This window comes from Fructobacillus broussonetiae (assembly GCF_018437275.1).
Lineage (GTDB): Bacteria > Bacillota > Bacilli > Lactobacillales > Lactobacillaceae > Fructobacillus > Fructobacillus broussonetiae.
This window is the reverse complement of record NZ_JAAMFK010000004.1, coordinates 1-57,075: the sequence shown is the minus strand read 5'-3', so window position 1 is coordinate 57,075 and position 57,075 is coordinate 1. Positions and strand designations below refer to the sequence as shown.

Annotated in this window: 53 protein-coding genes and 7 tRNA genes (1 of these 60 only partly in view); 15 read left to right on the top strand and 45 right to left on the bottom strand. The window is 45.6% G+C overall.

Annotation, left to right across the window (positions count from 1 at the left end):
- The 3 genes from uvrC to G6R29_RS03960 form a co-directional block, all read right to left on the bottom strand.
- Positions 1-1,790, bottom strand: the 5' portion of a protein-coding gene (gene uvrC / locus G6R29_RS03970; RefSeq protein ID WP_213809064.1) for an excinuclease ABC subunit UvrC. Its footprint begins 10 nt before the window's first position; the window shows 1,790 of its 1,800 coding nt (coding positions 1-1,790); its start codon is at positions 1,788-1,790; its stop codon lies beyond the left edge, outside the window.
- Between the two features lie 73 nt (positions 1,791-1,863).
- Positions 1,864-3,486: a CTP synthase gene (locus G6R29_RS03965; protein WP_213809063.1), complete on the bottom strand. Its 1,623-nt coding sequence runs from the start codon at positions 3,484-3,486 to the stop codon at positions 1,864-1,866.
- 562 nt (positions 3,487-4,048) lie between these two features.
- Positions 4,049-4,204, bottom strand: a complete 156-nt coding sequence (locus tag G6R29_RS03960; protein WP_213809062.1) for a hypothetical protein — start codon at positions 4,202-4,204, stop codon at positions 4,049-4,051.
- A 216-nt stretch (positions 4,205-4,420) separates the two neighbouring features.
- Here G6R29_RS03960 and G6R29_RS03955 point away from each other — a divergent pair, with 216 nt between their 5' ends.
- Positions 4,421-5,932 carry a glycoside hydrolase family 68 protein gene (locus G6R29_RS03955; RefSeq protein ID WP_213809061.1) on the top strand — a complete coding sequence of 504 codons (1,512 nt, stop codon included), beginning with the start codon at positions 4,421-4,423 and terminating at the stop codon, positions 5,930-5,932.
- Positions 5,933-5,984: 52 nt separating this feature from the next.
- Here the strand turns inward: G6R29_RS03955 and G6R29_RS03950 are convergent, their stop codons facing one another.
- From G6R29_RS03950 to G6R29_RS03930, 5 genes are all read right to left on the bottom strand, one after another.
- Positions 5,985-6,701 (bottom strand): DUF975 family protein, encoded by a 717-nt coding sequence (locus G6R29_RS03950; RefSeq protein ID WP_213809060.1) that lies wholly within the window; start codon positions 6,699-6,701, stop codon positions 5,985-5,987.
- Between the two features lie 99 nt (positions 6,702-6,800).
- Complete coding sequence (locus G6R29_RS03945) at positions 6,801-8,192, bottom strand: amino acid permease (RefSeq protein WP_213809059.1); 1,392 nt, start codon at positions 8,190-8,192, stop codon at positions 6,801-6,803.
- A 486-nt stretch (positions 8,193-8,678) separates the two neighbouring features.
- Positions 8,679-8,752 (bottom strand) — tRNA-Lys (locus tag G6R29_RS03940).
- Positions 8,753-8,833: 81 nt separating this feature from the next.
- Positions 8,834-9,394 (bottom strand): DNA-directed RNA polymerase subunit delta, encoded by a 561-nt coding sequence (gene rpoE, locus G6R29_RS03935; protein ID WP_213809058.1) that lies wholly within the window; start codon positions 9,392-9,394, stop codon positions 8,834-8,836.
- A gap of 46 nt (positions 9,395-9,440) precedes the next feature.
- Positions 9,441-9,860 carry a YwiB family protein gene (locus tag G6R29_RS03930; RefSeq protein ID WP_213809057.1) on the bottom strand — a complete coding sequence of 140 codons (420 nt, stop codon included), beginning with the start codon at positions 9,858-9,860 and terminating at the stop codon, positions 9,441-9,443.
- Between the two features lie 76 nt (positions 9,861-9,936).
- Here G6R29_RS03930 and G6R29_RS03925 point away from each other — a divergent pair, with 76 nt between their 5' ends.
- Positions 9,937-11,289 carry an HD domain-containing protein gene (locus tag G6R29_RS03925; RefSeq protein WP_213809056.1) on the top strand — a complete coding sequence of 451 codons (1,353 nt, stop codon included), beginning with the start codon at positions 9,937-9,939 and terminating at the stop codon, positions 11,287-11,289.
- A 53-nt stretch (positions 11,290-11,342) separates the two neighbouring features.
- On the opposite strand, the gene G6R29_RS03920 is transcribed toward G6R29_RS03925, so the two are convergent.
- Positions 11,343-13,877, bottom strand: a complete 2,535-nt coding sequence (locus G6R29_RS03920) for a M1 family metallopeptidase (protein ID WP_213809055.1) — start codon at positions 13,875-13,877, stop codon at positions 11,343-11,345.
- A 176-nt stretch (positions 13,878-14,053) separates the two neighbouring features.
- Between G6R29_RS03920 and G6R29_RS03915 the strand changes: the two genes are divergently transcribed.
- Entirely contained in the window at positions 14,054-16,123 is a 2,070-nt protein-coding gene (locus G6R29_RS03915) for a cation:proton antiporter (protein WP_213809054.1), read from the top strand.
- 70 nt (positions 16,124-16,193) lie between these two features.
- Here G6R29_RS03915 and G6R29_RS03910 read toward each other — a convergent pair whose 3' ends face one another.
- The 5 genes from G6R29_RS03910 to G6R29_RS03890 all read right to left on the bottom strand — a co-directional run bounded on the left by G6R29_RS03910 (position 16,194) and on the right by G6R29_RS03890 (position 20,575).
- Positions 16,194-16,799 (bottom strand): DUF1054 family protein, encoded by a 606-nt coding sequence (locus G6R29_RS03910; protein ID WP_213809053.1) that lies wholly within the window; start codon positions 16,797-16,799, stop codon positions 16,194-16,196.
- A complete protein-coding gene (locus G6R29_RS03905; RefSeq protein WP_213809052.1) occupies positions 16,783-17,640 on the bottom strand; it encodes a YihY/virulence factor BrkB family protein in 858 nt (285 codons plus the stop codon). Before G6R29_RS03905 ends, G6R29_RS03910 begins: the two co-directional genes overlap by 17 nt.
- A gap of 68 nt (positions 17,641-17,708) precedes the next feature.
- Positions 17,709-19,070 (bottom strand): FAD-dependent oxidoreductase, encoded by a 1,362-nt coding sequence (locus G6R29_RS03900; RefSeq protein WP_213809051.1) that lies wholly within the window; start codon positions 19,068-19,070, stop codon positions 17,709-17,711.
- A gap of 101 nt (positions 19,071-19,171) precedes the next feature.
- Positions 19,172-19,888 carry a VIT1/CCC1 transporter family protein gene (locus G6R29_RS03895; RefSeq protein ID WP_238476874.1) on the bottom strand — a complete coding sequence of 239 codons (717 nt, stop codon included), beginning with the start codon at positions 19,886-19,888 and terminating at the stop codon, positions 19,172-19,174.
- Positions 19,889-19,900: 12 nt separating this feature from the next.
- A complete protein-coding gene (locus G6R29_RS03890; RefSeq protein WP_213809050.1) occupies positions 19,901-20,575 on the bottom strand; it encodes a VIT1/CCC1 transporter family protein in 675 nt (224 codons plus the stop codon).
- A 130-nt stretch (positions 20,576-20,705) separates the two neighbouring features.
- On the opposite strand from G6R29_RS03890, the gene G6R29_RS03885 reads away from it, so the two are divergent.
- Positions 20,706-21,116: a Fur family transcriptional regulator gene (locus G6R29_RS03885; RefSeq protein ID WP_213809049.1), complete on the top strand. Its 411-nt coding sequence runs from the start codon at positions 20,706-20,708 to the stop codon at positions 21,114-21,116.
- Between the two features lie 65 nt (positions 21,117-21,181).
- On the opposite strand, the gene G6R29_RS03880 is transcribed toward G6R29_RS03885, so the two are convergent.
- Complete coding sequence (locus G6R29_RS03880) at positions 21,182-23,233, bottom strand: peptidoglycan D,D-transpeptidase FtsI family protein (protein ID WP_213809048.1); 2,052 nt, start codon at positions 23,231-23,233, stop codon at positions 21,182-21,184.
- 107 nt (positions 23,234-23,340) lie between these two features.
- Here G6R29_RS03880 and G6R29_RS03875 point away from each other — a divergent pair, with 107 nt between their 5' ends.
- Both G6R29_RS03875 and greA read left to right on the top strand, forming a co-directional pair.
- Positions 23,341-25,950, top strand: a complete 2,610-nt coding sequence (locus tag G6R29_RS03875; protein ID WP_274381047.1) for a YfhO family protein — start codon at positions 23,341-23,343, stop codon at positions 25,948-25,950.
- A 78-nt stretch (positions 25,951-26,028) separates the two neighbouring features.
- Complete coding sequence (gene greA / locus G6R29_RS03870; protein WP_213809046.1) at positions 26,029-26,520, top strand: transcription elongation factor GreA; 492 nt, start codon at positions 26,029-26,031, stop codon at positions 26,518-26,520.
- Positions 26,521-26,742: 222 nt separating this feature from the next.
- Here greA and G6R29_RS03865 read toward each other — a convergent pair whose 3' ends face one another.
- The 11 genes from G6R29_RS03865 to G6R29_RS03815 form a co-directional block, all read right to left on the bottom strand.
- Complete coding sequence (locus G6R29_RS03865; protein ID WP_213809045.1) at positions 26,743-27,687, bottom strand: GRP family sugar transporter; 945 nt, start codon at positions 27,685-27,687, stop codon at positions 26,743-26,745.
- 194 nt (positions 27,688-27,881) lie between these two features.
- Positions 27,882-29,093, bottom strand: coding sequence for an endolytic transglycosylase MltG (locus G6R29_RS03860; protein WP_213809044.1), 1,212 nt, complete (start codon positions 29,091-29,093; stop codon positions 27,882-27,884).
- An 85-nt stretch (positions 29,094-29,178) separates the two neighbouring features.
- Positions 29,179-30,411, bottom strand: coding sequence for an acetate/propionate family kinase (locus tag G6R29_RS03855; protein WP_213809043.1), 1,233 nt, complete (start codon positions 30,409-30,411; stop codon positions 29,179-29,181).
- A 22-nt stretch (positions 30,412-30,433) separates the two neighbouring features.
- On the bottom strand, positions 30,434-31,474 hold the full coding sequence (locus G6R29_RS03850; RefSeq protein ID WP_213809042.1) for a class I SAM-dependent methyltransferase: 1,041 nt from the start codon (positions 31,472-31,474) through the stop codon (positions 30,434-30,436).
- 342 nt (positions 31,475-31,816) lie between these two features.
- On the bottom strand, positions 31,817-32,269 hold the full coding sequence (locus G6R29_RS03845; protein ID WP_213809041.1) for a type II secretion system protein: 453 nt from the start codon (positions 32,267-32,269) through the stop codon (positions 31,817-31,819).
- Positions 32,270-32,283: 14 nt separating this feature from the next.
- Positions 32,284-32,490 (bottom strand): hypothetical protein, encoded by a 207-nt coding sequence (locus tag G6R29_RS03840; protein ID WP_213809040.1) that lies wholly within the window; start codon positions 32,488-32,490, stop codon positions 32,284-32,286.
- Position 32,491: 1 nt separating this feature from the next.
- The gene (locus G6R29_RS03835) at positions 32,492-32,899 is read right to left on the bottom strand and encodes a hypothetical protein (RefSeq protein WP_213809039.1); all 408 of its coding nucleotides are present in this window, start codon (positions 32,897-32,899) and stop codon (positions 32,492-32,494) included.
- Positions 32,892-33,245 carry a prepilin-type N-terminal cleavage/methylation domain-containing protein gene (locus G6R29_RS03830; RefSeq protein ID WP_213809038.1) on the bottom strand — a complete coding sequence of 118 codons (354 nt, stop codon included), beginning with the start codon at positions 33,243-33,245 and terminating at the stop codon, positions 32,892-32,894. The genes G6R29_RS03835 and G6R29_RS03830 overlap by 8 nt, the downstream gene beginning before the upstream one ends.
- On the bottom strand, positions 33,242-34,264 hold the full coding sequence (locus tag G6R29_RS03825; protein ID WP_213809037.1) for a type II secretion system F family protein: 1,023 nt from the start codon (positions 34,262-34,264) through the stop codon (positions 33,242-33,244). The genes G6R29_RS03830 and G6R29_RS03825 overlap by 4 nt, the downstream gene beginning before the upstream one ends.
- Positions 34,248-35,192 (bottom strand): ATPase, T2SS/T4P/T4SS family, encoded by a 945-nt coding sequence (locus tag G6R29_RS03820; RefSeq protein ID WP_213809036.1) that lies wholly within the window; start codon positions 35,190-35,192, stop codon positions 34,248-34,250. The genes G6R29_RS03825 and G6R29_RS03820 overlap by 17 nt, the downstream gene beginning before the upstream one ends.
- A 118-nt stretch (positions 35,193-35,310) precedes the next feature.
- The gene (locus G6R29_RS03815; protein WP_213809035.1) at positions 35,311-36,165 is read right to left on the bottom strand and encodes a bifunctional 5,10-methylenetetrahydrofolate dehydrogenase/5,10-methenyltetrahydrofolate cyclohydrolase; all 855 of its coding nucleotides are present in this window, start codon (positions 36,163-36,165) and stop codon (positions 35,311-35,313) included.
- A gap of 91 nt (positions 36,166-36,256) precedes the next feature.
- Between G6R29_RS03815 and G6R29_RS03810 the strand changes: the two genes are divergently transcribed.
- The 6 genes from G6R29_RS03810 to G6R29_RS03785 all read left to right on the top strand — a co-directional run bounded on the left by G6R29_RS03810 (position 36,257) and on the right by G6R29_RS03785 (position 39,654).
- Positions 36,257-36,733, top strand: coding sequence for a deoxycytidylate deaminase (locus G6R29_RS03810; RefSeq protein WP_213809034.1), 477 nt, complete (start codon positions 36,257-36,259; stop codon positions 36,731-36,733).
- Positions 36,734-36,896: 163 nt separating this feature from the next.
- Entirely contained in the window at positions 36,897-37,859 is a 963-nt protein-coding gene (locus G6R29_RS03805; RefSeq protein ID WP_213809033.1) for a thymidylate synthase, read from the top strand.
- Between the two features lie 98 nt (positions 37,860-37,957).
- Entirely contained in the window at positions 37,958-38,401 is a 444-nt protein-coding gene (locus tag G6R29_RS03800; RefSeq protein ID WP_213809032.1) for a hypothetical protein, read from the top strand.
- 126 nt (positions 38,402-38,527) lie between these two features.
- Entirely contained in the window at positions 38,528-38,749 is a 222-nt protein-coding gene (locus tag G6R29_RS03795) for a helix-turn-helix transcriptional regulator (protein WP_213809031.1), read from the top strand.
- Between the two features lie 2 nt (positions 38,750-38,751).
- Complete coding sequence (locus tag G6R29_RS03790; protein WP_213809030.1) at positions 38,752-39,189, top strand: hypothetical protein; 438 nt, start codon at positions 38,752-38,754, stop codon at positions 39,187-39,189.
- Between the two features lie 18 nt (positions 39,190-39,207).
- Positions 39,208-39,654 carry a hypothetical protein gene (locus G6R29_RS03785; protein ID WP_213809029.1) on the top strand — a complete coding sequence of 149 codons (447 nt, stop codon included), beginning with the start codon at positions 39,208-39,210 and terminating at the stop codon, positions 39,652-39,654.
- A 578-nt stretch (positions 39,655-40,232) separates the two neighbouring features.
- Here the strand turns inward: G6R29_RS03785 and G6R29_RS03780 are convergent.
- On the bottom strand, positions 40,233-41,006 hold the full coding sequence (locus G6R29_RS03780) for a helix-turn-helix transcriptional regulator (protein WP_213809028.1): 774 nt from the start codon (positions 41,004-41,006) through the stop codon (positions 40,233-40,235).
- A 717-nt stretch (positions 41,007-41,723) separates the two neighbouring features.
- A tRNA-Glu gene (locus tag G6R29_RS03775) sits at positions 41,724-41,795 on the bottom strand.
- 228 nt (positions 41,796-42,023) lie between these two features.
- Here G6R29_RS03775 and G6R29_RS03770 point away from each other — a divergent pair.
- A complete protein-coding gene (locus tag G6R29_RS03770) occupies positions 42,024-42,920 on the top strand; it encodes an ABC transporter ATP-binding protein (RefSeq protein ID WP_213809027.1) in 897 nt (298 codons plus the stop codon).
- Complete coding sequence (locus G6R29_RS03765; protein WP_213809026.1) at positions 42,913-44,145, top strand: ABC transporter permease; 1,233 nt, start codon at positions 42,913-42,915, stop codon at positions 44,143-44,145. The genes G6R29_RS03770 and G6R29_RS03765 overlap by 8 nt, the downstream gene beginning before the upstream one ends.
- 87 nt (positions 44,146-44,232) lie before the next feature.
- Here the strand turns inward: G6R29_RS03765 and G6R29_RS03760 are convergent, their stop codons facing one another.
- Both G6R29_RS03760 and G6R29_RS03755 read right to left on the bottom strand, forming a co-directional pair.
- Entirely contained in the window at positions 44,233-45,948 is a 1,716-nt protein-coding gene (locus G6R29_RS03760; RefSeq protein ID WP_213809025.1) for an ABC transporter permease/substrate binding protein, read from the bottom strand.
- Positions 45,941-47,137 carry a quaternary amine ABC transporter ATP-binding protein gene (locus G6R29_RS03755; protein WP_213809024.1) on the bottom strand — a complete coding sequence of 399 codons (1,197 nt, stop codon included), beginning with the start codon at positions 47,135-47,137 and terminating at the stop codon, positions 45,941-45,943. Before G6R29_RS03755 ends, G6R29_RS03760 begins: the two co-directional genes overlap by 8 nt.
- A gap of 158 nt (positions 47,138-47,295) precedes the next feature.
- Here G6R29_RS03755 and G6R29_RS03750 point away from each other — a divergent pair, with 158 nt between their 5' ends.
- Entirely contained in the window at positions 47,296-47,925 is a 630-nt protein-coding gene (locus G6R29_RS03750) for a GntR family transcriptional regulator (protein WP_213809023.1), read from the top strand.
- An 81-nt stretch (positions 47,926-48,006) separates the two neighbouring features.
- Here G6R29_RS03750 and G6R29_RS03745 read toward each other — a convergent pair whose 3' ends face one another.
- The 15 genes from G6R29_RS03745 to G6R29_RS03675 all read right to left on the bottom strand — a co-directional run bounded on the left by G6R29_RS03745 (position 48,007) and on the right by G6R29_RS03675 (position 56,985).
- Positions 48,007-49,347: a D-alanyl-D-alanine carboxypeptidase family protein gene (locus tag G6R29_RS03745; protein ID WP_213809022.1), complete on the bottom strand. Its 1,341-nt coding sequence runs from the start codon at positions 49,345-49,347 to the stop codon at positions 48,007-48,009.
- Entirely contained in the window at positions 49,347-50,423 is a 1,077-nt protein-coding gene (locus tag G6R29_RS03740) for a sensor histidine kinase (RefSeq protein ID WP_213809021.1), read from the bottom strand. The genes G6R29_RS03745 and G6R29_RS03740 overlap by 1 nt, the downstream gene beginning before the upstream one ends.
- 1 nt (position 50,424) lies before the next feature.
- Complete coding sequence (locus G6R29_RS03735; protein ID WP_213809020.1) at positions 50,425-51,114, bottom strand: response regulator transcription factor; 690 nt, start codon at positions 51,112-51,114, stop codon at positions 50,425-50,427.
- 2 nt (positions 51,115-51,116) lie between these two features.
- Complete coding sequence (locus tag G6R29_RS03730; RefSeq protein WP_213809019.1) at positions 51,117-51,827, bottom strand: DUF1129 domain-containing protein; 711 nt, start codon at positions 51,825-51,827, stop codon at positions 51,117-51,119.
- A gap of 21 nt (positions 51,828-51,848) precedes the next feature.
- The gene (gene ychF, locus G6R29_RS03725) at positions 51,849-52,949 is read right to left on the bottom strand and encodes a redox-regulated ATPase YchF (RefSeq protein WP_213809018.1); all 1,101 of its coding nucleotides are present in this window, start codon (positions 52,947-52,949) and stop codon (positions 51,849-51,851) included.
- A gap of 33 nt (positions 52,950-52,982) precedes the next feature.
- Entirely contained in the window at positions 52,983-53,186 is a 204-nt protein-coding gene (locus tag G6R29_RS03720) for a DUF951 domain-containing protein (RefSeq protein ID WP_213809017.1), read from the bottom strand.
- Positions 53,186-54,088 carry a ParB/RepB/Spo0J family partition protein gene (locus G6R29_RS03715; protein WP_213809016.1) on the bottom strand — a complete coding sequence of 301 codons (903 nt, stop codon included), beginning with the start codon at positions 54,086-54,088 and terminating at the stop codon, positions 53,186-53,188. Before G6R29_RS03715 ends, G6R29_RS03720 begins: the two co-directional genes overlap by 1 nt.
- On the bottom strand, positions 54,081-54,845 hold the full coding sequence (locus tag G6R29_RS03710; protein WP_213809015.1) for a ParA family protein: 765 nt from the start codon (positions 54,843-54,845) through the stop codon (positions 54,081-54,083). The genes G6R29_RS03715 and G6R29_RS03710 overlap by 8 nt, the downstream gene beginning before the upstream one ends.
- Positions 54,846-54,875: 30 nt before the next feature.
- Positions 54,876-55,592: a 16S rRNA (guanine(527)-N(7))-methyltransferase RsmG gene (gene rsmG, locus G6R29_RS03705; protein WP_213809014.1), complete on the bottom strand. Its 717-nt coding sequence runs from the start codon at positions 55,590-55,592 to the stop codon at positions 54,876-54,878.
- Positions 55,593-55,773: 181 nt separating this feature from the next.
- A complete protein-coding gene (locus G6R29_RS03700) occupies positions 55,774-56,358 on the bottom strand; it encodes a DUF4767 domain-containing protein (protein WP_213809013.1) in 585 nt (194 codons plus the stop codon).
- A 92-nt stretch (positions 56,359-56,450) separates the two neighbouring features.
- Positions 56,451-56,534, bottom strand: a tRNA-Leu gene (locus G6R29_RS03695).
- A 26-nt stretch (positions 56,535-56,560) separates the two neighbouring features.
- Positions 56,561-56,633: transfer RNA gene (locus G6R29_RS03690), tRNA-His, on the bottom strand.
- 2 nt (positions 56,634-56,635) lie between these two features.
- Positions 56,636-56,709: transfer RNA gene (locus G6R29_RS03685), tRNA-Trp, on the bottom strand.
- Positions 56,710-56,812: 103 nt separating this feature from the next.
- Positions 56,813-56,885: transfer RNA gene (locus tag G6R29_RS03680), tRNA-Val, on the bottom strand.
- A 9-nt stretch (positions 56,886-56,894) separates the two neighbouring features.
- Positions 56,895-56,985 (bottom strand) — tRNA-Ser (locus G6R29_RS03675).
- Positions 56,986-57,075: the final 90 nt, after the last annotated feature.

Below are 57,075 nucleotides of genomic sequence, written 5' to 3'. Positions count from 1 at the left end.
ACCTTAGACTGTGATAGTGACCAGTGAACGAGTTGGGCCGTCTTCTTTGACAGTCCTAACTCCTGCAATTCTTCCGGTGAGGCCTGTTCAATCTTAGAAAGCGACCCGAAGTTCGTGAGCAACTTCTGGCGGGTCTTTGGTCCAACACCAGAAATCGCGTCCAAACGAGAAGCCAAGGACTTCTTTGAATGAGACTTGCGGTGGAAGGTGATGACAAAGCGGTGTACTTCGTCTTGAATCCTTTGCAACAAGAAGAATCCCTGGGAACGGTGATCCAAGGGCACAATCTCTTCGGTCTTACCCGAAATCAAATCGGCCGTCTTGTGCTTATCGTTTTTGACCATGGCAGCGACGGGAATGTCTAGTCCAAGCTCGTCTTCCAGCACTTCCTTTGCGGCGTGCAACTGAGCCAGACCACCGTCCATCAGAATCAAGTCCGGCAGGTCGTCGTGTTCTTTTAACAAGCGGGAGTAGCGACGGCGAATCACTTCCTGCGTTTCCGCCCATTCGTCGGCGTGCGTCACCGTTCGAATCTTGAACTTCCGGTAGAGATCCTTGTTTGGACGACCGTCTTCAAAGACGACCATCGCAGACACGATTTCATCCCCCTGTGTGTGCGAGTGATCGAAGGCCTCGATGCGGTGCCCCATAGAGATACCAAGGGCGTCCGTAATTTCCTTCATCGCCGCCGTCGTCTTCTGTTCGTTTAGCTCCATCAAGCGGAACTTTTCTTCCAACGAAATCCGAGCGTTCTTACCAGCCAAATCGAGCAGGTCCTTTTTTTCACCACGGACCGGTGTGCGGACGGGCAAATCCAACGCCTGTGACAACAGGTCAGTATCGATGACGTCAGGCACCAAGACTTCCTTTGGTTTTTGGATGTTCTTTTGCAAGTAGAATTGCTGGATGAAGGTCGTCAGTTCATCCACACCGTCTGAAACCACGGCAAAAGTCTGTTTCGACTGCCGAATCAAACGTGCCTGTCGCAAGAAGAAGACCGAAACGGTCATCCAGCCCTTGTCGAGGTAGTAGTTGAAAAGGTCGCGTGGTGTTGAATCCTTTGAGAGCATCCGCTGGCTTTCAACGGTCTCATCGATGTACTTCAACTGATCACGCAAATCAGCGGCTCGTTCGAACTCCATGTTCTCAGCAGCCGAGCTCATCTCTTCTTGGAGACGACGCTTCACGACCTTGGTGTCACCAGACAAGAATTTCTTAATCTTCTCGACCTGCGCATCGTATTCTTCCTTTGGTACGTGCTTAAAGCAGGCACCCAGGCACTGTCCCATGGAATAGTAGAGGCAAGGCCGTCCCTGACGACCCTTACAACGGCGCAAAGGATAGTTCTTCTCTAAAAAGTGAAGGGTCTCTTGGGCCGCGTAAACGTTTGGGTAAGGCCCAAAGTAAAAGGCGCCGTCCTTCTTCACTTCGGAAACCAAAGCAAGGCGTGGATCCTTTTCCTGGGTAATCTTGATGTAGGGATAACCCGTTCCGTACTTCAAACGGATGTTGTAGTACGGCTTATATTTTTTAATCAGCTCGTTTTCGAGCAAAAAGGCCTCTTTGTCGGAATTGGTTACAATGAAGTCGAAGTCGACGATGTTTGAAACCAGTTCAGCAGTCTTCCACTCGTGGTCCTGCTTAAAGTAGGAGCGGACACGGTTCTTTAGGTTTTTGGCCTTCCCGACATAGATAATTTTCCCCTGGTAGTCCTTCATCTGGTAGGAACCAGGTTCGCTTGGCAAAAGCGACAGTTTTTGTTCAATATGTTTTGAGGTTTTTGCTAGCATAGGTCCATTATATCCTTTTCGCCAGAAAAAGACCGCCCTTACAGGCGGTCTTTTTTAGTAAAAATCTATCGTTTTACTTCTTTTCCATCTGCTTAATCGCAGCTGAGATAAAGCTGTGGTAGAGTCCTTCTGGCTTGTTAGGACGTGAGATGAATTCTGGGTGATACTGAGCAGCAATGAAGAAGTCGTTCTTTGGATATTCGATAACTTCCATCAACTTGTTATCAGGTGATACGGCTGAGAAGAGCATACCGTTATCTTCGAATTGTTGACGGAATTCCGTGTTGAATTCGTAACGGTGACGGTGACGTTCGTCAACTTCAGACTTGTTGCCGTAGGCAGCAGCCGTCTTTGTTCCTTCCAACAAGCAAGTTGGGTAGAATCCAAGACGTTGCGTTCCACCAAGGTCCGTCACTTCGTTTTGTTCGTTCATCAATGAGATAACTGGGTGCTTCGTTTCTGGATCCAATTCGATTGAGTTGGCATCCTTGTAACCCAAGACATCACGAGCAAATTCAACTGAGGCCAATTGCATACCCAAGCAGACACCCAAGAATGGGATGTTGTTTTCACGGGCGTACTTGATGGCTTGAATCTTACCTTCTGTTCCACGGGGACCAAATCCTCCCGGAACCATGATTCCGTCCTTGCCCTTCAAGAGGTCAGCGACGTTATCAGCATTAACCGTTTCAGAGTTGATGTGGTCGATGTGCACATCAGTGTCTTGATCGTAACCACCATGCTTCAACGCTTCGTTAACTGAGATGTAGGCATCAGGCAAATCCGTGTACTTTCCGACAACGGCAACATTGATTTCCTTCTTAGGGTGCTTGATCTTGTCGACCATGGCAGCCCATTCCTTCATGTCAGCTTCAGGAGCATCCAACTTCAAGTGGTCCAAGACAACGTCGTCCATGTGTTGTGCTTGCAAGTTCAATGGGATTTCGTAAAGTGTTTCCACGTCACGTGATTCCACAACGGCTTCCTTTGAAACATCAGTAAAGGTTGCCAACTTTTCAATCAAGCTGTCAGACAATGGCTTTTCAGTACGCAAAACCAACATGTCTGGTTGGATACCAAGTGAACGCAATTGCGTCACTGAGTGTTGCGTTGGCTTCGTTTTTGCTTCACCAGCGGCACGCAAGTAAACCAAGAGTGACGTGTGAATGTAGAAGACGTTTTCTGAGCCGAAGTCAGACTTCATTTGACGCAAAGCTTCGATGAATGGCAATGATTCGATATCACCAACCGTTCCACCAACTTCGACGATAACAACGTCGGCGTCGGTTGATTCTCCGGCCTTTACAATCTTGTCCTTAATAGCGTTTGTGATGTGTGGGATAACTTGAACAGTACCACCGTTGTAGTCACCGCGACGTTCCTTAGCCAAAACTTCTGAGTAGATTCGACCAGTCGTCACGTTTGAGTACATGTTTGTGTTGATGTCCATGAAACGCTCGTAGTGTCCCATGTCCAAGTCGGTTTCAAGACCGTCACCAGTAACGTATGTTTCACCGTGTTGGTAAGGTGACATCGTACCTGGGTCGACGTTGATGTATGGATCCAACTTTTGGATCGCCAACTTCAATCCGCGGTTCTTGAGCAAGCGTCCCAAAGATGCTGCAACAATTCCCTTACCAAGTGAGGAAACAACCCCACCCGTGACAAAAATGTACTTGGTTTGTTTCTTAGTCATACTGCCTCCTGTAGCTCTGCCAAAACTGCCGGTGTCATTCCGATGGGTTACGGTCAACCAGGCTATATATAAAATAGAAAAACTCCCAAGCATTGCTTGGGAGCTATTAAACGTTTTCACAATAATTGTGAGCCCTAATATATATTACTGATTGACCCTATGGATGTCAAGAAATATTCTTTCTTTTTCATTAGTCGGGCTAGACCAGTAGACCAATTTCGACAAATCTTTTTAATTATTCAAATGACGACTATTATGATAACGAATAACGCCTAAAAATTCAAACAAACCATGATAGGATATCAGTGTCACCGAAAACGTCGACTAGTGATAAATTGCTAAAGCAACCATCAGCCGGTCAAAGCGAGAGGATTGCTTTTTTATTTCTATAAATATTCCAATCATTCATAAAAAACCTGCTGCGATCAACAACTCATGTTATACTAGCAATTGAAAAGGACTTCCGGAGGCAACCGGAAGCCCTTAGCAAAGCCGCAAAAACGGCGACTAGTTAATGATTACAAAAGCAACCATCTACTCGTCAAAGCGAGATGGTTGCTTTTTATTTCTTGAAAATTTCCTTGAGGTTCTTGATGATTTCAACTACTTTCGCAGCGGACTCAAGATTCTCAAAAAGAAATTCAAGAAACTCCTGCATGACGCATCCTTTCTCATCGGATTTCACCATACCTCCTCGAAATACAAGTATTTCGGGCATATAACTCACCTCCTTTGGAGGGTCTGCGTCGCCGTCTCGGCTTCTTTGCTAACTGAATTATGCGTGCAGATTTAAGAAAAAGATAGGCCTGTGCCCTAACTAACCAAAAACATTCCGATTCTTCATGAATTCGGCGTGCTTTTTTATTTAACGCCACCTTTCCACCACTTTGTTATAATGATTCTAATAACTAAAGAATGAAGGCTATTTAGAATCATGTATCGGTATCGATCCTTTCTTGGAAGGCACAAGCAGTTTTCCTACATTGCGATTTTGATGGGGTCTCTCACCACAACCGCCATTTTACTCGGCATTAATCAGCAACCACTCGGCAAGAGTAATCCGCAAGCAAGTGGTATCGCTCACTTTACCCGTTTAGATTTGTCAGACATTCCGAGTCAGATGAAGGACAGTCGATTTGCGATGCCAACTTTTGATGCCGATAAAAGCGCACAAAGAATTCCTGACGCAAAGGGAATCGACCCAAAGGACGGACAGGTCAAGCCTCTCTCCCTCTGGGATTCATGGCCCGTCACCGACCAAGATGGTCGCGTGGCTAATTATCACGGTTACCGTTTGACCATCGCCCTTTCAGCCGTTGGAAAAAGGCGGGATAAGAAGGGCGTCAAGATGGCTCTCTTTGCCCAAAAGATTGACGATAAGAAAACGGATCCTAGCTCATGGATTTACTTGGGCTATGTCTTGAATTCCTTTACGGAGGGGACGGACAATCCGGACAAAACGATTAAAAAAATTAACAATGAGTGGTCGGGGTCGTCTGTCATGATGAACCCTGAAGACGACACCATTCGTGTCTTTTACACCGGAGCGATGACAAAGCACGGTCAGGCGCAGTCCCTTTCCACCGTTCGGGTTAGTGTCGAACCAAAAGACGGTTCGAACTGGGACTCTGGATTGAAGGTTAACCACCAAAAGGCCTCGGATCACAAGACCGTCTTCTTAGGTGACGGCAAGATTTACCAAACCGTGAACCAGATTAAGAGTAAAAACGACTCTTTTGCCATGCGCGACCCACACTTTGTGGCAGCAAACGGTCATTACTACCTGACCTTTGAAGGAAACACAGGAAAGAAGTATGGTGACGGCCAAGTGACCTTGAACTCGCCTGAAGATTACGGCTCACTGGAGTCCTACACGAGCGAACGCAAGAAGATGGCAACGAATAACGAGCTGGGTTCAAAGGCGGCCCTGGCTTCGGGCGCCATTGGTCTTCTGGAATTGAATCCAGACTTCACGGTAAAAACGGTTAAGCCGCCGCTTTTGATGACCTCTTCGGCAAACGATATCACGGAGCGACCCGACCTTTTCTTCTATAAGAACAAGTGGTACCTGTTCACGTGCTTCCAAGGCAAGTCCTTGGCGACAACGGACAAGCGCTTCAAGGATGAGAATTTCTTGTACGGCTACGTCTCGACGGATGGAATTGATGGTCCGTACGAGAAGTTGAACAAGACGGGTTTGGTGCTTGGTTCAAATACCAAGCGGAACACGAAGAAGTTCACCTACGCCTACACGGTTCTTCCGCCAAAAGACGAAAACGATGACAACTTCACCATCACGTCCTTTACGGGGGACTGTACTTTTGGGCCAACAGTTGGTCTGACCATCAAGGATAAAGAGACTTGGGTGCAAAACCAGAAGGTGTATGACCAAGGGGCGCTCTCACTAGGAGGAAAGCACATTCCTGCCTCGGCTCAGCATTGGTAAAATATAAAAACGAAAAAGCACCGCCATTTCGGCGGTGCTTTTTCTTAACTGATTAAACTTCAGAGGTAACGTCTTCTGAAGCCTTCTTTTCAGCTTCTTTCTTCAAGTGGTCGTAGAAGCCAGCCAACGTCATGTTCATGTATGGCGTCAACCAAAGCGTTCCAATTCCGAAGGTGAAGAAGACAACGATTCCCCATCCAAGGAATGACAAGTAGAGAACGAACAATTCCCACTTGTGACCGTCCATCAATTCACGTGAACGCGTGATGGCATCGATAAAGCGAATGTCTTCACCGTTTGCCTTCGCATCCTTGTAAGCAAACAAGGCTTGTGAGTATGAGAATGACTTGATAATTCCAGGAACAAACAAGAGCAATAACCAAAGGAAGGTCAAAACAAATTGCAACAAACCAACAACCAAAGTACCCAAGAAGAGACCCTTTGATTCGCCGTAGGCGTTAATCGTTTGCAAGAATGGCTGCGGTTCGCGCTTGTCCGTACGGTAGAAGTTCAAGAAGGCATACATTGCCGCCGTTGAGGCGAAGAAGGCAAGGATGCCAAAAATCGTTGTGTTCGCTACGGCAACCGTTGGGAACGTGAAGCCGTATCCCTGCGCCACGTCGTTAATCGTGCTGTTGTAATCTGAGCGGTTTGAAACCCACCCGAAGATAATTCCAGGCAAGGCGATCAAGATGGCATAGCCCCAGTTACCAGTCAACTTGTCTTTTACAGTCGCCTTAATTTGACGACGAATTTCTGCTTTTGTCATGTTTCCTCCAACGTAAATTTAAACTCCGTCCATTGTACCAAGACCGGGTCTGACTTTGTCAAATAAAAAAGGCCCTAAACGGGCCTTTTTAAAGGTTATTTAATATTCGATGTCTTTTTCTGAATCGTGGCGGTGCTTGATGAAGTACCAAACCAAGACGAGAGCAAGTAGCAAGAAGCCAATAAGCAGTGGCACTTGCGTGTCTTCGTTCATCGTCATGAAGACCAACGTGATGATCAACATCGCCATAGCGAAGTAGTTTGAAAGTGGCGACAAGGCCAACTTAAATGGGTGCCCCTTCAACTTGTCAGGGTTTTCCTTACGGAATTGGATTTGGCTGTACAAGATGACAAACCAAGGAACCATTCCTGGCAACGTTGAAGCGGAGTACACCATCACGAAGAGCTTAGATGAGTCGTGCCAGATCAAAGGCAAAACGGCGTTCAAGATAATTCCAATCAAGATTCCTCCTGACATGGCCAAAACAGCAACTTCAGGCACGCGCTTCTTAGAGAGCTTCAAGAATTTAGGAGAGATTTCCTTGTTCAAAGCCAACGTGTAAATCATACGAGAAGATGAGAAGAGACCTGAGTTCAAGGCTGAAATAGCGGCCGTCATCATGACGAAGTTGATAATTCCAGCCGCGGCCGTGATACCAACTCGTGCAAAGGTTTCAACGAAGGGAGAACCAACTTGGTCCAATTGGTTCCATGGGTAAATCGTGATAATCACGAAGATGGATCCAACGTAGAAAATCAAGATACGAGCCACAATGGACTTAATTGATTTCACAATTGCTTCTTGAGGATTCTTAGCTTCACCGGCCGTAATACCAATAATTTCGATGGCTTGGTAAGACGTCATCACGATGGACAAGGCGAACATGAAGCCCTTGAACCCACCGGCGAAGAAGCCGCCGTGTGACCAAAGGTTTGAGAAGCCAAGTGGGTGACCGTGGTTCCCGACACCAAGCAAGATGACCATGAATCCCATGATGATCATGAAGACAATCGTCAAGACCTTGATCAGTGAGAACCAGGATTCCATTGAACCGTACGCCTTAACCGTTACCAGGTTGGCGGCCGTCAACGTTGCCAACACAATCACACCCGTTACCCAGGAAGGAATTCCTGGCCACCAGTATTCAAGGTAAACACCAACGGCGATGGTTTCAGAGATTCCGACCATCAGCCACTGAATGACGTTGGCCCAAACCGTCAAGTACCCTGCGGCTGGGTGAATGTAACGCTTCGCATAGTTGGCAAAGGAACCAACTTCAGGATCAACGTAGAGCATTTCTCCCAAGGCACGCATCACAATGTACAAAACCAAACCAGAAAGGAGGTAGGCCAAGATAACGGAAGGCCCGGTCCACTTAATGGTAGAAGAAGCTCCCATGAAGAGCCCAACCCCGATGGTTCCACCGAGGGCAATCATTTCCATTTGGAAGGATGATAGTGATCGATTTAATGCTTTTTTATTCTCTGCCATAACAGCACTCCTAATTCTAAATCTGTCCACAAGTTAAAGGTTTTGGCTAACAAAAAAGGCGCCCCTAGCCAATAAAGCTAGGGACGCCGGCGCGTGGTACCACCCAAATTTGCTACGTTAACACACGTAACCTTTAAGACCTGCATAACGGTGGGTCTCACCGGGCATACTTTCACACGCTACTCGTATGTCATTTCTAAGAAGTAGTCTTCAAACAGGTTGTTCGCCATTCTCACCAACCATGACGTCGCTGTATAACAATCCTGCTTTACTCGTCTTCTTAATGTTGTATCTATCATAAAAGATACAACATGCAAATGCAAGCTCTTTTTAAAAGAAAAATGAAAGAAAAATGATAAAAATATTCCAAGTGCCCGCCGGACCGGCACGGGTCCGACTTTTATTAAAAGCAAAACAAAAAGCGTCCGGTATTTCTACCGAACGCTTTTTTGGAAATCTCCCAAGGTCTCCTGATAAAACTATCAGTGCTCTCGCTCGGATTCGAACCGAGGACCTTGGGATTAAAAATCCCCTACTCTAACCAACTGAGTTACGAGAGCAATCAGTGCTTAGCACAGTTATATATATTACCTAAGGCGCTTATAAAAAGCAAGACTTTGACTGAAAATTTTCAGCTAAAATTACTTCTCTTCGTCACCGTCAGAAAGGTCGTCCAAGTCGTCCGTTCCTGCCAATTCAGTCAGGTTTTGGTCGATTGATTCTTCCTTGTCTGAATCATCGTCATCTTCGGAATCGTTTCCGTCACCGTCTTCGGCGTCGTGTCCGTCGATGTCATCGAAGTCGTCGTCTTCAGGGTCATCGTCGTTGTAGTCGATAACGTCGTCATCAGCGGCGTTGTCGGCAAAGACGTTAACCTTCTTAGAAGCCTTCTTTTTCTTCTTTGGCTTTTCTTCTTCGTCATCGATTTCGTGAATTGATTCATCGATGGCGTCAACTGGGTACCAGGCACGCAATGCCCATTCGTTGTTCCCAAGTGAGATGAAAGATCCGTCCGTGTTCAAGTCCGTGTAGAACTGAGACAAACGGGACTTAAAGGTCTCGTCGTCAACCCCAAGGAAATCCTCGATGGCTGCAACAAGATCTGAGAAGGCCATTGCCTTCTTTTGTTCGGATAAGATGGCCGTGGCGATTTCCACCAACGCCATTTCTTCTTTGAGTTGACCGTTTTTCATTTGTGACATGGCTCGTATCCTTTCGCACTTCTAACTAGTTAACTATACTGAAAAATCAAGAAAATTGCAAGGAAACCTGATACTGTCCAACAACTTCGCCGTTTGCAGACAAAGAGTAGTCTAAGACGAGCTTTCCACTCTTTTTGTTGTCCGCTAAATCGAGCTCGAAACGACGCGTGTTGGTATCAAGCAACATCATCCCCGCCGCCGTTTGATAAGGCTGGTTAGCAAGCAAACCAGGTTCAAAGACCAAGCGGGTCTTATTCACGTTGGAACGTGTAATGGCCACGCGCCCCTCTTCCATCTTGACCATAACCTTTGTGATGGCTTGTTCTTCGATTTCTTCATCGTAGGTCAAATAGAGGGCATCCCCCTTTTCAATCAGGCGTCCACTCGCTTCAATGTCGAAGCTTTCGTCACCAGCATCCTGGTAAATTTTTGATTGGAATTGTACTTGAACCAATTTTCCTGTCATATTTAACGCTTTCTGCCCTCATTTTTCGCAAGTTTTGCTTCTTTCTATTATAATAGGGATATCGACGAAGGGAAAGGTGAATCTTTTGGAAAAATTAGAACACGAAAAAGTCCTCAGAGACCCCATTCACGACTTTATTCACATCCAAGACCAACTGATTTTGGATTTGATCAACACGAAGGAATTTCAACGTTTGCGCCGCGTCCAACAGCTTGGTGTGGCGAACACGATTTTCCACGGCGCAACCCATGACCGTTTCGGTCACTGTGCGGGTGCTTACGAACTGGCCCGCCGGGTAACCGAATACTTTGAGCAGTACTACTGCACAAAAGAAGAAGGCGATGGCCTCTGGAATCCAGAAGAACGCATGGTGACGTTGGCCGCCGCATTGCTTCACGACGTTGGACACGGTGCTTTCTCTCACACCTTTGAGCACCTCTTCCACACGGATCACGAAGCGATGACGCAGCACATCATCACGGGTGACACCGAAATTAATAAGGTCCTCTTGCAAGAAGGACCAGACTTCCCAAACAAGGTCGCATCCGTTATTGCAAAGACCTACCCGAACCCACAGGTTGTGCAGCTGATTTCATCCCAGCTGGATGTTGATCGCATGGATTATCTCCTTCGCGACGCCTATTACACCGGGGCCTCATACGGTGAATTCGATCTTTCTCGAATTTTGCGAATGCTTCGCCCATGCAAGCGCGGAATCGCTGTTGGAATCGGTGGTATGCACGCGGTTGAATCCTACTTGGTTGCCCGCTACCAGATGTACTTACAGGTATACTTCCACCCCGTTTCCCGCGGAATGGAAATTATCTTGGAGCACATCCTTGGTCGCGTGAAGGAGCTTTTGGCTTCCGGCAAGGAGCCCGAATCGTTGGTTGGGCCGTTACTGAAGCCGGTGTTCCAACCAGATCACGACTTGACGGTACATGAATACCTACGCTTGGATGACAACCTCTTTTTGACGGCCATCAACGGCTGGCAGGATTCGGACGACACGATCTTGGCGGATTTGTCCCAGCGTTTCTTAGGACGAAAGCCGTTTAAGTCCATTCAGATTAACGAGGATTCAGCACCACACTTGGACCGCCTCGAGAAGATTATTAAGGACGCCGGTTTCGACCCTGAATACTACACGGCACGAAACGACGCCTACGATTTGCCATACGACGATTATAAGCCAGCGGCAAAGAAGCCACGAACGCAAATCGAATTGGTGATGGCTGACGGTACCCAAAAGGAATTGTCAGAGCTCTCAACGCTTGTAGGGGCGATTAAGGGACGCGCGTCACTGGACCAACGCTTCTTCTTCCCACGTGAGATGTTGGACAACGGGCCGGACGACTTGTTCGAAGCCGTGCACGACTCATTCCAATCATTGATTAAAAACGACACCTTCATTCCTGGTGAAGATTAATGTCAAAACAAAAGCCTCCGATTTTCATCGGAGGCTTTTTTAACTCTGCAAAATTATTTGACCAACCCTGCCAACGCCTTTGCAACGTCAGCCTGTTGATTTTCGACCAACTTTACTCGGTTTTCGATTACCACGCGGTCAACAATGATTTCGCGGGCAATTCCTGGTTGGTCTTCCTTTGGTGTGAAGAAGTCGTTGAAGGCATCTAATTGCGCCTGAGTCTTCAACGTCCGAGACATCACCGTGATGTAAGAAGAAAACGACATGTCACCACCGAGGCGGTCTTCCAACCATCCCCAGTTCTTCGTAACAAAGTTCCAGGCCATATCCTTACCCTTGGCATTTGCCAAGACACCACCGAACCAGTCACGCAAATCTTGTGGCTTAATAACGGAGGCGTCCATGAAGTAGGAAACTAAGGTCTTCAATTGCCCTTCTTCTGGGCTCGTGACCAAAGCGGCACGCAAGTCGCGCTTCAAAGAAGCGTTACTTGTATCAACGTAAGCCTTGACCATTTCGTCGAAGGTTTCTTGGCTGTTGTAGTTTGATAATTCATTTTGAAGAACTTCCGTTCGACCATCGGCCGCCAAAGCTTCAATGCTCGTCGCAGAGGCATAGCGAGAATGCGCATCCTTTTGCATTTGGCTGTTTTGACCAAAGAGTGCTGCTGAAATAACAACCGGACGCATCAACTCGTCGGACACAGAATCTGAAGCCTGTTTGTCGAATCCAAGGCGTTCGTAGCTGTCTTCAGACAACGTTTTTGCAAAGGCCTTCAAATCCTTTTCCAACTGGCTACCAGCTTCCGCAAAGACCTTAGCCTGACCAATCACTTGGTAGACAAAGTTTTGAACCAATGCGGAGTCAGAGCCCTTCAACTTTGGCAAAACCGGCAAGATATCAGCAATTCCCACTTGTCCTGCTTGAGCTAAGAACAACTGGTTTTGCAAGAACTGTGCCTGATCGATGGCTGACATCTGAGCCAAACCTTCAACCTGTTCCGCCGTGATTTCATCGTCGTATGACACGATGTAGTGGCTGGCGTTTCCAACGTTCAGACGGAATGGCCCATCGGAAGCCGCCTTCAACTCTTCCCAGTCGCCCAAGTCCAAGCTCTCTTCTGAAAGCAAGGCTGGCAAACCGTCAACAGAAGCCGCCAACGGCACTGCCCAACGGCGGTTATCATTTGCTGGCTTTTCGCCCAAGACAAATGGCTTTTGGCTAACCTTCACGCGACCGTTTTCGACAGCCACGTGAATTTCAGGGTAACCCGGTTGGTCCAACCAAGTCTTCATAACGGCCCCGATATCCTGACCAGATGCTTTTCCAAGTGCGTCCCAGAGGTCGTCACCCGAAGCATTGCCATAGGCCTTCTTTTCAAAGTAGGCCTTCAATCCCTTGCGCAAGGCATCATCACCAATGAGTGAACGAACCATGACGAGCAAACGCGCCCCCTTCGCATAAACGATGGCTGGATCAAAGAGCGCGTCGATTTCTTCTGGGTGGTGCACTTCAACATGAACGGATTGCACACCAGGAACAGCGTCGCGCTTCAAAGCTGCCTGTGCATCCTTGGCGTTGAAGCTTTCCCAAATCTTCCAGTCGGGTTCGATGGCATCGATGCAGACGAATTCCATCATGTTGGCAAAGGATTCGTTCAACCAGAGTTCGTCCCACCACTTCATCGTGACAAGATCTCCGAACCACTGGTGTGCCAATTCGTGGGCAATCACTGTGGCTACTACTTGTTTCATTGAGAGCTCGGTATTATCCGGGTCAACCAAGAGATAGGCCTCACGGTAAGTGACCATCCCCCAGTTTTCCATGGCACCGGCTGAGAAGTCCGGCAAGGCAACTTGCAAGGATTGGGCCAATGGATATGGTGTTTGATAGTAATCTTCGTAGAAATCGATGGAGCGCTTAGCGATGTCTAAGGCAAAGTCCATATCCTTTGCAGGGTGGGCCTTCGTTGCGTAAACACCAACCTTGATGCCTGACTTCGTTTTCGTTTCGATTGACTGGAAGTCACCGAAAGCAAAAGCAACCAAGTACGTTGACATCTTGACGGTCTTTTCGAAGTAGTGCACACCGTCTTCCACCTTCACTTCCGGCGTGTTTGAGATGGCAACTTCACCCTTCTTTTCGTCAAAGGAGAGCGCGAGTTCAAAGGTCGCCTTTGCTTCTGGTTCATCGATTGATGGGAAGGCTTGGCGGGCAAAGTAAGTTTCAAACTGCGTTGACACAACCTGCTTATCTTCACCATTCTCCTTGTAATATGAAGGATAAATTCCATTCATGTTATCCGTCAAAGGTGCCGTATAGGCCACTTCAATTTTAACTGAACCGTCCTTTGGGCTTTCAAAGGTGAACTGATCGTTTTTTCTATCCATGTCGAAGGCAACGTCTTCACCGTCAACTTTCAATGATGAAATCGTCAAATCGTGTTGGTGCAAGGCCAAGTCTTTTTGCTTTGCCTCACCAGTAATTACTGCCGTTCCAGTAATGAGCTTTTCTTCTCGGGACACGTGAATCTTCAGATCATAGTGTTCCGGCTGAAAAATCTCGTAGAGTCGTTGAATTGATGCCATAGCTTTTCCTCTCCTTTTATTAAAGAATTATGATAAAAATATCGCTTAGCCTCAGTATAGCGAAAGCCCTCCAAAAAAGATAGGGTTATTTTTAAGAATTTCAATCTTCCTTGTTTGGTACTAAAAACCCTTCTATAATAGTAATTAATGAAACACTGTCACAGGAAAGGACTCACATGACGACACTCTATTTGATCGCGTTACTCTTAGTTGCGGTTATCGCAGCAAACATTGTTAAACCCTTCATCCCCCGGGTGCCAGAAGCCCTCGTGTTAATCGTGGTTGGAGGATTATTCACCTTCATTCCGGTCTTCAAGAATTTTGAACTCGATCCCGAGTTCTTCTTATTCCTGATTATCGCGCCATTGATGTTCCAGGAGGGACAAGGCATCTCTTTTGCGACGATGAAAAAACATTTCAACGCCATTTTCCAACTGTCGGTTATTTTGGCCTTGTTCGTTGTTGGAATCGTAGCCTTCGTTACGAACAAGATTCAGTCTGCCTGGCCGTTAACCCTTGCCATCGCCTTAGCCGCCATCGTTGTGCCAACGGATGCCGTGGCCGTCAAATCAATGACAACTGGTTTGAAGATGCCAAAGGGATTGAACCAATCACTCGAACTCGAATCACTCTTTAATGATGCAACGGGTATCGTATTGTTAGACCTCGCACTCTCCGTTTATCGAGAAGGTCACTTCAGCTTACCAAACGCCATTGGCCACTTTGCCATCGTGGCCCTTGGTGGTCTGATTATCGGTGCCCTCGCTTCTGGATTAATCGTGGCCTTGCGCCTATATCTTTCATTCCACGCTTCTTCGGCACAAGCGACAACCATCCCACTAAATATTTTGACACCATTTGCCATCTACTTGTTGGCAGAACACTTCCACTTGTCAGGGATTTTAGCTGTGGTCGCTGCAGGTATTGTCCACAATTACGAAGAATCTCGTTTGCAATTGATTGCGACGGAATCCCGCGTTGTATCAGGAACAATTTGGCAAACACTGACGACCCTCTTAAACGGAATCGTTTTCGTTATCTTAGGTTTGTCCATCCCACGGATTTTAAAGTTCATCGGTGATTTCGGCTTCAATAAGTCATTTGCCCTCTTCTGGTTGGCTATCATCATTTACGCTATCATGTTCGCCGCTCGCTTCGTCTGGGTATCATTCCAGAAGCAGGACCGGTTGGTCGGCTTCTTCGGTAAACACCAAACCAAAGACCGGATTCACCGTGCCCAAATCTTTGGAATTGCCGGTGTGCACGGAGCCGTAACCTTGGCTTTGGCTCTCTCATTGCCAAATACCATCAACGGACGACCATTACCATTCTTGAACGAAATTCTTTTGATCGCGACGTTGGTTATCTTGATTTCACTTCTGGTTGCCACTTTTGCTTTGCCAAAGCTCCTAGATGATGAGGAGCTTGCATACAGCGAAGAGGAATTAAATAACACCCGTTCTGAAATGATTGACTCCGCCATCATTAAGGTCGAACAACGCATTGCTAACCACGACGTTAAAACAGCCATTGCTCAGACCTTACAAACGCAAAAGCTCACCATTGCTCAGCCAAATCCTCACAGTGAGCAAGCGTCAATCGCATTGTTGACCAAAATTTCTGATCAATTGCAGGAACGACTGGATCAAATGATTGAAGAAGGATACGACCAAGACGTCGTTGATCGCTATACCCGTTTCCTGCAACGCGGTCTTCTTTCACCCGCTATTTCTCGTCATCCGCTCGTTCGAATCAAGCAGAGCCTTCACCATCTTCGTCACGAAATTGCTTGGCACACAAAAACACGCACCTTCACCAAGGGACAGCGTCAACGTTACCGCGAAGCAATGATGGAAAAGGATCCGACACGTGCTCAGCAGGTTCGTGAATGGAAGAATGATCGTGAAGCGATGCTTTCCTTGAACAAAGAGATGAAAAAGACTGCTGACGCCCTCTTAGCTAATGTCTTGAAAGAAGAACTTGAAACGCACGAACACACTGAAAACGTGGCCCCTGTTCGTAAGCTACTCGACCGCTTCTTCCGTATTGTTAACCACGACTACCGCAAGAAAGCAGTAGCCGTCGACACAGCCGAATACGTACAGGCTTTTGCGGACGAGTATTCCTACTTATCTGTGCAATTAGCGGCCGGACAAGTCAAACCTGCAGTAGCCAACGAATTGTACAACGAAATTAACCAAGCACAGACACTGCTCCTCATGGAACAAGAAAATCATGAAGAATAAGTTTTAGTCGATGCACATAAAAAGCAGTAAACCTTATCGAAAGGCTTGCTGCTTTTTGTTTCGTCAATGATTAGTCGGCCAACTGTTCGTACAGTGGTAACAATTCTTTCAAGGTATCCAAGAGTACCTTTGTTAACTTTTCGGAGTCATCGAAGAGCGGACTGTCCTTTGGAATTTGGCGCCCGATCAAGACTTCTGCGGCCTTAACCCGACCGTAACGAGTCACGATTTCACCATACTCTGACAATTCGTGGCGGTTATTATCCATGTGATCTTGTGATAGCACGTAATCAGATGGCAACTTAGATACTTCGTCGGACAAAGCCATCATTTGTTCAGCCAAACGAGGGCCGTCGGCCTTGACCTTCTTCATATTTTCTTCAATGGCCAGATAAAAGTACAAGTGGTCATCCCAGAAGCCAAGTTCAAAGTGGGCTTCCATTTTATAACCACGCTTGTTTGGTGCGAAGGCTACCCATGTGTTTTCAGGCGGATTCACCTTACGCATCTTGTGTTTGGCCACGTGGGCCACCCAAGGACGGCCGTCAGCATTTAGGATTGGCATAGCCAAATCAGCGAAAGCTTCAAACTTCGGGTCAATGACGGTTCGGACTTTGTGCATTCGCCCCTCGAGGGTTTGATCATTAAAAATATCAAAATCAGTCTTCTGAAACATTTTTCTTCCTTCCAATTCCATTGAAGCCCGAAAGCCAATTAATCAAGACAAAACCGGTGACCAATACTGAAGCAACAAGGTTCAACCAAAGTAGGAACACAATGATGGAAGTCAATGACTGGTAGAAACCATACTTTCCAAATTGAAGGTTTGCAACCAGCGCAAAGACTTTGTTTAGGGCGTTTAGGGCAACTAAATCAAAGAGTGAGCCAAGCAATGATGCCCGAAAAGGCGCCCTTGCTTCCTTAGTTGGCAGCTCGTAGTTCATCCATATCAAGACAACCCAAAGACTGAACATTAAAATCCAACGAGTCGGCTTTACCCAGAATTCTAAACCAGTCCATTGTTGAATATAGACACCTAGGATGTTTCCGGCAAAGATAAGCACCGTGAGGACCACAACCATCAAAACCAGCCAGAGAAAAGACCAGAGTCGGGCCAAAATTGGCAAAAACGGCTCTTCGACATCTGCAACCCGGTTAAAGGCTTCGCGTAAAACAGTAATCACACGGGACAAAGCCCAAATAATAAAGATCAAAGAAATCGACCAATAAGACTGTGTATTCCCGTGCGCCACGGAATTTAAGATTGGATGAATAAACTCCGTAACCGATTCTGGGAAGAAGTCTGTCATCATTTCCGTCAATCGAGATGTTGTCACATTCAAAGCCGAAATGACAAGGACAACGGCAATCAATAACGGGAACAAGGTTAACAAAACATAGTAGGCAAAGGTTGGACCTACAAGGCCGATTTGAGCTCGAGAAAAGTAAGTAACGAGGTCATTAACATGGAGTAGACGATCAAGCTTCGCCCACCATTTTTTAATTCGATTTATCATAGTCCCTATTATATAAAAAAAGAACGTCCTTAGGGCGTCCTTTTTTCACTTTAGAATAACAATTCAGATTAAACAGATGGCGTTTGACCCAAGGCAACTTGTGCGGCCAAGTTCAAAACAGACCATTGACGGTCGAATCCAGGTTGGAAGAAGAAATCAGCTTCAGCCAAGTCTTCCAATGTCATCTTACCCTTGATAGCCAAGGCAATCGTGTTAGCATGGGCCGTTACATCAGCCGTTGACAACACTTGTCCACCCAAGATGGCGTGTGTTTCTGGTTGGTAAGTCAACTTCACCCAGATTTCAGGGTTTCCATCGGTAACGAATTCAGGACGAACCGTTGCGTGGTACAGAGAACTAGCCGTCTTCAAGCCCATCTTTTCAGCATTGTTGGCGTTCACACCAGTTGAAGCCAACTTGTAATCAAAGACAGTCAAGGCTGATGAACCATTTACACCAGCAAAGGCGCGTTCTGGTTGATCAATCATGATGTTTTCAACCACGTAGCGGGCTTCACGACGAGCCGTCGTTGCCAATGCGATTGGTGCTGGTTGGCCAGCAGGCGCAAAGAGTGGCAAGATAGCATCACCGATGGCGTAAACGTTCTTAGCGTTCGTGCGCAAGTAAGGGTCGGTCTTGATCCAACCACGTTGGTCCAAGTCAATCGTTCCCTTCAAGTATTCTGTGTTTGGCTTAACACCCGCGGCAACGATAACCAAATCAGCGTCAAAGTTTTGACCGTCATCAGTCACAACTTTTTCAACTGCACCGTTTCCTTCAAATGATGAAACTGTGTGACCCAAGTGGAGGTTAACCCCTCCGTCCTTCAAAGCCTTAGCAATTGGTTCTGCCAATTCTTCATCCAAGCAGTTTCCCAAAGGACGCTTAATCATGTCAACAACCGTCACGTTCTTGCCAGCTTCAGCAAAAACTTCAGCCGCTTCAATACCGATGTAACCAGTTCCAACAACGACAACGTTCTTTACTGAGGCGTCCTTAACTTTGTCATCAATCTTTTGTGCCCAGTCACGACCACGCATCAAGAAGACGTTGTCCAAATCAGCACCATCAACTGGTAACGTCATTGGCGTAACACCGGATGAAATGATCAACTTATCGTAAGAGTCCGTGAATACTTCCCCAGTTTCAAGGTTCTTCACTGATACTTCTTGCTTGTCAGTATCAACTGATTCAACCAAGTGAGACTTCAAAACCTTTCCGCCATATTGTTCGATATCGGATTCCTTAAAGTTACGAACATCATCACGCTTCGTAACCTTACCTTCGAGGAACAATTCCATTCCACAAGACATGAATGAGATGAAATCTCCTGCTTCGTAGACGGTAACGTCTACGTCTGAGTAACGCGTCAACAATTCGTGTGCTGATTCGTGACCACCGTGTGATGCACCAATAATTACAACTTTCATTTCAATCCTCCATAAATATCACTTTAACTGACACCTATTATAGTGTCTTTCATCACATAAGAAAAGCCCGAATTTCGAAAAATCCAGACTAAACCAATTGTTTAGAATAGCAACCCGATGCCGTAGTGAATAGCAATCGTCACTAAACCAACCCAAATATTTCTCCAGACAGCACGGCCAATCATTCCCTGTGAGAAGACAGCTGAGAGCAATCCGGTCAACGCTGAAGCAACAACCGTTGCTAAGATTGCGGCCAAGTATTGGTATTCAACCGGGAACACCAAGAGGGCAATCAAAGGCAAGGCACCACCCAAAGCAGCTGAAAAAGTCGAAGAGAAGGCGGCAGACATTGGTGAAACGTAGTGTCCCAATTGCATGTCATACTTTACGGACAGCACCGTTTCCAATGGCTTTTCGGCCAACAATTCGCAGGCGATTGCCTTCGCCGTTTCTGGGCTCACACCACGGTCGGTGTAAAAGGCCTGAACCGTTTCAACTTGCTCTCCGAAGGCTTCCTTCAAACGGGCACGTTCAAGCGTTTCAGCAACCTTTTCTGAGTCTGCTTGTGATGAAACCGCAGCAAACTCTCCTGAACCCATTGAAAGGGCGCAGGCCAACAAATCAGACAAACCAGCGAGCACGATAACCAAGCGGTTTGAAGTTGCGGCAGCAACCGAGAACACAACACCAACAACGGTTAGGATTCCGTCGTTTGATCCAAGAATCCCAGCTCGAATAGCGTTCAAACGCTCTTCCATTGTTTGTCCGGACTTTTTCTCAGCCCGCTTCTTTTGCCAATTCATAAATAATGTCAACATGGTCAATCTCCCTTATTTGAAAAGTGTTCCAATCAAGAACGTGACGACCATCGTCAAAATTCCTGAAATCAAGTTACGAATAGCACCCTTTGTCCGGTTCGCCCCGTTAACAACGGCAGCCATGTATCCTGTCAAAAGCAAGGCAATCAAAACAGCTAAGAACGTCGCCATGATACGAAGATTTGGCGTTGCTAAAGCCATGAAGGCCATTGGTAACGCGGCACCAGTTGGGAAAGTAACAAAGGAAACAAGGGCTGCTCCCCAAGCTGAAACTTCAGACTTCAATGAGAATCCGTGACGTTCACGAACCGTCGTTTCCAACGGATCCTTCTTCATCATTTCTTCTGTGGCCTGTTGAGCTAACTCTTCAGAAATTCCATCACCCTGGTACTTTTCTTTAACAAAGTTAAACTCCTTATCGTAATCTGCTTTAAGGGCTTCTTCTTGACTGTGACGAGCCTTTTGTTGTGCATCGTGGGATGATCGCACGGAAACGAATTCACCCATGGCCATTGAGACCATACCGGCCAAAGTCCCGGCAAAACCTGATAACATAATTGCTCCCAAGCTTTGCCCGGCTCCGGCCACCCCGACGATGATTCCGGCAACCGACAAAATACCATCGTTACCACCCATCACGCCGGCACGCACCAAATTGTTGTGCGCCATTAATGATTGCTTTTCCATAGTTCTTCTCCTGGTTAGTTAGAATGAATCTAAATTATTTTACCAAGAAAAATACTATATGTCAATCTTTTGTATTGTTTCATTCTAATGTTATAATTGAAATGTAGTTAATATTAGCTAGGAGGTTAACATGCTGAATCCATTAAAATCGGTTCTTCAAGAACACAAGCTTAAGGCAACTAGTCAGCGCCTGACCTTGCTAGAATATATGATGACTCACGACACCCACCCAACGGCGGAAATGATTCACAACGATCTTCCTCATATTTCTTTGGCCACGGTGTACAACACCTTGGAAAAGTTTGTTGAGAAGAAGTTAGTCGTCATTATTGATGGCATCTCAGACGGTAAGCGCCACTACGACGCTGCTGACCACCCGCACTACCACGTAATTAACACAAACACTAATGAAATTATTGATGCCGCAAACTTCGACCCAGCCTCATTGATTAAAGCCGCACAGGCTGCAACTGGTTTGAAGATTACCGATTATCGAATCGATCTCTACGGAGTAGAACCTGATGACAAGGCAAACAACTAAATATAAAAAAAGATCGCTCATTTCTTAATTGAAATGAGCGATCTTTTTTTTATGTGCTTGATTGATTACTTAACGGCTGAGTCCTTTGAAATGACCATCGACCAGAAAGCATTAATAATTTCGCGGGCAATGCGTCCGTTCGTACCATCCAAGTAAGAATCCATACCGGGAATAGCCAATGACATGGCAAACGGTGTTCCAGGGACGTAAACGACCATGGATTCCGTATAGGTTGTCGCACCGTTTGTCTGTGTTTCGGCAGTACCGGTCTTTGCATAAACCTTCGGATCCAAACCATGAAGAGATGAACCCGTGTTATGAGGGTCAGAACCGTTAGCAACACGGTTCATTCCATCCTTAATCACTTGCCACTCATCGTCTGACAACTGAACTTGTGACTGCAGTTGTGGTTGTGCCGTCCAGACGGTGTTCAAGTACTTTGCCGCCTTGTCGGTTTGCAAAACAGAACCAACCAAGTGTGGTTGAACAAGATAACCCCCGTTGGCGATTGCTGAAACGTAGCGAGCCAACTGCAAAGTCGTGTAAGAATCATACTGACCAAAAGATTCGAAGAGATACTTACCGACGTTTTCACCCGTTGTCAAACCACGGTAACCAGCTGTCTCCCCTTCCAAATCAATTCCGGTCTTTGTACCCAGGCCAAACTGCGCAAGGCCATTACGAAGCGTCTGAAAGGCGTCTGATCGTAGGTGCAGGGTATCGTTTGCCTTATAGGTCTGGCCACCGATTTTCATTCCCAATTGAACGAAGTAGGTGTTGGAAGAACGTTCCAAGGCGGTTTTCGCATCGATTGAAACAGGATTTCCACTCTTATTCCAGTATGACGTAATCTTAGGCGTTCCTTGAATACTAATCCCCTGATCATTCATCGTATTGGAAGTAGGTGTCACGATTCCCTTTTGGAAACCAGTTGCCAGGATGGCAGGCTTCACAACGGATCCCATGACAATGGCCCGGTTAATGTTTCCAAGCTGGTCAGCGTTCTTGGCGCCCGTTTGAGGATCCTTTGTCACACCAGCCATGGCGTAAATACCACCATTGTATGGATTAATGACCGTTGAGTAAGCACCTTGGGCGTTTCCTCCCGGCAGGTTATCCTGCAGGATTTGTTGCACCTTCTTCTGGAATTCAGCATTAACCGTCAACTTCAGGGCATCCCCAGCCTGTCCAGCATACTTCAAATCAGAAGTCTTGATGTTTCCCATCGTCGTTACCGTCGTTTGGGAAGGTGACCCCTTCAGCAAGGATTCGTACTGCTTTTCCATGGCAGAGGTTCCAACTGGTTCGTTGTGGGAATATCCCTGGGCCAAAAGGCGGTGCAAACGGTCTTCTGGAAGACCGGCCGCTTCGTTAGAAACCGTACCAGTCAAAGACTTGAAGTCGTCTCCTTCTGGATAGTTTCGTGACCAGGCTTCACCAATCTTAACACCTGGCATTTCTGACAAACGTTCGGCGATTTTTGCCATCGCATCATCGGAAATGTCGTTTTCCTTGATGTATGTCGTTGAAAGAGCAGAGGCACCTGACATCTTTTGGAAAATCATGGCAACGTTGTCGTCGACTTTACCATCCGCAATCTTTTTATCCATTACGTACTTGGCCATCGCGGTGTTTTGTTCAGTGCTAGACCATTCGGAGTAGGTCTTACCGTACTTTTTCTTCAAGGTTTCTTGAATCTTCGTCGCCTTATCAGGGTTCGATACTAAGTAGTAGTCAGCCTTAGAGCGAGCGTTCATGCGACTCGTGTCAATCGAAATATACTTAGCTAATTCCTTGGCAATGGATGCAATCTTGTAGGTCGTCGTTGAGGAACCACGGGTGTATGTAATGGCCGGTGAGGCTTGGTTTCCAGTAATCACCTTACCAGTGGAATCGTAGATCAAACCACGTGGCGCGTTTCCTTTTTCGACGGTTTCATCGGAACGGGTCACTTCGGATTGGTAGCCGGCTCCTTGCTTAAGCGTCAAAAAGGCCAGTTGGATGAGGAGCGCAGCGATTAATGCGACGACCAATCCCAAAAGCAGTTTCAGACGGCCCGGTAAGTTGGCTCGGGCGTCGTTTTTATTTGCATCTTCTAAATAGCGGTTGCGATTCATGATATATACTTTCCATTATTTTAAGATAAAATGAGTAATCTTCTCTACTTTACCATATTGCTAGATTTTTCCGCTAAAAAAGCGTGTATTTTTGGTATTCTTAACTTATGAAATCTTTTAAGCAATACCTTTATTCAGCCTTTTTAACTCCTTTGGCGCTTTCCTTTTGGGCGCCTTTTTTCATCATGCTGTTTTACTTTGTATACAGAGGAATGGCCCCCTTCGGTTCATCCACGATTCTGACCGTTGATTTAGGTCAGCAGTACTTGGATTACTTTGCGCAGTTCAAACACACTATTTTACAAGATCCGAGCGCCTTCCTTTATTCTTTTTCAACAGGACTTGGTGGCAACATGGTGGGCGAATGGTCTTACTACTTGATGTCGCCCTTTAACTTGTTGTTTTTGATTGCAACAACCAAGAGCTTGCCAGCGTGGATTCTTGTCGTCACGGTGCTGAAGATTGCTTCTGCAGGTTGGACGATGGGCTTCTTTTTGAAGAAGATGGATTGGCTTTCAGGATATTATCTGCCAATCTTTGCCATCAACTATCCCTTGTCAGCCTGGTTCATCGCAAATGATTTGAATTTGCTGTGGCTGGATACGGCCATTCTCCTGCCATTACTTATTTGGTCCTTGCATCACTTGGTGAGAACTGGCAAAGTTCGCCCCTTCCTCTTTTTGTTGTTGGCCACAATTCTAACGAACTATTACATCGCTTGGATGGTGGGGCTTTTCGTTATTCTCTACCTCCCATTCTTATTACTTGATAAGCAGTCCATCACGAATGTATGGAAGAAAAGTTGGAAATTCATTTCAACAGGCGCAATCGCCGTGTTGTTGTCGGCCTGGTTGTGGCTGCCAACAGTTAGTCAGTTGCAGCAGGGAAAAACAACGCATGCTGTCCACTGGACACTTGGATTTGAGAACAACCCATTGGATTTGTTGCTAAAGCTCATCCCGGGCTCCTTTGACTTTGACCAGATGCAGAGTGGCCAGGCAAACTGGCTGGTAGCGCCAATCATTTTCTTTTTTATGTGGGCTTTCTTCTCAAACAAACAAATCCGCATAGCACAGAAAATGGCGGCCGGATTGGCGTTGGCCATCCTGGTGCTGGCAACGACGTGGACGCCCCTCGTGCTGCTCTTTCACGGTGGTCAGTATCCGATTTGGTACCCGGCCCGCTTCTCATTTCTGATTTCCTTTCTACTCATCGTGATGGCGGCAAAGGGCTTTGATGAAAACTGGATGCCGTCGATTCCAGCAAGGGCATTCTTTTTGATTGCAACGCTGGGTATCACGGTGTACGGATCGCTTCAGATGAGCAAGGTGTCCTACATTGATAAGGCGGAGTTGCTGGTGTTCTTGTTTGGGTACTTGCTGGTATTTTTGACCCTCCTTTTTGTCACTGAAAAAACGCTGCGCTTACCTGTGCTTGGATTTTTGACCGTCCTCTTCTTGCTTTTAAACGCTGCTCTAACGCTGAATCACATCGCGTATCTCAGCACTGGAGAATATCAAAAGGGTGCAAAGATTGTGAGCGATGTCGATCCAGCACTGAAGCAGAATAAGTCCTTTTACCGCGTGGCCCAAGGATTAGGACGCACGTATAACGACGCCTACCTCGGTCATTTCAACGCCGGCTCACACTTTTCTTCTTTGTTGTCAGCGAAGTCTTCCACCTTCTACCGAAACATCGGACAGATCTCTGGGGATTCGAAGCTTTCCTATAATAATGGAACGACCATCACGGATTCCCTTTTGTCTTTCAAGTACTACCTGGCACCAAGCAATTCTTACGATAAGCAGCCTCATAGTATTAAGAAAAGCACCCGTCCCGATCACAACACGGCTCAGGTGGTCGCTTCTGGTCAGAACTGGCAACTAAAGGAAAATAAGTCAGCACTCCCCATTGCCTATGCAGCCTCCACGGATGCATTGAAAACACCGTTAACCGTTCGCTACCCATTAGCAAACCAGGAACGCCTGTTGACTCATCTAGCTGGAAAGCCCGATGAAATTTTCTTAAGCCAAAAACCAATGGCCATTACCTACCTCGATAACATGGAAAAACCCGAGCGTATAACGGGCGGCTTATTGCATCCAGTGGACAAGAAAAAGAAAGCAAGTGCGACGTTGACTTTTACACCTGACAGCAACGACCCTTACTACTTAAACTTGGGCGGGGCATTTGACCTATCAGGCGTAAAACTCGTCCTAAACGGCAAGGTCCTCACGCAGGAGACGGGTTACAACCACACGGTTGCTTTGAACCTTGTAAAGGACGCCAAGGGCCAGGAGCAGACCCTCTCCATCATCATGAACAAGGGTGTGAAGAGTCGCTACCTCGATGACTTTGCCCTCTATTCATTCAACCAAGAAGCCGTTCGAAAAGACCTCCAGCGTTTGCAAACACACCAAATGACCGTCACGAAGCGGAACAGTCGTCGCATCGAAGGAACGGTTGAAACGACAAAGGACCAGTCACTCTTGATGACAAGCATTCCAGCCGAAAATGGTTGGCAGGCACGTATCGACGGCAAGAAGGTTGCCACAAAGACCGTCGCCGACGGTTTGTTGGCTGTACCGACAACGCCAGGAAAACACCAGGTCACTCTAACTTACACACCGCCGTACTTTGATTTAGGGCTGGTAATTTCTGGATTGACTGCTCTTCTTGGCCTGTTTGGTGTTATGATAAATAAAAGAAGATTCTAACTTGCACCGGGACTATGCCCGTGATATAGTCAGTTTGCTGTATTTTTTATGCCTAAGGCATTGAAAGGATGAAATTGCATGGCGGAAGAAAAAACATTTCCAATGACGGCCGAAGGTCGTGACAAACTACAAGCTGAGGTGGAAGACTTAATCACACGTCAGCGCCCAGAAATTACGAAGCGAATCCAAATCGCCCGTTCATACGGTGATTTGTCTGAAAACTCAGAATACCAATCAGCAAAGGACGAACAAGCCTTTGTTGAAGGACGTATCGTTACCTTGCGTAAGATGATCGAAAACGCCGAAATCATTTCTGCTGACGATTCAGCTGCTGACGAAGTGGCCATGGGTAAGAGCGTTACCTTCCAAGAATTGCCTGATGAAGAACCTGAAACTTACACGATTGTTGGTTCAGTCGAAGCTGACCCAATGTCAGGTAAGATTTCAAACGAATCACCAATGGCTGCCGCTTTGATCGGTAAGAAGACTGGTGAAACAGTTAAGGTTCCATTGCCAAACGGCGTGGACATCGAAGTTAAGATTCTTGAAGTAAAGCAAGACGAAGCTTAATTTAAATCAAAAGGACCACTTATAAGTGGTCCTTTTTCTTTTGCTTCTGGAAAAAGCACTGTCGTCCATTCTTGCAGAGGCCACGCTTCTCTTCCTTAATCCTTGCAGCCTCACCACGTTTTTTTCGGATATCCGTTACGCACACCCCTTCTATAAGCAAAACAAAAAGCAGGCTGAATCAAACTGATTCAACCTGCTTTCTTATATATTTCATTTAATTGATTAAGCGAAAGCGTGGATGTTTCCGATGATCATTGCACCAACAACAACCAGGATTGTTCCGAAAATGATGGCCTTCATTTGAGCTGAAGACTTCTTTTCCTTCAAGATGAAGATTCCACCGAACGTTCCAACGATGATGTTCAACTGTGACAACGTCGTGGCAATCGTTTGACCAACGTGTGGGTTTGCGGCTGAAGCGAACATGAAGATGTTACCCAATGCCCAAATCAAACCAGTGATCAAGTTCTTTTGCGTTGGCTTTTCGAACATCGTCTTTGATTCGCGCAAGACGAAGATAACGATGAACAAGGCACCAAGTGCTTGACCGATTCCTTGTGGCCCAACGATGGCCGTCATGTAGTTCAAACCGTGACCGGCAGCACGTGTTTCTTCTGAAACGTAGCCGATCTTTGCCAAGAAGTTTGGCAAGATGAAGTAAAGCATGAAACCAACAGTTGACATGATTAAGTAGAAGATTGACTTAGAGTCGATCTTGGACTTTTCAAGATCACCCTTGTCAGGCTTTGAGATGAAGATGGCACCCGTTACAACGAGGGCGATGGAAACAATTCCAACGATCCACATTGCAACAGACGTCCATTCCCCAAGCATCGTTGCGGCAAGCAAAGCGTTCATGATGATCTGTCCAGCAGTTGAAAGTGGCACACCAAGTGAGACACCCATTTGCTTGAAGAGCAAGAACTGGAAAGCCATTCCCATTGCCCAGACCAATCCAGACAAGAGACCTACTACCCAGATATCAACACCCATGTAGTAGCCGTTTGGCATAACGAAACCAAACATCGTGATCAAACCGAAGATCAAAGCTCCGGTTGCCATTCCGAGCGTCTGCTGTGCGGCAGACCCTCCCATCTTACTTGATACTAATCCAACTGACCCCCAAAAGAGTGCGGGCAGCAAAGCCATAATAATTGCAAAATCCATATTCTGGACTCCTTTCACTTGTTTACATGTATTATTATAACGTGATGTAAACGCTTACACAACCTTTTTCTTCACAAATTCGACAATTTTTTCGTTTTTATTTCAGCCTATCCTATAAAAGTCAGTCCCGGCAGTGCTTCAAGCCAACTCCTATATTCAAAATAAAAATAAAAAAGACCCTTTCGGGTCTCTTTTTATTTGTCATAGCGTGACAAATTCCAGTTTTCAATAATTCGAATGATGGCCTTTGGATAGTTTGGATCCGTCGCATAGGCATTATCGTAAAGCGCCTGAGCTGCATCCTTATAATTATCCGCCGCCAACACATCCTTGAATTGGTTAGCGTTCCAAGTGTTTCCGTTAACCAATGTCTTCGCGTGCGCCTTCATTGACTCCTTGTATGAGGAGTATGTGGCAAAGCGTGCCTTCTTCGTTACGGTTTCACCATTTTCAACCTCTTGTGTCTCCATGACAACAGACTTACCAGCAGTGTCGTCATCAGACTTCACACCGTAGAAATTGTTGTACTTAGAAGACAAAACTGAGTCATTCCAATTTGACTCATGAATGGCCTGGGCTATTGAGATTGATGGCAAGATACCATATTGGCTCTTCAACTCCTTTGCATAAGAAGAAATCTTATCGATGAAGGCCAATCGACGATCAAATTCCTTCTTCCCTCCATTCTCGGCTAGGAGAATGGCTGTTTCTACAGGCATTCCACGCTTTTCCAGCGTGTCGTAGTAAGAAGACATTTCCTTATCAGAACGTTGCATCAGTTGTTCGACTAATCCATCCGCGTTCTTAGCATCCTTAATCCGATAAATTCCCGGGTATACAAAGTCGTACAAGGTTAAGTCAGACTTTGCATTCTTGAAAAGTCGTGGATACTTGCTCTTCATTTTGGACATCAAGTCCTTATCTGAGTAAGCATTCAGCAAAGCCTTCTTTGATACGTTGGCGTTATCAGCCAATGTTCCAGCCGTTTGATCAGCTGTTTTGTTCACATTGATGTAGGTGTATTGGGGATCCAAAACGGGACCGTTGCCCGCTCCTTCGCTCAATTCCTGATAAACGTTATCCACGCTTTGAACTGGTGAGAATTGATAAGTTCCCGATTTAATTTCCTTGGCCCCGTAACGCTTAGCGTACTTGGTCAAATACTTTTCACCACGGATAGCACCTGCTTTTTCAAGCTTTTTTCCAACATCTTTGATATTGTCGCTCTTTGAAACCTTCACTTCGATTAATTCGAAATCATTTGGATTCTTGGCAGAGTATCCACGGTGGTTGATATAGGCTGTCCCAGCAACAATTGCAACAACAGCAATCACGATTAATAGAATGAGATTGCGAACGGGACGCTTTTGCTTTCGACGAGGACGTTTAGTAAATTCCTTTTCCATAACACTTGGCTTTCTTTTGGTAAATGATGGAAAAGACACCGCGTAAATTCGCAGTGCCTTTTAAGTGTTTTATTAACAGTTATGATTAAGCCATCAAAGATTGTACATCGCGGGCAATCATCAACTCTTCATCGGTTGGAACAACCAATGTCTTAATCTTAGCATCTGCAGCTGAAATATCCGCTTCTTCACGGCAGCCTTCGTTCTTGTCAGCATCAATCTTGATACCGAAGTAACCAAGGCGAGCAACAACTTCTTCACGAACCCAGTCAGCGTTTTCACCGATTCCGGCAGTGAAGACGATGGCATCTGCACCGTCCATCTTAGCGATGTATTGCCCAATGTATGAAACAACGCGGGCAACAAAGATTTGGATGGCCAATTCTGCCTTTTCGTTGTCCTTACGGGCAGCGCGCAAGTCACGCATGTCAGATGACAATTGAGAGATACCTTGCAATCCAGACTTCTTGTTCAAAACAGTCAACATTTCATCGTTAGACAAGTTTTCCTTACCTTGGATGAATGATACCAATGAGGCATCGATGTCACCTGAACGAGTAGCCATCGTCACACCAGCAAGTGGTGTGAATCCCATTGAAGTATCGAATGACTTACCATTCTTAACGGCAGTAATTGAAGCACCGGCACCCAAGTGCAACGTGATTAACTTCAAGTCCTTCAAGTCCTTTTTCAACAATTCAGCTGCCTTTTGAGCAACGTAACGGTGAGAAGTTCCGTGAGCACCGTACTTACGAGCACCATACTTTTCGTAGTATTCGTATGGCAATGAGTACAAGTAGTTTTCCTTTGGCATCGTTTGGTGGAAGGATGTATCAAAGACAGCTACGGAAGTTGCGTTTGGCAACAACTTTTGGAATGCGCGGATTCCCAAAGCGTTTGCTGGGTTGTGCAATGGCGCGTAATCAGCCAATTCATCGATCTTGGCCAAAACATCATCGTTTACCAAAACAGACTTATCAAAGTATTCACCACCAGCAACAACACGGTGACCAACACCAACGATTTCTGAGAAGTCAGCGATGATGTCCAAGTCAGACAAGTTTTCCAACATCATGTTGATGGCCACTTGGTGATTCTTAATGGCAGTCGTTGTTTGGAACTTTGCCTTGGATCCCTTTACTTCAACGTTTTCGTTTGAAGCAGCCTTATCGTTTGCTGCAAACTTAATCGTGAAGATGGCATCGTCCATCCCGATTCGTTCAACTAATCCTTGGGCAATTACTTCTTCGGCTGGCATTTTCAACAATTGGAACTTTAATGATGATGATCCAGCGTTAACGGCCATGATTTTTGCCATGTCTTATCCACCTATCCTTGTTCTAGTCTTCCACATTTTCTTTATTCAGTTTACCCCAGTCACCCAAATCTTGCAAAAATTCTTCCAGGGCCTGGCTTTCCTTAACTGAAGGGTATTGACCGAGCATCACTTCGGTCTTTGGTTGGGCGTTTTGATGACGCAAAACCAAGATTGCCTTTTGTTGATTCTTATTCTTGAAAAAGCCCTGTGGCAATGTCAAGAAGGCCTTCAACTGTGCCTTCGTTGAGAGTAATTTCAAAATACTTTCGCGCTTTTCTGCTGAAAGTAAGTTTGCAGGCACGACGAGGTAAGCCCAACCATCCTCTTTAATCAGGTCCAAAGACTTCTCAATCATTAAGAAGTGAGCGTATGATTTTTCATCTTCCTTTTCCTTAGAAAAGGCAGTGACCATTCCTTCGGGTGCTTCGTTTGGGTAATAACCGATTGGCAAATCAGCGATAACAGCGTCGGCTGGTTGTAATTCGTTCTTAGGCAAGCTAACCACATCCCCCAAGAAGAGTTCCGTTTCGTCTTCTCCGAGTAAATCAGCCAAGACTGATGCAAGGGCTAACTGTTCTTCAGAGCCATCAATCCCGGAAGCCTGAACTTTGATATCCTTTTTGGCTAACGTTTCTTGAACAGTCCATAGCAAATTACCAGTTCCGACAGTCATGTCGGTCAATGTAGCAACTTCACCATTCTTTTTGTTCAAATTAGCAGTTTTCTCAACCAAGTCCCCAAGCAAGTAACCAATTCCATCCGGAGTTAGCTGATTATTGGCTGGTACCTTGTCTTCTTTATCAGCCTTTAAAACTAACAATTGAAGAATGTGACGCTTATCTTGGTATGAAAAACTTGACCAATCAAGCTTAAAAAGTTCACCGAGTGCCTTTTGACTGTTTTCGCTAAGCATCTCTTTGTCTTTATCAGATAGCTTTTGCTCGTTTAAAGTAGCCAAAGTCTGAATCAGAGCCTGGCGAACATTCACCTTTTCTTCTGACACAACCTGGTCCACAACGTTTTGAATTTGTTGAAAAATTTCTGGAACATTTACTTTTGTCATGCTTTTATTTTAGCCTCTTTTAGAAACTCAAACAAGGCTATTTATCTGGCTTTTTACCCAATAAAAAACGATGGTACGCGCCCTTTTGATCCGAGATGGTCATTTCTCGCTGATTCTCATCAATTTCATAGGAAAATTCTTTAAAATTCCCCTTTCGTTGTCCCTCGCTTAAATACAACTTACTGGCATAAATTTGTGTGCAGTCGACCTCTTCAGATGTTATTTGAAGCCTTTCTGTTTGGAGACGATTAACGAAAACTTTTCCTTGAACAAGATAAAAGGTACTTAATAGCATGATGACCGTAATCGTTGGCAATAAGATATAGGCTGTTCTTTTTCTCTTCATTCTTTTTTGTCCGTTAACTGTTCTTTTCTTTCACCAAGGAGTAATTCTCCTTCAATTCGATTGTTATGTGTCGTCTTTAGGCAGACACTTTGGTACGTTTTATGCTTCGTGACACAAAAATCTTTCACTCCTCCCAGCAGAACCATTCGACCATTCCGATCGCCATCTAGGACCAATTGTCCTTTTTTAAGGTGGAGTGTTTTAGGGCCACTCCCATCACGACTAAGCAGTTCAATTTGTTTTTTCGAAACAGATTCAACAAGGTACCCCTGATTGGCCAATTGATTGAGACTCACTTGCAAAGCCAACGTTTCGTCTTCACGCTGGCGAGTTTCTAACATCCGCCGACTCCACTGCGTCAAAAAGACCAAACCTTGAAAAACGATAGCGGCAATCAAAAGGGCCAAAAGACTTTCAATTAAGGTAAAGGCTTGTCTTTTTTCTTTCATGACTGTTCTTTCCTTTATTCACTAGAAACCTTTTCAAGATCAGCTAGTAAGGCCATTTTTACCTCATGCACCTCTTTCGATTGCTTTTGAAGTGCCCTTTCCTTTAGCAAATAATCTTGTACACTCTGCGCTTCCACAAAAAGCACTGCGGTCAGCAAAGAAAAAGCAATCATTGCCTCACTGAGCACAAAGGCTGAACGCAACTTAAGCAAACGTTTCATTCTATTTTTCTTCGAAGTAATAATCGCCACCTCCAAACAGAAAAACTAACTTCAGCTGCTTCTTTTTTTGAGTGTTTGAAAAAATGATGGTTCTTGGGGAAACAAAGCCGCTTGAAGACACTTGAACCACTTCCCTTTGATTCATTTGATAACCAACAGGAAATGGCAATTCTTCCTCCTCGCTCCAAACACTTTCTCGATCGAAGGTTAGCCGAAGAATCCGTTCCTTTTCTTGCGCCAGTAAACGTTCCTTTTGGTAAAGAATGGAAAAACGTTTTTCAAAGGTCGTGATTTCCATTCCGGCATAGGACTGCGGCCTCAGCAGTACAGCCAAAAACAGCAAGAGGCTTACCATCCCCAACACAAGTAATGATTCAACTAGGGTGAACGCCGCTCGACGATTAAGCAAACTTCGCTACTCGGCCTTGAACAGTAATATCTAAGTCGTTTACTTTATTCACCTGCTCGGATGATAAATAGCCATTGGATTCAAGTTGGTCCAGGTTGACATTACTTTGATCCGGATGGTCGTTTAGATACAAATCAATTTGCGTCTGGACTGCAGCAGCCATTGCCTTGCGATGGGTCTCCTTCGCGTGTTCACGTTGGTTCGATAGATTCGGTAAGATCAGCAACATTAACAAACCGATAATGAAGAGGACAATCGTTGCTTCAATCAACGTCAATCCTTCTCGCTTCTTCGATAAGAAATGCGTTTTTGATAAGGTGATTTGCTTTTGTTCTTCTGTTTTCATGTTTGAATTCCTCCTAGATTTTTATAAAGGGGTAAAAGCATAGCCAAGTAAAGTAACACAATAGCTGCACCGATGACTGCAAAAAGAATCGGTTGAATCCAGGCAAAGAGGCGCTTGATACGACGGTCAAAATCCCTGAACTCATGTTTGGCAAAATAGGACAAGTAGGTGGCCAAGAGAGAGGCATTAAAGCCTCGGCTCAAATAGGCTGATAGCGTTTGATTCAAATAGGGCTGGCGGTCGATCCAAGAAGAAATACCCTGGCCTTCTTTTAAAAAAAGCTGGGCCTCTCTCGCCATTTCCTGTGCAAGGCTTTTCTTACCTTCTTGTGCGAAAGTCGCGATGATAGCGGGTAGCGTCAACCCCGCCTTCAACAAAAGGGCTAATTGCTCAGCGAGCAAAGCAGAAATCAGCGACTTACTTAGCGCACGCAGATACGGTATTCTGGCGACTAAGTGGCAGCGTCTTACTGGACGCACTTTGATTAAAACAAGGTAGCTGAAAACGACTACTGCGCAAACTAATAACACAATCCCCAATAAAATATTAAGAACCGTCAGGGCAAAGTTTTCTCGGCCCTGTCCCAACGTTTCAGTAAGCGTTGCAAAGACTGGATATAACGTTTTTTCCAGTCCAAAAACCAAAGCAAATAAAATGATTAAGAGAATGGCTGGATACGTTAAAGCGGCTTTTAATTGGCGCTTGTAATCGATAATCAACTGCATTTTACTGGCTAATTCCTGCATTGTTTCTGAAAAGCGTCCCTGTTCCTCAGCCAGGCGAAGATAAACTTGAACGTCTGAATCAAAAAGAGGAGCAAAGGCAGATGAAATTCTGTTTCCCGTTCCCAATTCTTCTTGCACCTTTTCAAGTTGAACCTGCCAACTTCGATGTGCGCCAAGCAAGATATTCAGTGACTGATTCACGGAGTATCCCGCCTGTCCTAATTCTGCAAGTTCCTTTAAAAAGAGAACCTGGTCGGTTTTTGCCAGTCGCTGTTTCTTAATCGCAAGTTTCATCCGTCGTCCTTTCTGGAATCCCAGACACATTAGTCACTTCACCTTCTCGCCAGTCGATCCACGAAAGGGTGGCTGCTAACTCGCCTTCATCATTTCGCACCAGTCGTTGGTAGACAGTCTTCACCAGAGCCGCCTGCACCAAGGCTAAATCTAAGCCGAGGTCAATTAAGCGGTTAATGACCATGGAGGCGGAATTCGCGTGAATGGTTGACAGAACAAGGTGCCCTGACAGAGCCGCTTGCAATGCCGCAGCAGCCGTTTTTCCATCTCGAATCTCGCCAATAACTAGGATGTCAGGTCGTTGTCTTAACGCCACTTTGATGAGGTCCTCGTAGAAAATACCAGCGTCGGCATTGACCTGAAGTTGCAGATAATCGGGCTGATAATATTCAACGGGGTCTTCAACAGTTAAAACGACCCGCCCCTTCGACCAGGTGTGTAGCAGGCGATAGAGTGTGCTGGTTTTACCAGCACCTGTTGGACCAGATAACAGATAGAGGCCATTATCTGGTTGTTCGGATGATAAGTGCGCCATTTGTCGATCATCAATAAAACGCTGTTCGCCTAAATCCGGGTAGATAATACGGAGAACAATGCTCTCCCTGCCGAGAAAATCACCAACGGAAGACACCCGTACGAAGTGCCCTTGAAAGGTAAAGCGGCCGAGTTGGGGGCGGCGCTTTTCAGCAAGGTTGAGCAGTGCGTGATACTTGATGATGGAAAGCAGTCGTTCGGCAAAGTCATGGGAGAGAGAAAGAATAAAACGAAGCTCACCACGAGCTTGACCGGAGAGACGATAACCATCGACGGAAGGCTTGAAATAGAGATCAGAAAAGTGCTGAGCGATGGCAGTTTGGAGAAAGTGGTCAAGCCAGGGTTGGGCAGAGGAATGATCAGGGGTGGGCAATGATGAAAAATTACTTGGCATGCTCTTCCTCCCTTCACGCGAATAATACGTAAAGTCTCAGAACTTATCGCAATTTTTTCTATAAATATATAAAAAAAAGCCGTCCCCCTTTCGGGGAACGACTTAAAACGCCATATATTTACTTTAACGCCTTCTGTTCCAAAGCCGCCTGACGCGTGGATTCGAGTAACGTGGCGATTGTCATGGGACCAACACCGCCCGGCACGGGCGTCAACCAAGAAGCTTTCGCCATGGCCTCCTCTTGATTAACATCTCCGCAAGCCTTGCCATCAACGAGGTTCATTCCCACGTCAATCACAATGGCACCCGCTTTAATTTGCTCACCACGAATGAAGTTCGGCTTACCGACACCGCAAACAATGATGTCAGCCTTCGCCAACATGTCGTCCAAGACTTCTTTTGATGTGTAACGGTGGGCAATCGAAACCGTCGCATTCGCGTTCAACAACAAGGCTGCCATTGGGCGTCCAAACAACTGGGAGCGACCCACAACAACGGCAGTCTTTCCAGCAACGTCCAAACCATAGCGGTCCAAAAGCGTCATCACACCCTTCGGCGTAGCGGCGACCGGGTAGCTCCCCTTTTCGTTTGCAAACAAACGGCCTTGGTTCGTAACGCCTAGTCCATCGACGTCTTTTTCAGGCGCAACAGCCGCAAAAACCGCCGCGTCGTCAATACCTTCTGGGAGCGGTGCCTGCACCAAAATTCCATTAACGGAATCGTCAGCGTTCAACTTTTCTACCATTGCAATGGCATCTTGTGTGGTCTGTCCAGGTGAAACTTCAAAATCCTTCGTTTCAATCCCCACCTTGGCCGCGGCACGTTGCTTCATCCCGACGTACAGGCGGGACCCGTCGTCTTTTGGATCAAACAAAACGGCGAGTGAAAGGGCATCCCCAGCAGCCGAGATTTCTTCCGCCAATTCCTCGCGGAGTTCTTTTGCGACCTTTTTTCCGTCTAAAATATTAGCCATTTTAGCCCCTTTCATTCCTCTGTAGCGGTGAAGTGTTGTAAAATATCAATATCTTATATTCTATCAAAGCACAACGCAAAAGGAGTAGAAAATGACCGACGAACGAATTTCATGGGACCAGTACTTCATCGCGCAGTCCGCCATCTTGTCGACCCGTTCGACTTGTACCCGTCGCCACGTCGGGGCCATTTTGGTGAAGGATAACCGCATCATCGCTTCTGGTTATAACGGCGCTGTTTCGGGTACGCCACACTGTACCGAAGTTGGCGATTACATCGTCGATGGCCACTGCATCCGAGCTGTTCACGCCGAAAAAAACGCCCTCATGCAGGCTGCCTCAATGGGAATTGGGGTTGATGGTTCCACTCTCTACGTAACCGATGCTCCCTGTATTTTCTGTACCAAGTTGCTCCTTCAAGCTGGCATTAAGAAAATCAACTTTATGCGCGATTACCGAAACGACGAGTTTGCTGAAAATCTTTTAAAAGAAAAGCAAGTCCCTTTGCGTCAAGTTCCCTTCGAAGCAGAAACGGCCGAACAAATCAATTTGGCCCAATTTTTAAAGTAATATTTCAAGAATCAGCCACTTTTAGTGGCTTTTTTTATTAGACAAAATGAGCATATGGTTCCTATAAAAGTCAAACCCGCACCACACCATTTTGACACTTGAAAAACCATCCCCAATTCGTCATACTTAAACAATGATAAATCACGATGAATGAGGTTGTAACATGAGCAAAAACGAAGAACAATATTTGGACTTGGCCCGCCGCATCCTGGACGAAGGTCACTACAAGGCTGATCGTACAGGAACGGGTACATACTCCATCTTTGGAACGCAGATGCGCTTCAACTTGAACGAAGGTTTCCCAATGTTAACGACGAAGAAAGTCTTCTTCAAGCTCATCAAGTCTGAATTACTTTGGTTCTTGCGAGGTGATAACAACATCCGTTTCCTGCTCCAAAACAACAACCACATTTGGGACGAATGGGCCTTTAAGAAGTGGGTCGAATCAGAAGACTATGATGGTCCTGACATGACCGATTTTGGACTCCGTTCTGAAAAAGATCCTGAATTTAAGGCAGAATACTTGAAGCAAAAGGATTGTTTTGTTCAATTAATTTTGGAAGACGACGACTTCATGGAAAAGTTTGGTTACATCGGTGAGGTTTACGGAAAGCTCTGGCGTTCATGGGCATCTGTTAAGCCAGGTGGTCAAGAAGTTGACCAGATTCAAAACTTGATTGACCAAATTAAGACGAACCCCAACTCACGTCGTTTAATCCTATCAGCATGGAACGCCGAAACAACCCCACAGGCTCCGTTGCCATCTTGTCACGTTTTGTCACAGTTCTACGTGTCAGATGGTAAGTTGTCTGCCCAACTTTACCAACGTTCCGGTGACTTCTTCTTGGGTGTGCCCTTTAACATCGCCTCATACTCATTGCTCATTCACATGATTGCGGCACAAACAGGTCTTGAAGTCGGTGACTTCGTCCACACGATTGGTGACACGCACATCTACAAGAACCACGTGGAACAAGTGGAAGAACAATTGTCACGTCCAATGCACGACTTGCCTAAGATTTGGTTGAATCCTGAAGTGAAGTCCATCTTTGACTACACGATGGATGACATCAAGTTGGTGGACTACGAATCAGAACCAGCAATCAAGGCACCGGTTGCTGTTTAAACGAGTAAGAGCACAACGTTTGAAACGTTGTGCTTTTTATGTTTACATTCACTCAGCGAAACGATAAACTGTCCCTACTGTTATTAGGAGTATTTTTAATGTTTAAAACCCTTAAGGGCAAAGTCGCATTCGCGACCCTGATTTTTCTCGCAACCGTTTCACTTGTGGTGATGACGCTCGACTCAAAACCAAAAAAGAATCTGGACAATTTTCAGGATCAAAATCGAGTTGACGGCCAAAAAGATGAAGATAAAGAATCAAATGATTTAACCTACTTCTCAGGTAAAAAAATCACGCTTCTTCCAATGACGGAAGGGCATCTAGATAACGGCTCAATTTATTGGAAGTCGCAACTAACCATTCACGGCAAGAAAACTCCGGTTGTTGCTTCTTACTACCGCATGGGTTACTTTGCCATATACACAAAGCAACCTACTGATCAGATTCAATCCTTCACCTACAATGGTGACGACTATCAAAAATATATCGAGGCAAAAGATTTAGATGAAGTGGCTTCCAAATCCGAACCCTATAACGATTAAAAGCACAACGTATATCACGTTGTGCTTTTTTACTACTTTTTTGTAAAAGGTCTTTGACATTTTATGTAAAGGATGTTTTACTAATTATGTCAAAACACTTTGACATTTTGATTGGAGAAAATAACCATGCTGAATCAAATTCGTGAAATGCGCAAGAGCCAACGTTTCTCACAAGACGAGCTCGCTCAGCGCACTGGCGTCACCCGTCAAACGATCAACGCCATCGAAAACAACAAGTACGACCCATCACTCGCACTTGCTTTCGAACTGGCCTACGTCTTGCACACAACTGTTCAAGACCTCTTCCACTACGACAAGCCCATCCGCCTATCAGATAAGGAAATCTAACCATGTCTAAAACAAAGAAATACGTTCGTTTTACTTTCTATTGGAAACTACTTTGGCAGAGCCTTGCTATTGCAGCAGTTCTTTTCCAAGGATTTAATCAACGTGACATCGCTTTTGACTTATTTATCGCTTGCTCCATTACTTTTCTCGCAGGGATGGCCCTTGTCCAAAAGCTTTTCGACATCAACCTATTCAACGCGAACAAATTTGATTTCATCGCCGATGAAAGAGACGCAGCAATACTAGAAAAAGTAAACCACACGATTCGTTATAACCGAGATAACATTGCCTACTCCTTACTGATTGTCGGATTCTTTGTCTTCAATTCAACGATGGAGTCAGCTTACAAAGTGATATTGTTCGCCTTCTTTATGGTGACGGCCACCATTCTTCCAACCTGCGAGTACTACTATCTCTGGAACAAGTTCGATCAAGAATAATTTTTAAGGAGTATATCAATGTCTAAAATAAAACAGTATGTTATTTGGAGTTTCTACTCCAACACACTGATGACCGTGATGGCCATGGTTTGGGCTGGACTATATCTATTTAATTATGAAACAGCATCAATTGCCGGCCTCATCATTTCAGTAGTCATCTACGCCATCTTTGCTTTCTACGTTAAAAAGAAGTTACAAATCAATGTTTTGAAGAAAAACGCTTTAGAACTCGCTACCGATGAACGCGAAAAGAGCATCATCAACAAAATCAACGCTGATTTAATCAAGGATTACACCTTCATCATTTCTATCGGTTTTGGTTGGGGCCTCTTGTTCCTACAAGGAAATGACATGAGCGACTTTGCTTTTACCAAGGGAATCTTTATCCTTTGGGCTGGTATCGCCTTCTTCCTACCAAGCTACCGTTACCTCACCCGCTGGTACAAGTATGACAAAGAATATTAAACGCAAAAAGGCCCAACATCACGTTGGGTCTTTTTTATTGCATTAAAAAAAGCCACCGTCCCCACGGTGGCTTTGAGAAAGTTGGTCAAACAACAATCCTTAAAACTATGACTAAAATATAACACCTTCTACTCACCAAGTAAATACTCATGTCCTAATTAAATTTAATTCAGGTTAGGTCTTTTTTTGCGATAAAAATGACTATTCTACGTATCATTCGATGAAGCAAAAAGATTGTCCTCTTTTGATGGCACTAGGTTTAAGTGCCTGGAAAGGAGGTTAAACATGGAAGAGATTCTTAAAACTATAGCTCAGCTGCCTAGTGCTGTATTAAATCAATTTTTAGTTGATTTAATATTAGACCAGCTGAAAAAGTGGATTAATTCGTTGTTCCACGACGATTAATCAACATGTCCCCCGATTCCCCGTCGGGGGTTTTCTTATAAAAGAAAAAACACCGCTGACCGGCGGTGTTTTCGAAAGTGGGTATTTCAATCTTGATAATTACCTGACATAAACATAGCACCTTCTTCTCACTAAGTAAACTGCAGTGTCCTAAATGACATCAGTCCGAGCATTTAATCCTGCGGCATCGTCATAATACTATCGTTCAAGTGCTTTTTCTGCTTCAAATCCTTTGATGTCAGCAAGTCCTTTGGCGCACCAGAAGCTTTCGCATCCTCATCCCACTTACCGTCAGCAAGTTCCTTGATTGTTTGCACGTTTGCCTTACGCATACTGTTCACAGCACTCTCCGGCACAATACGCGCACGCTTCACATACGATCCCTTGTGGTAAGCCATCACGTAGGGCTTATTCGTGCCAGGATTAATTCCAGTCGAAAGCGTCAGCTTCGTCCACTTATCCCCCCAGTCATCATCAGAAAACCAGGCCGTCCAGCGACCATGATTCTTATTGTTTGGATTCACTTCATTATCACTTGGCAACTCAGCGACACCAATCGTATAAGACAAAAACGGGTTCGTTCGATCAATAAAATCAATCCCCTTTTCATATCCATAAAACAGCACGCCACCCAAAACCATCAAGACGGCTGCCAAGGAACCAATCCCCATCAAGACCTTCTTGTAACGTCCCTTCTTCTTAAGGTCCAAATCGACCTTTTCAGCAACAGTATTTTCCTTCTTCATTGTCTCTTCTCCAAACACTAATTTTTCAAAAGACACGCCAAAGAGCAAACTCAGCTCACGCATAATCTCCAAGTTTGGATAGTTCTTTCCAGTTTCCCAGGTTGAAACGGTTTGCCGGCTCACGTGCATCCGGTCCGCCAATTCCTGCTGGGTCATCTCTTGATTAATACGTAATTGCTTGATGTCTGTCTCAAAGCTCATGTCTTCGTCTCCAATTAAAGTCGGTTTACTCACTAAATACTAGCAAGAAAGACTGGCATTTGTATAGCAAGTGTTACTGGCAAAGTCTAAACCGCACCAGCTTCAACTTTCCCACGTAAAAAGGCCCAACAAAATTGGGCCTTTTTTATTGCAATAAAAAAAGCCACCGTCCCCACGGTGGCTTTTGGAAAGTTGAGTAGACAACTAACCTCCAATTTCTACTTAAAATATAACACCACCTTCATAGCATGTAAATACTTATGACCTAACTAAATGCGAATTAAGTTAAGTCATTTTCTTTGCGGCAAAAACGAATTTGATACGTATCATTCGATGAAGCGAAAAAGATATTCCTCTTTTTATGGCACTAGGTTTAGGTGCCAGGAAAGGAGGGTAGATATGAACGAATTTCTCCAATTTTTAGCTCAGCTGCCAGAGGCTGTATTAGATCACCTATTGGTCGATTTAGTATTAGACCAGCTGAAAAAGTTGATTGAATCGTTTTTCCATGACGATTAATTTACACGTCCCCCGATTCCCCATCGGGGGTTTCTTTATAAAGAAAAACACCGCTGACCGGCGGTGTTTTCGAAAGTTGGTAATCCAAACTATCTTCAAAATTCTGACTTTAATATAGCACCAACTCCCACCAAAGTAAACGCCCTTGTCCTAACTAACAAAAAAAGCAGCCATCTTTCGATCGCTGCTTTCAAGACATAGCCCCAGAGGGAGTCGAACCCTCGATTTCGGCCTGAGAAGCCGACGTCTTAACCACTTGACCATAGGGCCATATTTCAATACTTAATCAGTTTACTAGATTGACCCTCTGCGGTCAACCATTTTGGCGGTATTTCGCCTTTCTTCGTTACTTAAAAAACCATTAAACTCTCCTCTTAAAATGCCCCACCCAAACAAACTCCCGTATAATAAAACTGTTATCATGTGGGTTCTCTTGCTCACAATTAACAACTGCCTCGCAGTAAAGCAACATTAAATAAACAAATCAAAGGAGCAACTATGATCACCGTATCGCACGTGAATAAGTCTTTTGGTGACCATCAAGCAGTTTCGGATTTGAACTTCACGATTGAACCAGGCGAAGTCCTTGGTTTGATCGGACAAAACGGTGCCGGAAAGACCACGACTTTCCGCATGATTTTGAACTTCATTGACGCTGACTCTGGTGAAATCACCTGGGATGGTCACCCCATCACCCAGGAACAAAAGCAAAAAATTGGTTTTCTGCCCGAAGAGCGTGGCCTTTACCAAAAGGAATCCATCGAGAGCCAAGTCCTCTACCTCGCCCAATTACACGGGATGAACAAAGAAGACGCCAAGGCTGAATTAACCGATTGGATGAACAAGCTTCAGGTCGTTGGTAAGAAGTCCGATCTGGTCCAGACTTTATCAAAGGGAAACGCGCAGAAGATTCAAATGATTTTGGCACTCATCTTTAAGCCGAAATTCATCATCTTGGACGAGCCTTTCTCCGGGTTAGATCCCGTAAACGCCTCCATCTTCATGGACGTCATCAAGGAGCTGAAAAAGCAGGGCGCCATGATCATCTTCTCCTCCCACAACATGGACAACGTCACGGAAATTTCCGACAAGCTCGTCATGTTGAAGCAGGGCCACACGGTCTTGCAGGGACCTTTGCAAGAAATCCGTGAGTCCTTCGGGCGCACGCGACTCTTTGTGGAAGCTCCTGACTTTACCGCTGCGGACTTCTTGGATATGGAAGGGGTAACTAAAGTCGAAGCCAGGGGCGCCGGCTATCTCCTCTACTTAACTGAGGAAGCTGCCGGGCACGCCATCTTTGATAAGGTGACCGCGAATGGATACATCCCCGCCTTCTCCCAGCAACCACCAACGCTGGGCGAGATTTTCAGAACGGAGGTTGCTACCCATGCTTAATCAAATCAAACTCGTCGCCAAGCATACCTACTTAGGTCGCTTGAAAAAGAAGTCCTTCTGGGGACTTATCTTGGCCCCCTTCCTTTTCATCTTAGTTTCCGCCGGAATCGGATTTGGAATCGCCGCCATGCAGTCGCACGACACAGCAGAAATTGCCGTCATCGCCCCTGCCAATACGCGCCAAGCCTTAGTGAACAATGAAAAGGACCTAAATATCAAGGTTTCTTCTATTAAGGACGAAAGCAAAGCCAAGGAAAAGTTAAACGCCGCTGACATCGACGGTGTCTTGAATATTGAAGACGACAAAGGAACCCTGTTAACACAGCCTAAGTCCACTGACATCGTTACCGATCAGTTAAAGAACTTTCTGTCAAAGCAAGCCCTTTCCAACAAGGCCGCCAAGTACAACCTGACGGAACAGCAGATTGACGATTTGAAGAACCCCTTTGCTTTGTCTTCAAAGGTTGTTGAAAAGAACCAGAAGAAAGATTCCGATGCCGCCTCTGCAGTTAAGCAAGGATTAGCCTTTGGAATCGCCATTACGGTCTTCATCATCGTTTCAACTTACGCTTCCATCATTGGAACAGAAATTGCAAACGAGAAGTCCTCACGTATCATGGAAACGCTCCTCGCGGCATCATCTGCCCGCGGACAATACTTCGGTAAGATTCTAGGAATTGCCTACCTCCTACTCACGCAGTTAGGCATCTATGCCGCCCTCATCATCCTCACTGTGTTGCTTGGTCAAAACTCTGAGATGATGCAGGTGGTCTTCTCTTACTTCTCCGCTCTAACGCCGATTTTCTGGCTCTACACGCTTTTCTTCGTCGTTGTTGGAACAAGTACCTACTTGGTCATCGCAGCCATCTCAGCCTCTGTAGTTAACGATCAGACGCAGATTTCGCAGGCGATGATGCCCATCACCATCATTTCGATGATTCCATACGTGGTTGGTATTTCATCATCTGCTGCCGGTAATAATTTGCTGGTTAAGATTTTGTCTTACGTCCCACTCGTTGGACAGTCGCTGATGCCGTCGCAGTTGGCAAATCACTATGCCAACTGGTTTGAAGCAATCATTTCCCTCTTGCTCTCCGTTGTTTTCTTAGTACTCGTCGCTTGGTTCGGCCAACGCTTGTACGCGAAAAACGTTCTCTCCTACTCGGATGAAAACGCCTTGAAGCAATTGTGGAAGGCAATGCTGCCTACTAAGAAATCAATCTAAAAGTCAAAAGCGGCCCAGGCCCATTTGACAGCACATAAAAAAGCCCGATTCGTTTCGAATCGGGCTTTTCTTTATGCTTTTAATTGATTACTTAAACCATGAGTCAACTTGTGACTTGTGCGTCTTGATGTAATCCTTAGCAGCTTGTTCAGGTGACTTACCACTTTGAATATCAAGCATAACTGATTGCATTTCGTCTTGTGACCACTTAAAGTTCTTCATGACCTTGTAAGTGTCAGGGTTAGTCTTCTTCAAATCCTTGCGAACAACGGTGTTGATTGATTCTTCTCCACCCATCGTCTTCTTAGGATCCTCCAAGAACTTCAACTTGTACTTGTTGAAGATCCAGTGTGGGGTCCAACCAGTAATCACGATTGGTTGCTTAGCCTTGTAGGCCTTATCCAATGCGGCTGGCATTGCACCAGATGATGAAGGCGTCAACTTCCAACCTGAAAGGTTAGAGTATGAGTCGATTGTCTTTTGAGCGGCGGTCATAACACCGGCACCCGCTTCGATACCGACAATGTTCTTGTCTGCTTGGTTGTTCAAGTCAGAGATTGAGTTAACGTCCATGTAATCAGGAACTACCAATCCCAAGCGAACACCTGTCAAGTTCTTACCAAGAACGTCAACCTTGTCCTTGTACTTAGCAAGCATGGCCTTGTGCGTGACAGGCAACCATGCTGAAACCGTTCCATCAATTTGCTTGTTAGCAACTGATTGCCAGTTAACGGCGTTATCCAATGGCGTCGTCTTAACCGTGTAACCGTGCTGACGCATTGCTTCGGCCAAAACGTTCGTTGAGGCAACTTCAGAATCCCATTCAACGTAACCAAGTGTTACTTGCTTACCTGCTTGCTTTGAAGCCATTACTGAACCAACGGCACCAGAGATAACCATAATCAAGACCATTGCCCATGCAGCAAGCTTACGCCACTTTGGCAACTTTACCGTCGTCACAGGGTTCGTGTTCAACTTTTGAACGAAACGATCAACGATGATGGCCAAGATAACCAAGGCGATACCATTAACGAATCCAGCACCAACGTCGGCGTGTTGAACGGCTGACAGAACACCACGTCCAAGACCTGGCGCACCAATCATTGAAGCCGTCACAACCATTGACAAGGCCAACATAATCGTTTGCTTTGAACCAGCAATGATTGATGGCTTTGCTGAAGGCAATTCCAACTTGAAGAGCTTTTGCCAAGTCGTTGATCCAAATGAATCAGCGGCTTCAACCAAGTCTTCAGGCACTTGTTGCAACCCAAGGTGAGTCAAGTTAACAACTGGTGGCAAAGCAAAAATGATTGAGGCAAAGGCACCTGGAACCATACCGATACCGAAGAAGGCAACGGCTGGAATCAAGTAAACAAAGGCTGGCATCGTCTGCATGAAGTCCAAGATTGGCTTAATGATAGCGAAAGCCTTTGGTGACTTAGACGTCCAGATTCCAAGAGGAATACCAATAACCAAGGCGATGAATGATGACCAGAAGACAAGTGTCAACGTTTGCATCAAGTCACCCCAGAGGGCTTGGTTGTCAACCAAAGTCAAACCAAGCAAAATCAAAACTGGCAAACCGTACTTCTTTGGCGTGGTAAACCATGCCAATAAAGCCAAGGCAATGACGAAGATTGGCGTTGGAATGGCTGTCAAGAAAGCCGTTGTTCCGTCCATCAGTGATTGACCAGAGTTTTGGATGGCGTTGAAGAGACCTGACCAGTTTTCAGTCAACCAGTTCACACCATTCGTTACCCAATCGTTTAAGGGCAACTTTGGAATTGAAAGTAGATTATTCATCAGCTTGTCCGTCTCCTTCCGTTTGAGCTAAGGCTTCGATAACAGCACCACGGATGATGATTCCGCGCATCTTATTGTTATCATCAACCACAGCAACTGGTGTCGTGGCATCGTAAATGATTGACATGATGTCTGACACAATCGTGTCAGGCTTAACCTTTGGCATGTCCATCATGACGTCACGCAATGGCAATTCTTCACGACGGGCCTTAACAGCCGCGTCAGAAGTTAAGTAACCAGCGAATTGACGCTTTGAATCGATGGCAACCAAACCAGAAACTTCTTCTTCTTGCATGCGGTGCAAGGCAACGTTTGGACCATCTGAATCAACGTTAATCGTCAAACCAGGAATCATGATTGATTCGGCGTTCAAGACCTTTGAACGGTCAACGTCTTCAACGAAGTTTTCAACATAATCGTTTGCTGGGTTCGTCAAGATTTCTTCACCCGTTCCGATTTGTTGCAATTGTCCGTCCTTCATGATGGCGATGCGATCACCAATACGAAGTGCTTCGTTCAAGTCGTGGGTGATGAAGATGATTGTCTTCTTCACGTTTTGTTGCAAGTCCAAGAGTTCATCTTGCATTTCGTGACGAACCAATGGATCCAAAGCAGAGAACGCTTCGTCCATGAGCAGGATGTCTGGATCGTTTGTCAAAGCACGTGACAAACCAACACGTTGTTGCATACCACCAGAAAGTTGTGATGGATATTGATCCTTAAATGAGAGCAAGCCTGAGTTTTCCAAAGCTTGTTCTGCACGCTTCTGACGTTCTGCTGGCTTGACCCCTTGAATTTCCAAACCGAATTCTGCGTTTTGCAAAATCGTACGGTGTGGGAACAACGCGAAGTTCTGGAAGACCATTGACATCTTCTTACGACGAATGTCTAACATTTCCTTCTTGTTGAAGTGGGTAATTTCCTTACCATCCAAAATGATCTGACCTGAAGTAGGTTCGATCAAACGGTTAAGCAAACGAATCAACGTTGACTTACCGGAACCTGAAAGACCCATGATAACGAAGATTTCACCTTCGTTAACATCCATGTTGATGTCGTAGACACCAACCGTTGAACCAGTCTTTTCAAAAATTTCGTTCTTAGACTTATTCTCCTTAACCATCTTCAAAGCAGCTTTCTGCTTCTTACCGAAGACCTTGGTTAAGTGCTTAATTTGCACTTTTGGCATAAATCCTCCTATTAGTTGACTACTGCCTTAATTTAAAATAAACTAAAAAGTGACCATCTGTTCTTTGTAACAGGTGGGCAATAGTGACCTCTTAATATTCTACACGGGTTGTCACTTTTGTCAAATCGAAATTAACCGGCACTAGAGGAAACAGACGTATGCCTAAGATTAAAGAACCACGCTACCATAAGATTGCTTTGGATATCGCCGAGCACATCGTTCAAAAGAAATTTAAAATCGGTGAAAAGCTTCATGCTCGTTCCACCCTCGCTGCAACCTTTGGGGTTTCTGCAGAAACCGCTCGAAAAGCAATCTCAGTGCTTGCTGACCTTGACATCGTTAAGCCTGTTCACGGTTCGGGTGTCGAAGTTCTCTCTGCCGAAAGAGCCAAGGACTTTCTTGACCAAGCAAGAGAAACGCGGGACTTACACGAAACACACAGTGAAATTAAAGATCTGATCGCCCAACAAAAAGCAGACCTGGCAAACTTGGATAACGCCTTTACTTTACTGTTGGATCAAACCCAGCGCGTTCGCCAACAAAATCCCATGTCACCCTTTGAAATTGTTCCAGACGTCGGCTCTGACAAGTTGAATCAGTCAATTGGTTCACTGAATGTCTGGCAAAACACCGGGGCAACCATCATCGCCATCTTGCACGAAGATGATTTGATTCTTTCACCCGGACCATACGCCAATATCACAGCGGGTGACACGATTTACTTCGTTGGTTCTGAAAAGACGGTCGAAGCGATGCAATCATTCTTTGACCCCAAAAATAATGACTAAGATAGAGAAGCGTGTTTAGCTATTTTATCGGTTAAAAAAAGGACAGGAATTTCTTCCTGTCCTTTTTGTTTTTACATTAAATTAATCGTCTTCAGGAACCGGTTGCCCTTGAAGTTCAAGGCCGATACCCTTCTCTGCCTTCGTTGTTCCAGGCAAGAATTCACCCTTCATCTGAACGCCGAGTGTAGCAAGAACCTTCGTATCCGAGGCATCTGGTGCCTTCTTCAACGTTGGTGCCTTATCCAATGTGAGGTCATCCTTTGAGCGGTTCCAGTATGTCTTATTCGTCGCAACCTGAACCTTTGCCTTCACCTTGCTATCCTTGATTGCTAATGCTTCAGAACCCTTAATGGTTGATCCCGCCTTGTAATCATGCGGCACCATGTCTGAGAGCACCTGGTCAACAATATCAATTGTTCCTTGGAAACGCTTCTGATTGTCAGTGTATGAACCAGCACCGTTAATCACCGTTAAGAAGAGGTGACCGTTCTTATCCTTCACAATTCCAGTGAAGCAGCCACCGGATTCAGGCGTCGAACCAGTCTTCAAACCAAGCATCGTCAAATCGTTTTCATTATCCAAGTTTGCTTGAATCTGTCGGAATTCAGAACCAAAGCCAGATGAAACGGAAGCCTTCGTACGACTGTTCTTCGTGTAAACCAAGTTCGCGTTGTTCGTTAGCTTCTTCAACGATGGATCCATCTCAACTACCGCGCGTGCAATTTGCGCTACCTGCGATGCAGAAGCGCTGTTATACGCGTTTGCAGAAGCAGACTTCACCTGGTTATCAAAAGCATCCCCGTTCTTTTGACCAGCGCCGTTATACCAATCTGATTCCTTCAGGTTCAATTCCTTTGCCCAGCCTTGTAAGGTACTTTGGCTCGTCTGGCCAGTTGGTGTCATGTATGACGTCAACGCAAAAGCAGCATCGTTTGCGGAATTCGTAAACATCGCCCAGTAGAGATCACGAACAGAAACCTTGTCCCCCTTCTTAATCTCCAAGTGGGAGAACTCGTTACTGTTTTGCGATGACAGGTCAGCAGAAGCAGGAATCGTCACTTGACTGTTCCAAGTGATCTTCTTGCTCTCAATTCCCTTCAAAACACCGTAGGCAACGAGCATCTTTGATTGAGAAGCAATTGCCACCTGCTTATTTACGTTCTTTTCACCCAACACCTGTCCGGTGGACAAGTCCACAACCATAGCAGACTTCGCATCCACTTTCAATGTTACGGGCGCTTCATCCCCCAGCATTTGCTTTTGCACCGTTTTTTGAACGTGCGGCAAAAAGAAGTAGGTGGCACCACCTACCAGCACCAGAACGAAGAGAATGGCAAATAACCAAATCCGCGTCTTACGGCCCATTTTCTTCTTTCGTGCTGTCTTTGTATGAAATTGGATTGACTGCTTTTTCTTAAACATTAGTCAGCTTCTTTTCTTTGTTTTTTAGGCAATGTCATAATAAATGCCGTCAGCTCATCGTTGGATTCGACATGGATTTCACCCTTATGCTGATCGATAACACCCTTTACGATGGACAGGCCAAGACCCGTTCCACCGGTTTTTGCGTTTCTTGAAGACTCCACCCGGTAGAAGCGGTCGAAGAGTTGTTCTTGCGCTTCCTTCGGAATGGCTGGTCCGTCATTGATGACTCGGATTTCAACCTGGCCATCATCCTTTTCCTGTGCGGTTAATTTGATGAAAGAGGCACCTGCCCCGTACTTCAAACCGTTTTCCACGAGGTTAATCAACACCCGAGCCAGTTTTTCAGAATCACCCGCCATCACAATCAGCTTTGGCGCTAACTGTGTTGTCAGCTGAATCTGCTTATCCTTTGCTTCCATGGCGTAGTTTGCCAAAACCTGTTCAAAGAGATCACCAAGTGAGAAGTCCGTGATGTTCAAGTTCACTTGAGAGGATTGCAGCTTGGCAAATTCAAACAGGTCTTCAACGAGGACCTTCATCTGGTTGGCTTTATGATAGGCCGTTTCAATGTATTTTTGCTGGTCGCCTTCTTTAACGATTGAGTTCGGTGTTGCCACTAAACCTAAGTAACCAATAATCGCCGTTAAAGGTGTTCGCAAATCATGGGAGATATTGGTCATCATCTCCTCTTTTGAGGCTGCTTCCTTCTGGTAGGTCCTTTCACGCTCTTGATAGCCATTAAGGACATCGTCCAGAAGTGCGACAGGCTTTGTTTTTTTAACTTGCTTTGAGGCTTTCTTATCCCCTAATTGGTTTTTTCGAATGCCACGGAGGTCGTTTGTTAATTTCTTTAGTGTGCGACCCTTTCGGTAGCCTGGAATCTTCAAAAGTAAGAATAAGAAGAAGATACCTCCTGTTAAAAAGCAAAAAGAAGGCCAACCGGTCCATACTGACCAGGTGGGCCTTACTTTTAACCAATCAAACAGTAGGACCCAGGCCACTGCAGCGGAGAAAGCAAGCTCTAAGAGAACTTTCACCAGGGCCAAAAATCGCAATGTGATGGTTTTGATCATTTTAGTTCACTTCAATTTTGTATCCGACACCCCAGACCGTTTGGATGACTTGGTCACCACCGGTCGCCTCTTCTAGTTTATCACGAAGATGGGAAACGTGAACCATAACTGTCTTTGCAGAAACAACAGATTCTTGTTGCCAAACACGTTCAAAGATATCATCAGCGGAGAACACACGGTTTGGGTGTGAAGCTAAGAGGTAGAGAATACCGAATTCCAAGGCCGTCAAGTTGACCAAATCGCCGGATGCTGTCTTCACATCGTGTGAATCCTTGTTAATCACAAGGGAAGCCACGGTCAATACATCTGGTTTTTGTTCTTGAACAGCGTTTTGAGAACGACGAATCAAAGAGCGGATGCGAGCCATCACTTCCAAAGGATTAAATGGCTTCGTGACATAATCATCGGCTCCAGAAATCAAACCTTGAATTTTATCCATGTCCGTTGACTTAGCAGACAACATCAAAATTGGGATGTGCGTGTCCTTGCGAACTTCCTTCAACACATCGAATCCCGTCATGTTTGGCATCATGATGTCCAAGACCATGAGGGCAATGTCTGGGTTCGTGTTAAACTTGGACAAGGCTTCCTTACCATCCTTTGCAATCAATGGTTCGTAGCCTTCGTTCTTCAAGTAAATTTCAAGTAATTCAGCGATCTCCTGATCGTCATCAACAACTAAAATTTTCATGATTAACCTCTTTTATCAGCTTCCTGCTTCAAACGCTCTTGTTGGGCAAGCTTCGAAATAGCCAAAACACCACCACGCTTCATTCCTGCCATGCGACGGTTTACAAAGAAAGCCGCCCAGGCGATGAAGAAGACCAAGCCGTAACCCCAAACCGGAAGGATAGGGTTAATAACGGCTGGTAAGTACAAGAAGAGTGAGAAACCACCAACCCACAAAAGGGCAACGATGATTAACAAAGCCCAAGTTGGGAAGCGCTTCTTCTTTTCGTCTTGGTTCGGATTTGGAACCAAAGCTTGCATCGCCCAAGTGTAGATGAATCCACCCCAGATAGACAAGGCCAAAGCGGAAAGAATTCCGATTCCTTCAGACCCCTTAGCAGATCCAGAAAAGCCCATCGTAACCGTGAAGAAACCAGTCAAGAACATAATCAAGACCAAGGACGTGTCGGTTGCCAAGAAGGTAAAGGAATAGTCATGGAAGCCCTTTGCCAAACGCACGGGGTTCAAGAAGCTATCCAATGCTTCACTTGGTGAACCAAACAATTGAGCGGCCGTTTGACCACTCTTTTGTCCCTCGGCCAATTGTTCTTCAATGTCGGCCAGGATACTTTCCTTCTTTTCTTCTTCCACCTTGTCCGAGGCTTGAAGTCCCTTCTTAAAACGGAAAAGGAAATCTTGATTTTTCTTTGATAATTTGTGTTCGACTTCTGTCATCGTCTCACCCTTTTTTATTTCTTAAACGTTAAAGCGGAATTCAATGATGTCACCGTCTTGGACATCGTAATCCTTACCTTCGGAGCGGAGGCGTCCTGCTTCCTTCACGGCCTTGACTGAACCATACTTGTCCAAGTCATCAAATGCGATGGTTTCGGCGCGAATAAAGCCACGTTCGAAGTCGGAGTGAATAACACCAGCTGCTTGTGGTGCCTTGTAACCCGCCTTAAACGTCCATGCACGCGTTTCCTTGCCACCAGCAGTGAAGAAGGTACGCAAGTCAAGCAAGTGGTAAGCAGAGCGAATCAGCTTGTTCAAACCAGGTTCTTCGATACCAGCAAGCTCAAGGTAGTCCGCCTTCTCGTCATCGTCCAATTGAGCGATTTCTTCTTCGGCGTTTGCTGAAAGTCCGATAACTTCGGCCCCTTCCGTATCGGCAAATTCCTTAATTTGCTTAAAGTAAGCAGAAGCTTCTGGGTTAGCCATGTCATCTTCAGCGATGTTTGCCACGTACAACGTAGGCTTAGCCGTCAACAAGAACAAGCCCTTCACCACTTCTTTTTCTTCATCTGAGAAGTCGATGGTACGAACAGCCTTACCTTCTTCAAGGACTGGCTTAATCTTTTCCAAAACGGCTGCTTCAGCCTTGGCCGCCTTGTCTGATCCCTTCGCTGCACGAGCGACCTTAGCATAGCGCTTATCAACAGCTTCCAAATCGGCCAAAATCAATTCGGTGTTGATGGTTGAGATGTCGTCCAATGGATCAACCTTACCATTCACGTGAATGATTTCGTCGTCATCAAAGGCACGGACAACGTGCACGATGGCATTTACTTGACGGATGTTTTCCAAGAACTTGTTTCCAAGTCCTTCACCCTTCGATGCCCCCTTAACGATACCGGCGATGTCGGTAAATTCGAAGGTCGTTGGGATAATCTTATCAGCCGGTTCAATTTCTTGAATGCGGGCTAAGCGATCATCTGGGACCTCGACGATTCCGACGTTTGGTTCAATCGTGGCAAAGGGGTAGTTTGCCATTTCGGCCCCCGCTTTGGTAATTGCGTTAAATAAAGTTGACTTCCCAACGTTTGGCAAACCAACGATTCCAGCTGTTAAAGCCATCCTCTGGTCCTCTCTTCTCTAATTCTTTTCTTGTTATTTGTTGTCTGCTTTTTCAAGCACCTTCTTAAGGCGCTTATCAAAGTCATGACGGGTTAACATGATGGTGCGTTGACATGCTGAACACGTCAACTTGATGTCAGCACCCATGCGGTTGATGATCCAAGCATTACTACCGCAGGCATGGGGCTTTTTCATTTCCACCAAGTCACCCAAATCGTAATCCTTCTTTTCAACCATTAGTCTACCTCGATGGCTAAGATTTCCAAAATACGTTCCAAGTCACGGTTGGATACATAGTTAATTTCGATTTTTCCTGAACCCTTCTTACCAGCGTTCACCTTCACCTTCGTTCCAAACTTGTCTTCCAAACGGTTGGCCAAGTCTTCAGCGAATGGTGATGGCTGCTTTCCAGGTTGCTTTGGCTTGTCTCCGGCATTTGCCTTTTTAACCAAGGCTTCTACCTGACGGACGTTTAAGCCGTCCTTCAAGACAACGGACAAAACCGAGTTTAACTGGCTCTCCTTTTCCAATCCAAGCAAGGCACGTGCCTGCCCCATGGATAGTTCACCTTGTTGAACAAGTTGCTGAACCTTGTCAGGCAACTTGAGCAAACGCAAAGCGTTTGCCACCGTTGTCCGTTCCTTACCAACGCGGTCGGCCAACTTAGATTGCGTTAATTCAAGTTGGGACATCAAGTTGGCGTAGGCACGAGCCTCTTCAATTGGATCCAGGTTGTCGCGCTGGAGGTTTTCAATCAAAGCAAGCGTTGCCATCGTTTCATCGTTTGTTTCGCGAACGATGGCCGTAATCGTTTTAGCGAAGAGCGTCTTCGTTGCACGGAAACGACGTTCTCCAGCAATAATTTGGTACTTTGCGCCGGCTTTGCGAACAATGATTGGCGTGAGCAAACCGTTTTCTTTAATTGATTGGGCCAATTCCTTGATGGAATCCTCGTCAAACTTTAAACGGGGTTGGAATGGGTTGGCTTCAATCTTTGCGAGTGGTAAGTCCACGACCTTTTCAGCGTCGTCAGCGACACGAGTAATCGTCTTAGAGTGTTCCAATGCTTGCTTAGAAATGCCGTTGGATCCAAAGAGTGAATCCATGTTCTTTCCTAAGCCACCTTTTTTATTAACCATATTGAGCGATTACCTCCTTCGCAAAGGCTGTGTAGACGCGGGCCCCTGGTGACTTTGGATCAAAGTCAATGATGGCCTGGCCGTATGATGGCGCTTCGGACAAACGAACGGAGCGCGGAATGACCGTGTCGTACACACGGTCTTCAAAGTATGAACGAACTTCTTCAGAAACTTGCTTAGCAAGGTTCGTTCGGCTGTCATACATGGTGAGCAGGATACCCGCCATTTCAAGTTCTGGGTTCAACCCCTGGCGGACCAACTCAATCGTGTTGATCAACTGGCCCAAACCTTCAAGGGCATAAAATTCCGTTTGAACTGGAATCAAGACGGCGTCGGCCGCCGTAAAGGAGTTAATCGTCAGCAAGCCCAATGATGGTGGGTTATCGATGATCACGTAGTCGTATTCACCGGATACCGTTGATAAAGCACGGTTCAAGCGGTATTCACGTTCTTCCATCTCGACCAATTGAACTTCGGCTTCTGACAATTGAATCGTCGTTGGCAGGATGTCCAAGCCCTTTGTTGAGGAATGCAAAATGGCGTTCTTGGCAGGAAAATCCTGAACAATCACATCGTAAATGTCGTGTTCCAAAGTGGACTTGTCGACACCCACTCCTGATGATGCGTTTCCCTGAGGGTCGGCGTCGACCAAGAGGACTTTCTTACCAGCCTTAGCTAAAGCCGCAGAGAGATTGATACTAGTTGTTGTTTTACCAACGCCACCTTTTTGGTTGGCTAAAGCAATAATTTTTGCCACAGTCTTGCTCCTTTACAAAAGAATAAATGCTTAAAGGGGTTTCTTTGAAGGTGTACCCGCTTGACGTGGATACTTTTTGGGGGTCTTCTTCACCTTATCAACCCGTTGGATGACGCGTGGGTCTTCGTTAGGCAAAGTCAGATTCGTTTCGGATACAAGTTTTCCACCCAATGTATCGAGAGCCTTCTGCCCTGCCTTCATTTCTTCTTGACCAGCTGAACCCTTCATCACGAGGAAGGCACCGCCAATTTTAACGAATGGCAACGTGTACTCAGCAAGGACCGCTGTCCGAGCAACCGCACGGGCTGTCGCGTAGTCAAAGCTTTCACGAAGCTTCTCGTCCTTTCCAAGGTCTTCTGCACGACCGTGAATAACCGTCACGTTTGAAAGGCCGAGTTCTTGAACCATTTCCTTCAAGAAGTTCACTCGCTTGTTCAGTGAGTCAACCATCGTAACCTTCAAGTTTGGCAACGCAATCTTCAATGGTAAAGCAGGAAAGCCAGCGCCAGATCCGACATCAATCAGAGTCGGTTCACCATCTTTTAACTCTGGAAACTCCAAAGCCAACGTAAGTGAATCAAAGAAATGCTTTAAGTAGACTTCCTCTTTTTCAGTAATTGCCGTTAAGTTAAAGGACTGGTTGGCCAAAACAAGCTTTTCAAAGTATGTTTCAAATTGCGCTAACTGTTTGTCAGACAGGGATAAACCGGCCTCGGCTAGTTGATTTTTAAAACTTTCTGGATTCAAATTTTTCCTCCAAACCAGGCCATTTTCCCCTAGTTTACTAATATCAAGAATACCTAAAATAAAGCCGATAATCAAGGAATTCCCATTTCTTTTTCCTAACAAAAAACGCCGGGAACTTGTCCCGAGCGTTTTTGATTTATTCAGCATCAGAAAGGTCAAAACTTCCCCACTCAATTTCCGATTAGGAGTGGAAAACCTTCGCAAAATTCTTTTGAAGATCGGCGTTTTGACTCTTTTGGAAGTAGAGTTGTCCACCGTTGTTTGTTGTTGAAACGTAAACTGTTGGCTGGTTGTTTTCGACCGTGAAGAAGTATAGGATTCCCTTCATGCTCTGTGTTGCTTCGGCCGCAACCGCCACAACGTTCAATCCGTCTTGCTCATTGGCTGATGGGTTCCAAGAAAGGTTCTTCTGCTTACCATCAATGATGACCTGGTTCTTCAAATGACCACTCTCAAGTTCTTCTGGAAAGAGGATACCGTAGTAGTTTGGTTCCTTATCGTCATAAGTCCCAACATAGGTTTGCTTCATATTCTTTTGCCAAGAAGCCATGAATGAAGAGAGGGCCTTGTTCTTATCATCAGACCAGAAGCTCTTAGCGGCCTGAACAGCCTTCTTAGATGATGAAGAAGACATCGCGGCTGATGAGGTGTTACCTTCCTTATTAGTAGTATCCTTTTGACCGCTGTTCTTTCCGAGGATAAACATCAACGCGATGAATACTGCCGCAAATACGACTGCCAAAGTCCAAACCGTGCTTTTCTTCATTCTCTTCTCCTTGCCATTACGTGTTTATATAATCATATTTTACACGAAAAAAGGCAAAGAAAAAAGCAACTCATTGCTGAGTTGCTTTGTGATGCCCTCGGTGGGAGTCGAACCCACACGGTGTTGCCACCACTGGATTTTGAGTCCAGCGCGTCTGCCAATTCCGCCACAAGGGCAATATAAAGTTTTACAACTTTATTAGGGCGATAGAAGGGGATCGAACCCTCGCATGCTGGATCCACAAACCAGTGTGTTAACCACTTCACCACTACCGCCATGGCAGGGATAGAGGGAGTCGAACCCCCATCAACGGTTTTGGAGACCGCTATTCTACCATTGAACTATATCCCTAAATTTTCAAAAATCAGTTTTATAACTGAACAACATGCTGAGGACTCGCACCCCATCTAAGCACTCTTGCCCATGCTGTAAAAATAAAAAAGAAATGTTGCTATGGACGCTACAGGGATCGAACCTGTGACCCCCTGCTTGTAAGGCAGGTGCTCTCCCAGCTGAGCTAAGCGTCCAGAATTTAATGGAGAGGAAGGGATTCGAACCCTCGAAGCACCTTTCGACGCTTACACGGTTTCCAACCGTGCTCCTTAAGCCAGACTCGGACACCTCTCCAAAACTCTTTTTTATTCTTATATGTACGGCATCGCGTCGTCCTATCCTCGCAGCCAGCGTTCCGGCAACTACTTTTGGCGCTAAAGAGCT

What these genes read in the sequence shown, in the direction of transcription:
- G6R29_RS03965 (WP_213809063.1), bottom strand. Translation starts at nt 3,486, where the DNA reads ATGACTAAGAAACAAACCAAGTACATTTTTGTCACGGGTGGGGTTGTT.
- G6R29_RS03960 (WP_213809062.1), bottom strand. Translation starts at nt 4,204, where the DNA reads ATGCCCGAAATACTTGTATTTCGAGGAGGTATGGTGAAATCCGATGAG.
- G6R29_RS03955 (WP_213809061.1), top strand. Translation starts at nt 4,421, where the DNA reads ATGTATCGGTATCGATCCTTTCTTGGAAGGCACAAGCAGTTTTCCTAC.
- G6R29_RS03950 (WP_213809060.1), bottom strand. Translation starts at nt 6,701, where the DNA reads ATGACAAAAGCAGAAATTCGTCGTCAAATTAAGGCGACTGTAAAAGAC.
- G6R29_RS03945 (WP_213809059.1), bottom strand. Translation starts at nt 8,192, where the DNA reads ATGGCAGAGAATAAAAAAGCATTAAATCGATCACTATCATCCTTCCAA.
- rpoE (WP_213809058.1), bottom strand. Translation starts at nt 9,394, where the DNA reads ATGTCACAAATGAAAAACGGTCAACTCAAAGAAGAAATGGCGTTGGTG.
- G6R29_RS03930 (WP_213809057.1), bottom strand. Translation starts at nt 9,860, where the DNA reads ATGACAGGAAAATTGGTTCAAGTACAATTCCAATCAAAAATTTACCAG.
- G6R29_RS03920 (WP_213809055.1), bottom strand. Translation starts at nt 13,877, where the DNA reads ATGGCATCAATTCAACGACTCTACGAGATTTTTCAGCCGGAACACTAT.
- G6R29_RS03915 (WP_213809054.1), top strand. Translation starts at nt 14,054, where the DNA reads ATGACGACACTCTATTTGATCGCGTTACTCTTAGTTGCGGTTATCGCA.
- G6R29_RS03910 (WP_213809053.1), bottom strand. Translation starts at nt 16,799, where the DNA reads ATGTTTCAGAAGACTGATTTTGATATTTTTAATGATCAAACCCTCGAG.
- G6R29_RS03905 (WP_213809052.1), bottom strand. Translation starts at nt 17,640, where the DNA reads ATGATAAATCGAATTAAAAAATGGTGGGCGAAGCTTGATCGTCTACTC.
- G6R29_RS03900 (WP_213809051.1), bottom strand. Translation starts at nt 19,070, where the DNA reads ATGAAAGTTGTAATTATTGGTGCATCACACGGTGGTCACGAATCAGCA.
- G6R29_RS03895 (WP_238476874.1), bottom strand. Translation starts at nt 19,888, where the DNA reads ATGTTGACATTATTTATGAATTGGCAAAAGAAGCGGGCTGAGAAAAAG.
- G6R29_RS03890 (WP_213809050.1), bottom strand. Translation starts at nt 20,575, where the DNA reads ATGGAAAAGCAATCATTAATGGCGCACAACAATTTGGTGCGTGCCGGC.
- G6R29_RS03885 (WP_213809049.1), top strand. Translation starts at nt 20,706, where the DNA reads ATGCTGAATCCATTAAAATCGGTTCTTCAAGAACACAAGCTTAAGGCA.
- G6R29_RS03880 (WP_213809048.1), bottom strand. Translation starts at nt 23,233, where the DNA reads ATGAATCGCAACCGCTATTTAGAAGATGCAAATAAAAACGACGCCCGA.
- G6R29_RS03875 (WP_274381047.1), top strand. Translation starts at nt 23,341, where the DNA reads ATGAAATCTTTTAAGCAATACCTTTATTCAGCCTTTTTAACTCCTTTG.
- greA (WP_213809046.1), top strand. Translation starts at nt 26,029, where the DNA reads ATGGCGGAAGAAAAAACATTTCCAATGACGGCCGAAGGTCGTGACAAA.
- G6R29_RS03865 (WP_213809045.1), bottom strand. Translation starts at nt 27,687, where the DNA reads ATGGATTTTGCAATTATTATGGCTTTGCTGCCCGCACTCTTTTGGGGG.
- G6R29_RS03860 (WP_213809044.1), bottom strand. Translation starts at nt 29,093, where the DNA reads ATGGAAAAGGAATTTACTAAACGTCCTCGTCGAAAGCAAAAGCGTCCC.
- G6R29_RS03855 (WP_213809043.1), bottom strand. Translation starts at nt 30,411, where the DNA reads ATGGCAAAAATCATGGCCGTTAACGCTGGATCATCATCATTAAAGTTC.
- G6R29_RS03850 (WP_213809042.1), bottom strand. Translation starts at nt 31,474, where the DNA reads ATGACAAAAGTAAATGTTCCAGAAATTTTTCAACAAATTCAAAACGTT.
- G6R29_RS03845 (WP_213809041.1), bottom strand. Translation starts at nt 32,269, where the DNA reads ATGAAAGAAAAAAGACAAGCCTTTACCTTAATTGAAAGTCTTTTGGCC.
- G6R29_RS03840 (WP_213809040.1), bottom strand. Translation starts at nt 32,490, where the DNA reads ATGAAACGTTTGCTTAAGTTGCGTTCAGCCTTTGTGCTCAGTGAGGCA.
- G6R29_RS03830 (WP_213809038.1), bottom strand. Translation starts at nt 33,245, where the DNA reads ATGAAAACAGAAGAACAAAAGCAAATCACCTTATCAAAAACGCATTTC.
- G6R29_RS03825 (WP_213809037.1), bottom strand. Translation starts at nt 34,264, where the DNA reads ATGAAACTTGCGATTAAGAAACAGCGACTGGCAAAAACCGACCAGGTT.
- G6R29_RS03820 (WP_213809036.1), bottom strand. Translation starts at nt 35,192, where the DNA reads ATGCCAAGTAATTTTTCATCATTGCCCACCCCTGATCATTCCTCTGCC.
- G6R29_RS03815 (WP_213809035.1), bottom strand. Translation starts at nt 36,165, where the DNA reads ATGGCTAATATTTTAGACGGAAAAAAGGTCGCAAAAGAACTCCGCGAG.
- G6R29_RS03810 (WP_213809034.1), top strand. Translation starts at nt 36,257, where the DNA reads ATGACCGACGAACGAATTTCATGGGACCAGTACTTCATCGCGCAGTCC.
- G6R29_RS03805 (WP_213809033.1), top strand. Translation starts at nt 36,897, where the DNA reads ATGAGCAAAAACGAAGAACAATATTTGGACTTGGCCCGCCGCATCCTG.
- G6R29_RS03800 (WP_213809032.1), top strand. Translation starts at nt 37,958, where the DNA reads ATGTTTAAAACCCTTAAGGGCAAAGTCGCATTCGCGACCCTGATTTTT.
- G6R29_RS03795 (WP_213809031.1), top strand. Translation starts at nt 38,528, where the DNA reads ATGCTGAATCAAATTCGTGAAATGCGCAAGAGCCAACGTTTCTCACAA.
- G6R29_RS03790 (WP_213809030.1), top strand. Translation starts at nt 38,752, where the DNA reads ATGTCTAAAACAAAGAAATACGTTCGTTTTACTTTCTATTGGAAACTA.
- G6R29_RS03785 (WP_213809029.1), top strand. Translation starts at nt 39,208, where the DNA reads ATGTCTAAAATAAAACAGTATGTTATTTGGAGTTTCTACTCCAACACA.
- G6R29_RS03780 (WP_213809028.1), bottom strand. Translation starts at nt 41,006, where the DNA reads ATGAGCTTTGAGACAGACATCAAGCAATTACGTATTAATCAAGAGATG.
- G6R29_RS03770 (WP_213809027.1), top strand. Translation starts at nt 42,024, where the DNA reads ATGATCACCGTATCGCACGTGAATAAGTCTTTTGGTGACCATCAAGCA.
- G6R29_RS03765 (WP_213809026.1), top strand. Translation starts at nt 42,913, where the DNA reads ATGCTTAATCAAATCAAACTCGTCGCCAAGCATACCTACTTAGGTCGC.
- G6R29_RS03760 (WP_213809025.1), bottom strand. Translation starts at nt 45,948, where the DNA reads ATGAATAATCTACTTTCAATTCCAAAGTTGCCCTTAAACGATTGGGTA.
- G6R29_RS03755 (WP_213809024.1), bottom strand. Translation starts at nt 47,137, where the DNA reads ATGCCAAAAGTGCAAATTAAGCACTTAACCAAGGTCTTCGGTAAGAAG.
- G6R29_RS03750 (WP_213809023.1), top strand. Translation starts at nt 47,296, where the DNA reads ATGCCTAAGATTAAAGAACCACGCTACCATAAGATTGCTTTGGATATC.
- G6R29_RS03745 (WP_213809022.1), bottom strand. Translation starts at nt 49,347, where the DNA reads ATGTTTAAGAAAAAGCAGTCAATCCAATTTCATACAAAGACAGCACGA.
- G6R29_RS03740 (WP_213809021.1), bottom strand. Translation starts at nt 50,423, where the DNA reads ATGATCAAAACCATCACATTGCGATTTTTGGCCCTGGTGAAAGTTCTC.
- G6R29_RS03735 (WP_213809020.1), bottom strand. Translation starts at nt 51,114, where the DNA reads ATGAAAATTTTAGTTGTTGATGACGATCAGGAGATCGCTGAATTACTT.
- G6R29_RS03730 (WP_213809019.1), bottom strand. Translation starts at nt 51,827, where the DNA reads ATGACAGAAGTCGAACACAAATTATCAAAGAAAAATCAAGATTTCCTT.
- ychF (WP_213809018.1), bottom strand. Translation starts at nt 52,949, where the DNA reads ATGGCTTTAACAGCTGGAATCGTTGGTTTGCCAAACGTTGGGAAGTCA.
- G6R29_RS03720 (WP_213809017.1), bottom strand. Translation starts at nt 53,186, where the DNA reads ATGGTTGAAAAGAAGGATTACGATTTGGGTGACTTGGTGGAAATGAAA.
- G6R29_RS03715 (WP_213809016.1), bottom strand. Translation starts at nt 54,088, where the DNA reads ATGGTTAATAAAAAAGGTGGCTTAGGAAAGAACATGGATTCACTCTTT.
- G6R29_RS03700 (WP_213809013.1), bottom strand. Translation starts at nt 56,358, where the DNA reads ATGAAGAAAAGCACGGTTTGGACTTTGGCAGTCGTATTTGCGGCAGTA.